The organism is Bradyrhizobium sp. LHD-71 (assembly GCF_031157255.1).
GTDB lineage: Bacteria > Pseudomonadota > Alphaproteobacteria > Rhizobiales > Xanthobacteraceae > P52-10.
The window spans coordinates 173,015-223,776 of sequence record NZ_JAVIFX010000010.1 but is presented as its reverse complement, the minus strand read 5'-3'; the positions used below and the strand labels follow the sequence as shown (position 1 = coordinate 223,776).

General features: G+C 63.0%; 46 protein-coding genes and 1 tRNA gene. 33 read left to right on the top strand and 14 right to left on the bottom strand.

Annotated elements, in window-relative coordinates; translation table 11 throughout:
• Positions 1-348 (bottom strand): NAD-dependent epimerase/dehydratase family protein (locus tag RCO31_RS13505; protein ID WP_308968915.1); only part of this gene is annotated, 348 nt, incomplete at its 3' end.
• A gap of 205 nt (positions 349-553) precedes the next feature.
• On the opposite strand from RCO31_RS13505, the gene RCO31_RS13500 reads away from it, so the two are divergent.
• Complete coding sequence (locus RCO31_RS13500; RefSeq protein WP_308968914.1) at positions 554-1,660, top strand: tripartite tricarboxylate transporter substrate binding protein; 1,107 nt, start codon at positions 554-556, stop codon at positions 1,658-1,660.
• A 37-nt stretch (positions 1,661-1,697) separates the two neighbouring features.
• Here RCO31_RS13500 and RCO31_RS13495 read toward each other — a convergent pair whose 3' ends face one another.
• Complete coding sequence (locus RCO31_RS13495; RefSeq protein WP_308968913.1) at positions 1,698-3,812, bottom strand: 3-hydroxyacyl-CoA dehydrogenase NAD-binding domain-containing protein; 2,115 nt, start codon at positions 3,810-3,812, stop codon at positions 1,698-1,700.
• A gap of 201 nt (positions 3,813-4,013) precedes the next feature.
• Between RCO31_RS13495 and RCO31_RS13490 the strand changes: the two genes are divergently transcribed.
• Together RCO31_RS13490 and RCO31_RS13485 are read left to right on the top strand one after the other, a co-directional pair.
• A complete protein-coding gene (locus RCO31_RS13490; RefSeq protein ID WP_308968912.1) occupies positions 4,014-4,778 on the top strand; it encodes a hypothetical protein in 765 nt (254 codons plus the stop codon).
• Positions 4,779-5,277: 499 nt separating this feature from the next.
• Positions 5,278-5,769 (top strand): hypothetical protein, encoded by a 492-nt coding sequence (locus RCO31_RS13485; protein WP_308968911.1) that lies wholly within the window; start codon positions 5,278-5,280, stop codon positions 5,767-5,769.
• A 149-nt stretch (positions 5,770-5,918) separates the two neighbouring features.
• On the opposite strand, the gene RCO31_RS13480 is transcribed toward RCO31_RS13485, so the two are convergent.
• Together RCO31_RS13480 and RCO31_RS13475 are read right to left on the bottom strand one after the other, a co-directional pair.
• Entirely contained in the window at positions 5,919-8,285 is a 2,367-nt protein-coding gene (locus tag RCO31_RS13480) for an MMPL family transporter (RefSeq protein WP_308968910.1), read from the bottom strand.
• A 211-nt stretch (positions 8,286-8,496) separates the two neighbouring features.
• Positions 8,497-10,086, bottom strand: a complete 1,590-nt coding sequence (locus RCO31_RS13475; RefSeq protein ID WP_308968909.1) for a DUF4070 domain-containing protein — start codon at positions 10,084-10,086, stop codon at positions 8,497-8,499.
• A 394-nt stretch (positions 10,087-10,480) separates the two neighbouring features.
• Here RCO31_RS13475 and RCO31_RS13470 point away from each other — a divergent pair, with 394 nt between their 5' ends.
• From RCO31_RS13470 to soxA, 8 genes are all read left to right on the top strand, one after another.
• Positions 10,481-10,936 carry a 2Fe-2S iron-sulfur cluster-binding protein gene (locus RCO31_RS13470; protein WP_308968908.1) on the top strand — a complete coding sequence of 152 codons (456 nt, stop codon included), beginning with the start codon at positions 10,481-10,483 and terminating at the stop codon, positions 10,934-10,936.
• 16 nt (positions 10,937-10,952) lie between these two features.
• Positions 10,953-13,130 carry a xanthine dehydrogenase family protein molybdopterin-binding subunit gene (locus RCO31_RS13465; protein ID WP_308968907.1) on the top strand — a complete coding sequence of 726 codons (2,178 nt, stop codon included), beginning with the start codon at positions 10,953-10,955 and terminating at the stop codon, positions 13,128-13,130.
• A gap of 12 nt (positions 13,131-13,142) precedes the next feature.
• The gene (locus tag RCO31_RS13460) at positions 13,143-13,490 is read left to right on the top strand and encodes a cytochrome C (RefSeq protein WP_308968906.1); all 348 of its coding nucleotides are present in this window, start codon (positions 13,143-13,145) and stop codon (positions 13,488-13,490) included.
• 11 nt (positions 13,491-13,501) lie between these two features.
• Entirely contained in the window at positions 13,502-14,770 is a 1,269-nt protein-coding gene (locus tag RCO31_RS13455) for an NAD(P)/FAD-dependent oxidoreductase (protein WP_308968905.1), read from the top strand.
• 22 nt (positions 14,771-14,792) lie between these two features.
• Positions 14,793-15,200 (top strand): sulfur oxidation c-type cytochrome SoxX, encoded by a 408-nt coding sequence (gene soxX, locus RCO31_RS13450; RefSeq protein ID WP_308968904.1) that lies wholly within the window; start codon positions 14,793-14,795, stop codon positions 15,198-15,200.
• A complete protein-coding gene (locus RCO31_RS13445) occupies positions 15,197-15,661 on the top strand; it encodes a SoxY-related AACIE arm protein (RefSeq protein WP_308968903.1) in 465 nt (154 codons plus the stop codon). Before soxX ends, RCO31_RS13445 begins: the two co-directional genes overlap by 4 nt.
• Before the next feature lies 1 nt (position 15,662).
• The gene (gene soxZ, locus RCO31_RS13440) at positions 15,663-15,983 is read left to right on the top strand and encodes a thiosulfate oxidation carrier complex protein SoxZ (RefSeq protein ID WP_308968902.1); all 321 of its coding nucleotides are present in this window, start codon (positions 15,663-15,665) and stop codon (positions 15,981-15,983) included.
• A gap of 71 nt (positions 15,984-16,054) precedes the next feature.
• Positions 16,055-16,771 carry a sulfur oxidation c-type cytochrome SoxA gene (gene soxA, locus RCO31_RS13435; protein ID WP_308968901.1) on the top strand — a complete coding sequence of 239 codons (717 nt, stop codon included), beginning with the start codon at positions 16,055-16,057 and terminating at the stop codon, positions 16,769-16,771.
• A gap of 15 nt (positions 16,772-16,786) precedes the next feature.
• On the opposite strand, the gene RCO31_RS13430 is transcribed toward soxA, so the two are convergent.
• Positions 16,787-17,173, bottom strand: coding sequence for a cytochrome c family protein (locus tag RCO31_RS13430; RefSeq protein WP_308968900.1), 387 nt, complete (start codon positions 17,171-17,173; stop codon positions 16,787-16,789).
• A 68-nt stretch (positions 17,174-17,241) separates the two neighbouring features.
• Between RCO31_RS13430 and RCO31_RS13425 the strand changes: the two genes are divergently transcribed.
• The 3 genes from RCO31_RS13425 to RCO31_RS13415 all read left to right on the top strand — a co-directional run bounded on the left by RCO31_RS13425 (position 17,242) and on the right by RCO31_RS13415 (position 19,922).
• Positions 17,242-17,640 (top strand): PaaI family thioesterase, encoded by a 399-nt coding sequence (locus RCO31_RS13425; RefSeq protein ID WP_308968899.1) that lies wholly within the window; start codon positions 17,242-17,244, stop codon positions 17,638-17,640.
• 44 nt (positions 17,641-17,684) lie between these two features.
• Positions 17,685-18,431 carry a glucose 1-dehydrogenase gene (locus tag RCO31_RS13420; protein ID WP_308968898.1) on the top strand — a complete coding sequence of 249 codons (747 nt, stop codon included), beginning with the start codon at positions 17,685-17,687 and terminating at the stop codon, positions 18,429-18,431.
• Between the two features lie 105 nt (positions 18,432-18,536).
• Positions 18,537-19,922, top strand: a complete 1,386-nt coding sequence (locus RCO31_RS13415) for an aminotransferase (RefSeq protein WP_308968897.1) — start codon at positions 18,537-18,539, stop codon at positions 19,920-19,922.
• Positions 19,923-19,935: 13 nt separating this feature from the next.
• On the opposite strand, the gene RCO31_RS13410 is transcribed toward RCO31_RS13415, so the two are convergent.
• Both RCO31_RS13410 and RCO31_RS13405 read right to left on the bottom strand, forming a co-directional pair.
• Entirely contained in the window at positions 19,936-21,195 is a 1,260-nt protein-coding gene (locus tag RCO31_RS13410) for an MFS transporter (protein ID WP_308968896.1), read from the bottom strand.
• 142 nt (positions 21,196-21,337) lie between these two features.
• On the bottom strand, positions 21,338-22,960 hold the full coding sequence (locus tag RCO31_RS13405; RefSeq protein WP_308968895.1) for a choline dehydrogenase: 1,623 nt from the start codon (positions 22,958-22,960) through the stop codon (positions 21,338-21,340).
• Between the two features lie 187 nt (positions 22,961-23,147).
• Between RCO31_RS13405 and RCO31_RS13400 the strand changes: the two genes are divergently transcribed.
• Positions 23,148-24,254, top strand: a complete 1,107-nt coding sequence (locus RCO31_RS13400; RefSeq protein WP_308968894.1) for an NADH:flavin oxidoreductase — start codon at positions 23,148-23,150, stop codon at positions 24,252-24,254.
• Between the two features lie 56 nt (positions 24,255-24,310).
• On the opposite strand, the gene RCO31_RS13395 is transcribed toward RCO31_RS13400, so the two are convergent.
• Positions 24,311-25,219 carry an NAD(P)-dependent oxidoreductase gene (locus RCO31_RS13395; RefSeq protein WP_308968893.1) on the bottom strand — a complete coding sequence of 303 codons (909 nt, stop codon included), beginning with the start codon at positions 25,217-25,219 and terminating at the stop codon, positions 24,311-24,313.
• Positions 25,220-25,320: 101 nt separating this feature from the next.
• On the opposite strand from RCO31_RS13395, the gene RCO31_RS13390 reads away from it, so the two are divergent.
• The 15 genes from RCO31_RS13390 (at position 25,321) to RCO31_RS13320 (ending at position 42,500) form a co-directional block, all read left to right on the top strand.
• On the top strand, positions 25,321-26,172 hold the full coding sequence (locus tag RCO31_RS13390) for an enoyl-CoA hydratase (RefSeq protein ID WP_308968892.1): 852 nt from the start codon (positions 25,321-25,323) through the stop codon (positions 26,170-26,172).
• Positions 26,173-26,541: 369 nt separating this feature from the next.
• Positions 26,542-27,867: a tetratricopeptide repeat protein gene (locus RCO31_RS13385; RefSeq protein WP_308968891.1), complete on the top strand. Its 1,326-nt coding sequence runs from the start codon at positions 26,542-26,544 to the stop codon at positions 27,865-27,867.
• Between the two features lie 113 nt (positions 27,868-27,980).
• Positions 27,981-28,799, top strand: coding sequence for an alpha/beta hydrolase (locus RCO31_RS13380; RefSeq protein ID WP_308968890.1), 819 nt, complete (start codon positions 27,981-27,983; stop codon positions 28,797-28,799).
• 48 nt (positions 28,800-28,847) lie between these two features.
• Entirely contained in the window at positions 28,848-29,141 is a 294-nt protein-coding gene (locus RCO31_RS13375) for a DUF1127 domain-containing protein (protein ID WP_308968889.1), read from the top strand.
• 257 nt (positions 29,142-29,398) lie between these two features.
• Entirely contained in the window at positions 29,399-29,914 is a 516-nt protein-coding gene (locus RCO31_RS13370; protein WP_308968888.1) for a 2Fe-2S iron-sulfur cluster-binding protein, read from the top strand.
• The gene (locus RCO31_RS13365; protein ID WP_308968887.1) at positions 29,911-30,927 is read left to right on the top strand and encodes a xanthine dehydrogenase family protein subunit M; all 1,017 of its coding nucleotides are present in this window, start codon (positions 29,911-29,913) and stop codon (positions 30,925-30,927) included. The genes RCO31_RS13370 and RCO31_RS13365 overlap by 4 nt, the downstream gene beginning before the upstream one ends.
• 73 nt (positions 30,928-31,000) lie before the next feature.
• On the top strand, positions 31,001-33,205 hold the full coding sequence (locus RCO31_RS13360; protein WP_308968886.1) for a xanthine dehydrogenase family protein molybdopterin-binding subunit: 2,205 nt from the start codon (positions 31,001-31,003) through the stop codon (positions 33,203-33,205).
• Positions 33,206-33,428: 223 nt separating this feature from the next.
• Positions 33,429-34,247: a glycosyltransferase gene (locus RCO31_RS13355; RefSeq protein WP_308968885.1), complete on the top strand. Its 819-nt coding sequence runs from the start codon at positions 33,429-33,431 to the stop codon at positions 34,245-34,247.
• Positions 34,248-34,418: 171 nt separating this feature from the next.
• A complete protein-coding gene (locus tag RCO31_RS13350) occupies positions 34,419-35,393 on the top strand; it encodes a GNAT family N-acetyltransferase (protein ID WP_308968884.1) in 975 nt (324 codons plus the stop codon).
• A 296-nt stretch (positions 35,394-35,689) separates the two neighbouring features.
• On the top strand, positions 35,690-36,925 hold the full coding sequence (locus tag RCO31_RS13345) for an LLM class flavin-dependent oxidoreductase (RefSeq protein WP_308968883.1): 1,236 nt from the start codon (positions 35,690-35,692) through the stop codon (positions 36,923-36,925).
• Positions 36,926-36,966: 41 nt separating this feature from the next.
• Positions 36,967-38,016: an Ldh family oxidoreductase gene (locus RCO31_RS13340; RefSeq protein ID WP_308968882.1), complete on the top strand. Its 1,050-nt coding sequence runs from the start codon at positions 36,967-36,969 to the stop codon at positions 38,014-38,016.
• 118 nt (positions 38,017-38,134) lie between these two features.
• The gene (locus tag RCO31_RS13335) at positions 38,135-39,502 is read left to right on the top strand and encodes an LLM class flavin-dependent oxidoreductase (RefSeq protein ID WP_308968881.1); all 1,368 of its coding nucleotides are present in this window, start codon (positions 38,135-38,137) and stop codon (positions 39,500-39,502) included.
• 11 nt (positions 39,503-39,513) lie between these two features.
• Positions 39,514-40,302 (top strand): fumarylacetoacetate hydrolase family protein, encoded by a 789-nt coding sequence (locus RCO31_RS13330; RefSeq protein WP_308968880.1) that lies wholly within the window; start codon positions 39,514-39,516, stop codon positions 40,300-40,302.
• Entirely contained in the window at positions 40,188-41,690 is a 1,503-nt protein-coding gene (locus tag RCO31_RS13325) for an MFS transporter (protein WP_308968921.1), read from the top strand. Before RCO31_RS13330 ends, RCO31_RS13325 begins: the two co-directional genes overlap by 115 nt.
• A gap of 57 nt (positions 41,691-41,747) precedes the next feature.
• The gene (locus RCO31_RS13320) at positions 41,748-42,500 is read left to right on the top strand and encodes a rhodanese-related sulfurtransferase (protein WP_308968879.1); all 753 of its coding nucleotides are present in this window, start codon (positions 41,748-41,750) and stop codon (positions 42,498-42,500) included.
• A gap of 16 nt (positions 42,501-42,516) precedes the next feature.
• On the opposite strand, the gene RCO31_RS13315 is transcribed toward RCO31_RS13320, so the two are convergent.
• From RCO31_RS13315 to RCO31_RS13295, 5 genes are all read right to left on the bottom strand, one after another.
• Positions 42,517-42,590 (bottom strand) — tRNA-Gln (locus tag RCO31_RS13315).
• A 148-nt stretch (positions 42,591-42,738) separates the two neighbouring features.
• The gene (locus RCO31_RS13310) at positions 42,739-43,539 is read right to left on the bottom strand and encodes an FTR1 family protein (protein ID WP_308968878.1); all 801 of its coding nucleotides are present in this window, start codon (positions 43,537-43,539) and stop codon (positions 42,739-42,741) included.
• A gap of 24 nt (positions 43,540-43,563) precedes the next feature.
• Positions 43,564-43,755 carry a hypothetical protein gene (locus RCO31_RS13305; RefSeq protein ID WP_308968877.1) on the bottom strand — a complete coding sequence of 64 codons (192 nt, stop codon included), beginning with the start codon at positions 43,753-43,755 and terminating at the stop codon, positions 43,564-43,566.
• Positions 43,752-44,915 carry a PepSY-associated TM helix domain-containing protein gene (locus tag RCO31_RS13300; RefSeq protein WP_308968876.1) on the bottom strand — a complete coding sequence of 388 codons (1,164 nt, stop codon included), beginning with the start codon at positions 44,913-44,915 and terminating at the stop codon, positions 43,752-43,754. Before RCO31_RS13300 ends, RCO31_RS13305 begins: the two co-directional genes overlap by 4 nt.
• An 11-nt stretch (positions 44,916-44,926) precedes the next feature.
• On the bottom strand, positions 44,927-47,263 hold the full coding sequence (locus tag RCO31_RS13295; protein ID WP_308968875.1) for a TonB-dependent siderophore receptor: 2,337 nt from the start codon (positions 47,261-47,263) through the stop codon (positions 44,927-44,929).
• A gap of 399 nt (positions 47,264-47,662) precedes the next feature.
• Between RCO31_RS13295 and exbB the strand changes: the two genes are divergently transcribed.
• The 3 genes from exbB to RCO31_RS13280 are packed head-to-tail and all read left to right on the top strand — an operon-like array spanning position 47,663 to position 49,822.
• Positions 47,663-48,547 carry a tonB-system energizer ExbB gene (exbB, locus tag RCO31_RS13290; RefSeq protein WP_308968874.1) on the top strand — a complete coding sequence of 295 codons (885 nt, stop codon included), beginning with the start codon at positions 47,663-47,665 and terminating at the stop codon, positions 48,545-48,547.
• A gap of 4 nt (positions 48,548-48,551) precedes the next feature.
• Positions 48,552-49,019, top strand: coding sequence for a TonB system transport protein ExbD (gene exbD, locus RCO31_RS13285; protein WP_308968873.1), 468 nt, complete (start codon positions 48,552-48,554; stop codon positions 49,017-49,019).
• The gene (locus RCO31_RS13280; RefSeq protein ID WP_308968872.1) at positions 49,016-49,822 is read left to right on the top strand and encodes a TonB family protein; all 807 of its coding nucleotides are present in this window, start codon (positions 49,016-49,018) and stop codon (positions 49,820-49,822) included. Before exbD ends, RCO31_RS13280 begins: the two co-directional genes overlap by 4 nt.
• Positions 49,823-49,849: 27 nt before the next feature.
• On the opposite strand, the gene RCO31_RS13275 is transcribed toward RCO31_RS13280, so the two are convergent.
• Positions 49,850-50,755, bottom strand: coding sequence for a LysR substrate-binding domain-containing protein (locus RCO31_RS13275; RefSeq protein ID WP_308968871.1), 906 nt, complete (start codon positions 50,753-50,755; stop codon positions 49,850-49,852).
• Positions 50,756-50,762 lie beyond the last annotated feature (7 nt).

The following is a 50,762-nucleotide window of genomic DNA, read 5'->3' as shown; positions in this document are numbered from 1 at the left end:
CAGGCCGCTGACGGCGAGCGAACTCGCATAGATGGTGTGCTTGACGTCAAACAGCCTTGCTGCCTCAAAGCAATTGTCCATGCCGACGATGTTCAGCTTGGTCGCCAGATGAGGAGCCAGATCGCTGCCGATGTGGTAGCTCAGATTAATCAGTCGATCCGGCCGAACCTTTGCCACGGCTTCGATGACGTCGTCGAACTGCGTCACGTCACCTCGGATGAACTTCGCGTTCACATCAGCAATGTGCGTGTTTATGTCGAAGCAGGTCATCTCGTGACCTTCTTTGGCAAGGCGAGGAATTAGCCGTCGTCCAATCAGCCCTGCGCCACCAACAACAAGCATCTTCATGTGCTGCCCCCCGGTTGAACGCTGAGACGTAATGATCGAGCGCGTGGTTGCTGGGTGTTTCGTGCAATCTTCACCACAGCAACGTTGGCAGCCCTGCAGCGCCAGCCGCTTTGATAGTGCTGCGCAGTTGGCGATGAGTCAAACTAACAGAACGATATTCTGACAAGCAGAACAAAGGACGCAAATAGTTCTGTCTGGCAGAATTATGTTCTGTTTATTGACGGACGCTCCGCTCTTCGCGTTATTATCGCCTTGTGATCGGAGGGCTTGCGAGCAGCCGCTCACCGATCATCGAAGCAAGTCGAATGCGGGAGTTGAAACAGCCTCTGGAGGGATCGTCATGATCAGGCTTTGGAGTTGTGTTCGGGCGGCGCTGTGTCTTCTCGCGTCATTGTTCGTCTCCTGTCCGACGGTTGCCCAGGACTATCCCAGCCGACCGATAATCCTTGTGGTCCCGTTTCCTGCGGGAGGCTCTACGGACATTGTTGCGAGAATTACGAGCCAGGAGCTGAGCAAGCGCATCGGCGTGCCGGTCGTGGTCGAGAATCGGCCCGGCGGCGGCACCATTGTCGGATCGCTCTCCGTGAAGAGCGCGAAGCCTGACGGCTACACCCTGCTCCTCTCGACAAATACGTTCTACGCTTCTGCGCTGTCTCAGAAGAATCCAGGTTACGATCCTTTTCGTGACTTCGTGACGCTCGTCCCGCTCGCCAGTGCCGCCTACGTGTTGATTGCGCCGCGCGACGTGCGAACGCTGGACGACCTCATCGAGCGCTCCAAGGCCCAACCGGGCCAGTCAAACTACGGCTCGCTGGGAACCGGCGCTTCTCAAATGGTCCTCGCCGAACAGCTCAAGGAGGCCATCGGCATCGATTGGCAGGAGGTGCCGTATAAGGGCGCCGCTGACGCTATCCTCGCGATCATGAGAGGCGATGTGCAGGGATTTTTCGGGACTGACGGTCTGGCTGCGCAGTACGTCAAAAATCCGGACGTGAATCTTCTCGCCACAAGCGGCGCCAAGCGATCAAGTTACATCCCCGGTGTCCCAACATTTGCCGAGCTGGGACATCCGGAGATATACGACCTCGGGCTCTTCGCGGTGGCCGCACGCTCTGAAACGCCGGACCAAATCGTACAGGTCCTGAGGCAACATTTGGCATCCGTTGCACGAGCGCCCGAGCTCTTGCAGGTCCTGAAGTCGAATTCGCTCGAACCCTACGAAGGCACCCTCGTCGAGTACGATACGTTGGCTCAGGACCGATACGCCAGGTCAGCGACGATCCTGAGAAAACTGGGATTCACGGCCAAATAACTCTCGTTGCTGGTCGCGAAGCCCGACCGTTCGCGCCCTACCCCATCATCACAATTTCGGACAGCTTGCCGCCTTTTGAGGCGACTTCCTTCAGCAGGGCGGACGGACGCCAGCGCGGGCCGAGTTCGTTGTGCCAGCGCACGATCTGCTCGTAGATGTCTTTCGAGCCGATGGTGTCGGCCCAGAACATCAGGCCGCCGCGATAGCGCGGGAAGCCAAAGCCATAGAGCCACATGATGTCCACGTCGCTGGCACGGCGCGCCTTCTTCTCTTCGAGGATCTTGCACGCTTCGTTCACCGATGCGAACAGCAGCCGCCGCAGGATCTCATCCTCGGTGAAGCTGCGTTGCTTGATGCCAAGGCTGCTCGTGACCTCCTTGATCGTCTGCGCGACGATCGGATCTGGATGCGGCGTGCGGTCGCCCTTCTCGTAGCGGTACCAGCCGGCACCCGTCTTCTGGCCGAAGCGCCCCATCTCGCAGAGGCGGTCGGCGATCGGGTTCTTGCGGAAAGTCGGGTCTTCCGCCGCCTTCCGCTTGCGCACGGCCCAGCCGATGTCGAGGCCGGCAAGGTCGCCGACCGCGAATGGCCCCATCGGATAGCCGAAGTCGACGAGCACCTTGTCGACCTGCTCCGGCAGAGCGCCGTCCTCCAGAAGAATGCTCGCTTCCGCCGTGAAAGGCCCGCGACTGCGGTTGGCGACGAACCCGTCGGTGTTGCCGGCCCAGGCGCTGACCTTGCCGATCTGCTTGCCGAGTTGCATGGCCGCGGCGATGGTTTCCGGCGCACTCTCGGTCCCCTCCACGACCTCGAGAAGCCGCATGACGTTCGCCGGGCTGAAGAAGTGGGCGCCGGCGACATCTTTCTTCCGCTTCACATCCGCACCGATCTTGTCGACGTCGATGGTCGAGGTATTCGACAAGAGAAGTGCGCCGGGCTTCATGACCGCGTCGAGCTTCCTGAACACCTCCTGCTTCACGCCGAGCTCCTCGAACACGGCTTCGATCACCACGTCCGCCTGACCGATATCCTCATAGGCCAGTACCGGTTCGATGAGCTTCAGCCGCTCGTCCATCTGCGCCTGCGTGATGCTGCCGCGCTTCACCGCAACCGCATAATTGTCCTTCACCCGCTTCATGCCGCGGTCCAGCGCTTCCTGTGTCGAGTCCAGAATCTTCACGGGGACGCCGAAATCGGCAAAGCTCATGGCGATGCCGCCGCCCATCGTGCCCGCGCCGATCACCGCGCCTTTTTCGATCTTCTTCTGCTTCGTGCCTTCCGGCAGATCGGGCAGACGGCCCGCCTGCCGCTCGGCGAAAAAGGCATAGCGCAGCCCCTTCGAGGCGTCGGAATTCTCCAGCGGCGCGAACAGTTCGCGCTCGCGAACGATGCCCTGATCGTAAGGCAGCGTGACCGCGGCCTCCACGGCGTCGATGCAGGCGAACGGCGCCGGCTGGCCCTTGGCCTTCTTCTCGATGCTCTTGCGCATCTTGTCGAACATGCCCGGGTCATTCTTATATTCGTCGAACTTGGTCGTCATCTTGCTGACGATCGGCATCGGCTTCTTGTCCGCGATGCTCTTTGCAAACTTGATCGCCTCGGCGCGCAAGTCGGCCTTGTCGTCAATCAACGCATCAAGGACGCCATAGCCCTTGGCCTCCTCGGCAGGCACATGGCGGCCGGTCACGATCATGTCCAGCGCGATCTTCGGGCCGACGAGGCGCGGCAGTCGCTGCGTGCCGCAGCCGCCCGGCAGCAAGCCAATCAGCACTTCCGGCAGGCCAACCTTGGTCGCCTTCTTCGCGATACGGTAGTTGCAGGCCATTGCCGTCTCGAGCCCGCCGCCCAGCGCGAAGCCGTGGATCGCGGCGACGATCGGCTTCTCGCTCTTTTCGAGTACGTCCACCGGGCGCTCGCCGATACCGAGGCGCTTTGCGCCCTTGCCGAACTGGCGAATGTCGGCGCCGGCAATGAAACTACGGCCTGCGCCCATCAGCACCATGGCCTTCACATTCGGGTCTTTGTTGCCCTTGGCGACGGATTCGAGGATGCCTTCCGGCACGCCCGGGCTCAGCGCATTCACTGGCGGATTATCCACGGTGATGACGCCGATGCCGTCTTCCACTTCAAATCGCACAAGTTGTCCGCTCACGACGCTTCCTCGCTGTTACCGCCGGACACGTTCCGGCGCCTTTCCGATTGGCGACGACCTTGGGCGTGTGCCCAGGTGTCCGCAAGGTCGAAAATAGCGCATGGCTTTGACCAAGCGGTATGCCTTGGTTCCTTCGACCGTGCGCGCTAAGACAGGGGCCATCACCGGCCCGAAGGCCACCGAAGTTCAAGGGAGGCAGCAGTGAACACCAACGACATCAATGCCGCGGCAAAGCTCCTCGCCGATGCGAGACTAACCGGGGTCAAGCGCGACCCGCTGCCGGCCGCGCTGCAGCCAAAGACCATCGAAGACGGTCACGCGATCCAGGATGCGACCATGGCGTTGTTGAACGAGGCAATCGGCGGCTGGAAGGTCGGCCTCGACAAGGAAGGCACCATGTCGCGGGCGCCAATCCTGAAAAGCGTCATTCAGGAGAGCCCTGGACGCGTCAGAGCCAGTGGGGAGCACCTGCGCGGCATCGAGGCCGAAATCGCATTCCGCTTCCTGAAGGACCTGCCGCCGCGCGGCAGCGACTATTCGCGGCAAGAGGTCGAGGATGCCGTCGAGGCGTTTCCGGCGATCGAGCTCCTCAACTCGCGCTACGCCGAACCTGGCCCGCGCTCCACACTCGAAAAGCTTGCGGACTGCATCATCCAGGGCGGGTTCGTCTGCGGCAAGCCGCGTGCGGACTGGAAGTCCGTCGATTTCGCAAAACTCGAAGTGGTGCTGACAGTGGACGGCGCCGAAATCGCGACCGGCACCGGCACGCATCCGGTCGGCGATCCGGTGGCGCCGGCGGTGGCGCTGGTCAACGCGTTGCGTACGACGTCAGGCGTCAAGGCTGGGCAGATCATGACCACCGGCACCTGGACCGGCATCAACTATGCCGGGTCGGACAGCCTTGCGGTTGCGAATTTCGACGGCTTCGAACCGGTGCTGACGCAGTTCGAAAGCAGCCAGGGCTAGCGTCCACGGCCGGTCCGTCGACGCCGGCTGTGTCTCAAGGTCGCGTGGAAGACACCCTCGCGTGCCAAAGCCTCGGCTTGGCCACGCGCCCCGGGCGTTGAGTGCATCAAGCGTCCGATCCAACGGGTCGGCCGCGAGACGACGGCGCACACACGGCTGCCGAGGCCGCGTCCCGAATTCCGCCCAAGGGCAGCCGTCAATTCTCCGCAAATCCGGCCTGTCGAAGGCGGGGCCAAGGCTCCGCGACGAATATGCTCAGGTCATTTGCGGCTCGCGCCGCAGCCAGCCATTTGTTCCCTGCGTCATGAACCTTATATAGGCTTTCACCGACACATGGTGCGCGAAGGGACATGAGCAGCGGTTGCGCTGATCCGGGGGTGATTGTCTTGCGGTTCGGACTGCTGCGCACGTCTTTGGCCGCATTTACAACCATTCAAACCTGTTTCTATACAGGCGCGCATCTCCACTGGATCCAATCACCAACCACGGTATCTAGCATATGATCAACCCCCGTTTGTTGCTTCGGAGGCTGCTCGGCAGCGCCGTCCTTGCCGCTTCCATGACGCTGCTGGCGTCGCCGGGCCAGGCTCAGAGCGGCCCGTTCGCAAGTTTCGCCGGCGCATGGACTGGGACCGGTCAGATCATGGTCGCCGATGGCGGGAAAGAGCGCATCCGCTGCCGTGCCACCTATAAGGTCGCCGGCGCAGGACTCAATCAGATTTTGCGGTGTGCGAGCGACAGCTATCGTTTCGACCTGACGACCAATGTCACCGCTTCCGGCAACAGCGTTTCGGGCAGCTGGAGCGAGAGCAGCCGTAACATCAACGGAACGCTCGGCGGCCGCATCAATGGCGGTCATATCGACGCTCTGGTAGAGGCCAACGGATTTGCAGCATCGTTGAGCATGAATACCAATGGCAACAAGCAGGTCATCGCAATCCGTTCGCAGAACACCGATCTGCGCGGCGTCGACGTCACGCTGACACGATAGGATGACGTGACGACCAAGGATTGAGACATCATCAGGAACTGAAACGCGCCGGGAAGGTTTTCCCGGCGCTTGTCTTTTACGCGTCGCTTCGCTCGCCCGTAGCCGTTCGAAGAACGGCGTCGCTTCGCTCGCCTATGGGCGGGGCGCGATCAGATCGCCGGCTTTGGACCTTTGTTGCCGCGGATGCGCTCCGCGATGCTGATCAGGAACATCGCGGTCGGCCGGAGGATGAAGAGATCGGCGATCAGTGCCGCGACCATCGAGAACGCGCTGAGCCAACCGAACAGCCGCAACGAAGGCAGATCGGAAAAGACCGTCACCACGAGTCCGCAGGCCAGCACCACCGTTGTCAGGATCAGCGCAGGTCCGACCAGGATCGTCGCCTTTTCGACGGCAGCCGCTGCCGTCGTGTCCGGCGTGTTCTCCAGCCGCAACCGGTTGAGGAAGTGGATCGTCGCGCTCAAGCCCAATCCGAACGAGACGATCAACGCCACCACGGAGGCGAATTGCAGCCCCTCGCCGAGCGCCCAAAGGACGGTGCCTGAGAGCACCACCGGGAAAATGCCCGGCAGGATGCTGACGAGCATGACGACGAAGGAGCGGAACGCAAGGCCGATGAAGGCCGCAACCAGCAGGAATTCGACCGTCAGCGCCGCGTTGAGCTTGCCGATCATGTCGGCGCTGTTACGCGCCGCGATCGCCGAAAGACCGGTGACGGCGATCTCGTAGCCCGGATGCTGCGCACGGACCCCGTCGAGTGCCTTGTCGAGCTTCTCGACGACAGGAAGGATGTCGCTCGAGTCCAGGTCAGGCACCCGGCCCGACACCACGACGGCGTCGAGCTGCTCAGAAACGAAGCGCCGTACCAGATAGGCCGGCAACAGATCGATATATTCCTTCAGCGTCGAGACATCGGCCCGGCCGACCTTCTCGGCCAGCCACCGCCGCAGGGTCTCGACCGACCAGACGTTGCCGACGCCGGCCTGCTTCTCGATCAACGCATGCACCTCAGCGATCGTCTGCAGGCTTTCCGGCGCGTAAAGATCCTTGCCCTTCGGGAACTCGATGAGAATGTCGATCGGGTTCGCGCCGGTAAGCTTGGCGTCCAGCCGACTGGAGGCTTCGACCGCCTGCTTCTTGTCCGGCACCTGATCCGCAAGCCGGTAGCGAGGCTCCAGGCTGATGTAGATCACAGTCAGGCCAGCCACGACCAACAAGGCGATCAGACTCCAGAGTGCCGGCCGCCGCGTCATCCGCACGGCGATCCACGCACAGAAGGCGCGCAGCGCGTTGACGCCCCAGTCGGCTGTCTTGATCTTCTGCGCAAAAACCTCTTCACGGCGCACCAGGAGCACGCCGAACAGCGGCACCAGCGACAGCACGGCGACCAGCGCGATCGCGGTCGCGGTCAGGCCCGCTTCGCCGAAGGCGCGGATCAGATCGGAATTGGAGAACATCAGCGCGATGAACGATAGCCCCGCCGTGCAATGCGTCAGCACACAGGCCGGTCCGACAACGAGGACCGCGTTGCGGAAGGCTGAGACCTTGTCCTCACCCGCGATCAGACGGTCGCGCGCCGCGAAGGTGAGCTGCATCGAGTCGGAGAAACTGATCACCATGATGAGCGGCGTCATCACGTTCAGGAACATGTTGAGGCTGAAATTGAACCAGCCGAGCGTCCCAAGCGAAAGCAGGATGGCGAGGATCGGCGGGAACGCCGCAATGACCATGAACGAGATGCGCCTGAAGAAGACGATCGCGATCAGACAGCCGGCCAGCACACCGGCGACATTATAGATGATGCCGTCACGCGCCACCGCGTTACGGATTTCGAGCTGCATGATGGGCACGCCCGAGAGCTGGCCGACGAGATCGGTGCCCTGAACCGTGTCTGAAACCAGCTGCCTGATTTCTCCGACCACTGTCCCAAGCCGGTTGTCGGAGACGACCGCGGGGTCGAGCGCGAGCACGATCAGCGCCAGCGTACCATCGTCAGACAGCAACTTGCCGCGCAGGATCTCGTTGCTTTTGACGGTCTCTATGAATTTGTCGTAGGCGGCGCCCTCCGGCAGCTTATCGGGAAACAAAGGGGCCGGAAGCTTCCCCGGCTCAGGCGCCTGCCGGGCCGAAAAAAGCGAAATGATCCCGCGTGTTCCGTCGACAAGCTGAACATCCGTAACAAGGTCGCGGAGCTTCTCCAGCGAGTCGCGTGCAAGCAGCGACTTGCCCTCGATCACGATCAGGACGTCGAATTCCGTCGCCGGGAAGCGCTTGGTGACTTCCTCGTACTGACGGAATTCCGTGGTGTCCGACCGAAACAGCTGGCTGAGCGAGTCGTCGATCTTGATGCGCTCCAGACCGAAGAAGGCGCCGACGCACAGCAACGCCAGGATCAGGACGGACCAGATCGGCGTGCGCATCGCGACGAGGCCGAGCCGCTCGATCCCGAACGCAATGCTCGGCAAGGCGCGGGCCGCTTTTGTGCCGCCCGCCTTCTGCGACGTCTGATCAAGCATTGAAGATCCGCTTTAGAATACCAACCCCGTGGCGAAACGGACTTCCCCGTCGAAGCCCGGTTCCACATTTTCGCTTGCCAAGCTCTAGCACGTTTTCGGCCCTGCTCCAGCGATCAACTCCGCTTGAGGGAACCACACACGCCTGCGCCGACCACCGAATTTTCGTGCAAAATCAATTACTTATACCAGGACCCGTAAGCATGGCCCGCGGCTATTCAGCAACAGTGACAGCTTCGCGCAGACGCGTCGAATAGTTCGATGCGTTCTGCAGGCCACCCGAGGCCGCTCGCGAGAACGCGATCAGATGATGCGAGATCAGCGACGTGGCGATCAGCACTTCGATATCGCCGCGGATCAGGCGCGAAATGGCAAACTTCCAGAACACCCGCTTGTAGTCGCCGACAACGCCGACCTTCCAGGTGATGCGCGCGAGCATCTTCAGCCCCCGCTTGACATCCCGCCACGAAAACACACGCGCGCTGGCCGGCACCTGGAGCCGGTTTGGGAACGTGTGCTCGACCTGATGCTGGAAGCGCTCATACAGCTTCTCGGGCCGGTACGCATTCTTCATGCAATTGCGCCAGCTCGTCACCACGTGTTCGTACGGCAGTCGGAATTTGACGTTTGAATCCCGCTCCTCGTCATCCTCGATCAGCCGCCCTTCCCGCGCGAGCCGGTCCCAGAGCGGCGTCTTCGGCAAAGCCTGCAGCAGATTGATGGTCAGCAGCGGGATTTGCGACTGTTCGATGAATTCCAGGAGATGCTTGCCCGTCTCGGGCGTGTCGGTATCGAGGCCGAGGATGATGCCCGACACGACCTCCATGCCGTAGTCGTTCAGGGTTTTGACCGCGTCCATGATGGGCACCATCATGTTGTGGTCCTTGGAGATGGCCCTGAGCGCATCCGGGTCCGGCGTTTCGATGCCGCAGAAGATGGTGATAAAGTAAGCCTCGCGCATCAGCGACAGAATTTCCGGCCGCTTGGCAATATTGAGTGTGGCCTCGCACGACAGGCGAAGGCGAAAACCGGTCCGCTTTTGCCATGCAACAAGATGCGGCAGCAGCTCAAGCGCCGCCTTGCGGTTGCCAATGAAGTTGTCGTCGACGAAGTAGACCGAGCCGGAAAGACCGCATGCGAGCAGCTTGTCGAGCTCGGCGACGACCTGCTCCGGCGTTTTCAGGCGCGGGTTACGTCCGTAGAGTCCCGGGATGTCGCAGAACTCGCACTGATAAGGGCACCCGCTCGAATACTGGATGCTGCCGAGGAAATAGCGGTCGATCTGCGCAAGCTCATAGGCCGGGAGCGGAAATTTCGCCATTTCGACCCGGTCTTTCGTCCGGAGCACGACTTGTTGTTCTGGCCGGGCCGTATCCTGCGCGAGCCGGGCAATCAGTTCGTCCGTGGCGTCGCCGAGCTCGCCGATATGGAGATAGTCGAACGCCGGATAGTAATCCGGACACGCACTCACCGAGGGGCCGCCCAGCGCAACCGGAAGGTCAAAGGCATGTGCCCGGCGGCAGATATCGTTCATCTGTCGCCGCTGGATGTGCATGCCGCTGACGAACACCGCGTCCGCCCACTCGAAGTCAGAGTCGGTGGCGGATCTCATGTTCTCGTCGATGAATCGCACCTGCCAGTCTGCCGGCATGTAGGCGGCAATGACCAGGAGCCCTTGCGGGGGCATGAAGGCGCGGACTCCATCGGTCAACGGATAAGCGTACTCGAATGTCCCGAACGAGGGCGAGTAGCGCGGGAATACGCAGAGAATCCGCCGCTTGCCGTAGCTGCCTTCGCCCCTCATTCCGCCTCCATCCCCAGCGCCGCCAGCAAGATCGCGACCCGAGGTCAGGGCCAAGAACGCGCGGCTCGGTCTGATGTTCCTGTAACGGCAAGCACTATGATCGAGGCATGCCCTTCATTCAATCCGAATCGGTCGAACAATCTGATCGCCGACTCGAACGAACCGAACGTCGAACACGGAAATGCTTCGTTGGCAGAAGAAAGGCAAAAGATCGCCGCTTCGAAGGCGAAGGCAAACTTGATCGTTCGCGAATCCGACACACGAGCAATCGACAACGCGAGCAATCGGTCAACTTTTCGGGAAATGCCGCGTGTGTGACCGTGCGCTGCTTGACCCTTCGCTGCATTTTTTAGAGCTTCTCTAAAGCAATGCGGGTCGATTGGGAGGGACATCCATGGCGCGATTGTCGATCAACGGCACAATGCGTGAGGTGGAGGTCGAACCTGACACTCCGCTGCTCTGGGTCATTCGCGAACAGGTTGGGCTGACAGGCACGAAATACGGCTGCGGCATCGCGCAATGCGGCGCCTGCACCGTACATATCGATGGCGTGGCCACGCGCTCGTGCAGCATGCCAGTCAGTGCGATTACCGAAGAGCAGAAGATCGTCACCATTGAAGGGCTGTCGCCGGATCTCAGCCATCCGATCCAGAAGGCCTGGCTCGAGCTCGATGTGCCGCAATGCGGCTACTGTCAGTCCGGCCAGATCATGGCGGCAGCAGCGCTCCTGCAGGCGACTCCGAAGCCGACCGACGAACAGATCGCGAGCGAGATGACCAACATCTGCCGCTGCGGCACCTACAATCGCATCAAGGCGGCGATCAAGCACGCCTCCGCGAATATGGGCTGAGGGATCGGAGACAGACATGAGCATCGCGACCGAACTCTCGCGCCGCAATTTCCTTAAGACGAGCGCGGCAGCCGCCGGCGGGCTGGCGCTGGGCTTTCACGTCCCCTTCACGCCGCAAGCCGTGGCGCAAACCGAGACGCCCGAAATCAACGCCTGGGTGATGATCAAACCGGACGACACGGTTGTCGTCCGCATCGCCCGCGTCGAGATGGGCCAGGGCACCCTCACCGGCCTGGCGCAACTTGTCGCAGAAGAACTCGAATGCGACTGGGCCAAGGTCACGACCGAGTACCCGACGCCAGGTCAGAACGTCGCCCGCAGTCGCGTCTGGGGCAACTTCCAGACTGCCGGCAGCCGCGGCATCCGCGATTCGCATGAGTATGTGCGCAAGGGCGGCGCCGCCGCGCGCATGATGCTGGTGCAGGCGGCTGCGAACGAATGGCATGTGGAGCCGTCCGCCTGCACCGTCGCCAAGGGCGTCATCACCCATGCGGCCTCCGGCCGCTCGACCACCTTCGGCAAGGTCGCGAACGCTGCGAGCAAACTGCAGACGCCGAATGACATTCCGTTGAAGGACGCCAAGTCCTGGACGATTGCCGGAAAGCCGCTGAAACGCTTGGATACGCCTGACAAGATCAACGGCAAACTCGTCTACGCGATCGACGTACAATTCCCCGGAATGCTGAATGCGGCACTGAAGAACTGTCCGGTGTTCGGCGGCAAGATCAAGAGCTTCGATGCGGCCAAAGTCGAGCAGATGCCCGGTGTCAAAAAGGTCGTGCAGGTCGCCGACACCGGCGTCGCCGTTATTGCCGACACCTGGTGGCGGGCGAAGACCGCACTCGATGCGCTGCCGATCGAGTGGGACAACGGACCCAACGGCTCGGTCCAGAGCGCGGACATCGCCGCCGCCCAGAAGGAAGGCCTGACGGCCACGGAAGCGTTCCTCGGCAACCGAAACGGCGATGCCCGGGCGGAGCTCGCCTCCGCCGCGCGCAGGGTCGAGGCGGTGTATGGGGTGCCGCACCAGCACCATGTCACCATGGAGCCGATGAACGCGACGGTGCGTTGGACGCCGGACAAGTGCGAGGTCTGGACGTCGACGCAGAATGCGGAATCGGCACTTGCGACCGCGGCGCAGGCGTCGGGCCTGCCGACCGACAAGAACGAGGTCTTCCGCCATCACCTTGGCGGGGGATTCGGCCGCAGGTCGACCAGCCACGACTTCGTCCGCTACGCCGTGCTGATCGCCAGGCAGATGCCGGGCACGCCCGTCAAGACGATCTGGTCGCGCGAAGAGGACATGACGCACGGCTGGTACCACCCCACTACGCAGTGCCGCATGGTCGGCGGGTTCGATGCGAACGGCGAACTGACCGCACTGCACATGCGCATCTCGGGCCAGTCGATCCTCGCCACTGTCAATCCGAACGCGCTCCAGAACGGGCGCGATGCGGCGACCTTCCAGGGTCTTAACCCGCAAGGTCCCGAAGGCCAGTTCGGCTACACGATCCCGAACCTGCTGATCGACCATGCGATGCGCAACCCGCATGTGCCCCCGGGGTTCTGGCGCGGCGTCAACAACAACCAGAATGCGATCTACCTGGAGTCCTTCATCGACGAACTGGCGCATTCGGCCAAGCAGGATCCACTGGAGTTCCGCCGCAAGCTGATGGCGAACCATCCAAAGCATCTCGCCGTGCTGAACGCGGTGGCCGAAAAGGTCGGCTGGGGCACCCCGCCGGCGCCCGGCGTGTTCCGCGGTCTCGCGCAGCACATGGGCTATGGCAGCTATGTCGCGGCCTGCGCCGAAGTATCGGTCAGCGACGCCGGCGTGCTGAAGATCCATCGCATCGTCGGCGCGACCGACTGCGGCCATGCGGTCAACCCGCAGCAGATCGAGGCGCAGGTCGAGGGATCTTTCGTCTACGGCCTGACGGCGATGCTCTACGGCGACATCACCGTCAAGGACGGCCGGGTCGAGCAGGAGAACTTCGATACCTACCAGATGATGCGAATGGACGAGATGCCGGTCGTGGAATCGATCATCATTCCGTCCGGCGGCTTCTGGGGCGGCGTGGGCGAGCCGACCATCTGCGTCGCGGCACCTGCGGTCCTGAATGCGATCTTCGCGGCCACGGGAAAACGCATTCGCCAGATGCCGCTGTCGAAGGCGGATCTTCGAAAGGCGTAAACGACACCAACTGTGAAAGCGGACGGCAGCTTCAAGCCGTCCGCGCACATCGCGCTTTTCTTGCAGGGATCGAACATGCGAACAGCCGGCACGATCGTCACGTGCTTGATGGCGCTGGCCGCACCTGCGGCGGCGCAATCGGCAGCGCCGGCCGGCGCTTCGTCGTGTTCGGGCTGTCACGACGCCCGCATCGCCAGCCCTGCCATCCCGCCCCTGAAGGGCCGTCCCGCGCCAGAAATCGTGGCCGCGATGGAGGCGTTCCGCAACGGCGGGCGGGAGGCGACGGTCATGGGCCGCATCGCCAAGGGCTACACCGACGACGAAACGCGCGCGATCGCCGCGTGGTTCAGCCAGCGTTGAAGGGGGCGCCGATGCGCAATGCCTCACTCGATCGCCGCACGCTTTTGAAGTCTGCGGCGGCGGCGAGCGCCGCAACCCTCCTGCACGCGCCGGCGCTTGCACAATCGGCACCGCGCGTGACCGTGATCGGCGGCGGCTTTGCTGGCGCCACCTGCGCACGAGAACTCAAGCGAAGCGGAGTTGCCGTAACGCTGGTCGAGCCAAACGCGACCTACACCGCGTGCCCGTTCAGCAACAACGTCCTGGCGGGGCTGCGACCGCTCTCGGCGCAGGAATTCGGTTACGATGCGATCAGGAGAGACGGCGTCACAGTCGCACAGCAGCGCACCAGCAGCATCGATCCACAGGCCAAGCAGGTCGCGCTCGCCGACGGGGGACGCCTGGACTATGACCGGCTGGTGCTGGCGCCGGGCATCGACCTGCGGTTCGATGCGCTGCCCGGCTATGATGAGGCGGCGGCGCAGACAATGCCGCACGCCTGGAAGGCTGGCGAGCAGACCACCCTGCTCCGCCGCCAGCTCGAAGCTATGGATGATGGCGGCACTGTTGTGATGTCCGCGCCCGCCAATCCGTTCCGCTGCCCACCTGGCCCCTACGAACGCGCCAGCCTAATCGCCCATTACCTCAAGACGCAAAAGCCGCGTTCGAAGCTCATCATTCTCGATGCCAAGGACGCGTTCTCGAAGCAAAGGCTGTTTCAGAATGCCTGGACGCCCCTCTACCCGAACCTCGAATGGATTTCACTATCCTCCGGCGGCAAGGTGACGGAGGTCGACGTCAAGGAAAAGACACTGGTCACAGATTTCGACCGCCACAAGGCCGATGTAGCGAACGTCATTCCGCCGCAACGGGCCGGCCTGATCGCTCAGCTTGCCGGCATCGCCGATCGCTCCGGCTGGTGCCCGATCGATCCGGTGACGTTCGAATCCAGGCAGCAACCAGGGATTCATGTCATCGGCGACGCCTGTATCGCCGGCGGCATGCCGAAGTCGGCATTCGCCGCCAACGCACAGGCGAAAGTCTGCGCCGCTGCCGTCGCCGGTCTCCTGCGCGGCGAAACGCCCGTGCAACCAAAGCTCATCAACACCTGTTACAGTCTGGTCGCGCCGGACTACGGCATCTCGATCGCGGGCGTATATCACCCGGCCAACGGCGTACTTGCGGATGTCGAGGGCGCAGGTGGCGTCAGCCCGATCGATGCGCCCCCATCATTCCGCGCGCTCGAAGCAACCTATGCGGACACCTGGTTCCAGACGATCACGACAGAAGTCTTTGGCTAGCGCCGTCGCGATGCTGCTCGCAATGACAGCGGCCGATGCCGATGAGCTCCGCGCGTTCAAGGTCACCGGCGACGCCATCGTCGAGCCGCTCGGCGGCGCGCGCGGCGACGTGGCGCGCGGCCGCGCCATTGTGGTCGATCGGCAAAAGGGATTGTGCCTCTTGTGTCATACCGGTCCGTTCCCAGATCAGCGGTTTCAGGGCACGCTGGCGCCGACTCTGGCCGGCGCAGGCGCGCGCTGGACCGAGGGCCAGCTGCGGCTGCGGCTGGTGGATAGCGCCAAGTTGAACCCGGCGACGATCATGCCGTCGTACTATCGCACCGAGGGGTTAACGCGGGTCGGCGCGGCCTGGCAGAACAAGCCCGTGCTGACCGCGCAGGAGGTCGAGGACGTGGTGGCCTTCCTTGCGACATTGAAGGATCCGCAATGAGCGGCTTTGACTTGTCATTTCTGTCCCGACGACGCGCCCTGATCGCAGGCGCCGGCGCGCTGTCGACGCTGATCGTCCGGCCCGCGCGCGCGACCACCGAAACGATGCAGGCGGCCATTCACGCGTTTTCGCACGGAGCGCCGATCCGCCAGGGTCGGCTGAAGTTGGACATCCCGCCGCTGGTCGAGAACGGAAACTCGGTGCCGCTCGTCATCACTGTCGACAGCCCGATGACGGAGAAGGATTTCGTCAAGGCGGTCGCCGTTTTCAACGAGCGCAACCCGCAGCCGAACATCGCCACCTTTCATCTCGGGCCGCGATCCGGCCGCGCCTTCATCTCGACGCGCATCCGGCTTGGCGATTCCCAGACCATCATGGCCATCGCCCAACTCAGCGACGGTACGCTGTGGTCCGGCTCGGCGGAGCTGATCGTCACGCTGCCCGCCTGCGTGGAGAACTGACATGGCGCGTGTGCTGATCAACGTCCCGCCGAAGGCCAAACGCGGCGAAGTGATCGAGATCAAGACGCTGATCTCGCATCCCATGGAAACCGGCTACCGGCCGAAGGGCGACGGCACATTCTTTCCGCGCGACATCATTCAGACATTCGTCTGCACGCTGGATGGCGAGGAGATCTTCCGCGCCGACCTTCATCCGGCGATCGCCGCCAATCCCTTCATCGCCTTCACCACGGTGGCGCGCGAAAGCGGCCTGTTGGTATTCTCGTGGACCGACGACCGCGGCGAAGTGCAGACGGAACAGGCAAAGCTCGTGGTCGAATGATACGGCTTGTGGCAGCCCAGCGCCTCCTCGTCCCGGCGGCGATGATGTGCCTAGCGGCAGCGAGCGCGGTGATGGCCCAGACGATCGACGGCCGCCGCTCGGGCTTCGATTTCATGAGCCGCGACTCGCAGCAGCTGCAGCGCGACGACACGGCAAATCCCGGCATGCTGGCTGTGCTCGACGGCGAAGGCCTATGGAACGCAAAGGCCGGTCGCGCCAACAGGTCCTGCGCCGACTGCCATCAGGACGCCTCAACGAGCATGAAGGGCGTCGCTGCGCGCTATCCGGCGTTCAGCGCCGCGCTCAACCGCCCGATAGACCTGCAGGGCCGCATCAACGCCTGCCGCGAAACGCAGCAGCAGGCGACGCCACTGCCGTGGGAGAGCAAGGAGTTGCTGGCGCTGTCCGCCTATGTCGGCAACCAGTCACGCGGCATGCCGATCGCGCCGCCGGACGATGCCCGGCTGGCGCCATTTCGCCAGCGCGGCGAAGCGCTCTACACCCGCCGCGTCGGCCAACTGAATTTCTCCTGCGCCAACTGCCACGACGACAACGCCGGCGGGAAGCTCGCCAGTGCCGTGATCCCGCAGGCACACCCGACGGGCTATCCGATCTATCGGCTCGAGTGGCAAGGCATCGGCTCGCTGCAGCGGCGCTTGCGCGGCTGTTTCATAGGAGTGCGCGCCGAACCATACGCATACGGCGCGCAGGAATATGTCGAGCTCGAACTGTTCCTGATGTCACGCGCAAAAGGCATGACGATCGAGACGCCGGCCGTCCGGCCCTGATAGCGGCAGGTCGCCTTACTGCCCCCTCTTCCCCGTCGCGTCGAACTGCTTCAGATAAGCGATCAGGTCGGTGACCTGCTGCGGGTTCTTGAGGCCGGCGAATACCATCTTCGTGCCCGGAACCTTCCCCCTCGGATCGACGATATAGTCGCGGAACGTCGCCTCGTCCCAGGTGATGTTCGCGTTCTTGTTGGCTTGGCTATAATTGTAGCCTTCGATCGTACCGCTCTTGCGGCCGAAGATGCCGTTGAGCTGCGGACCAACCAGATTGCGCGCTGTCTCACCGACCTGATGGCAGGCGCGGCACTGCGTGTACACGCGTTCCCCCGCTTCCGCGCTTTGCGCCAGCACGTGACTGGCGCTCGCAGTCAAGACAGTCAGCGCCAGAAAAAAAGTCCGCATCGATTTGTCTCCAGTTCGGATAAGCGTCTATGCTTGCCCGAACAAGACGGCAAAACGAGGAAACCTATATGACGCCCCTGGAACGTATCCGCAGCTTTCCACTTCCGTTCGCAGAGCTGATGGGTATCGCGTTTGTCGAAGCGGACAAGGACCGCGTGGTCGCGACGCTGGATGTGCGCGACGATCTCTGCACCGTCGGCCACTCGATCCATGGAGGCGCGCTGATGGCGCTCGCGGATACGGTCGGCGCGGCCGCCACCGTCGTGAACCTGCCAGCCGATGCGAAAGGTACTACGACGATCGAAAGCAAGACCAACTTCGTCAGCGGCGCCTTGGCCGGCACGACCATCAAGGCCATTGCGACACCCGTGCATCGCGGCCGGCGCACGCAGGTGTGGCAGACGCGGATCGAGAGCGCCGACAACAAACTCATCGCACTGGTGACACAGACGCAGATGGTGCTTTAGTTGAATCTCCTCGGCTGCGGTGGGTTCTGGTTCGGAGATTAACCATGCGGCTTAACGGAAAAGTTGCCATTGTCACCGGTGGAGGTTCCGGTTTCGGCGAAGGCATCATGAAGAAATTCGTGGCCGAAGGCGCGAAAGTCGTGGTCGCCGATCGCAACGCGGAAGCCGCCTCCTCGGTCGCCGCCGCGCTTGGCGCGAACGCGGCAAGCCTTCACGCAGACGTGACGGTGACGGCCGACGTCGCCGCCATGCTCGAGACCGCGAAGCGACAATTCGGCGGTCTGGACATCCTGGTCAACAACGCCGGGATCGGCCACCTGCCGCAGCCCTTGGACGAGCTCGACGAGGCCAGCTTCGATCAGATCACCGCGGTCAACATGAAGGCGATCTACCTTGCCGCAAAACAGATCGTGCCTTATTTCAAGCAGAAGAAGCGCGGCGCCATTCTTAATATCGCCTCCACGGCCGGCGTCAGCCCACGCCCGAATCTCACCTGGTACAACGCCTCGAAGGGCTGGGTGATCACGGCGACGCGCGGTATGGCGATCGAGCTCGCACCGTTCGGCATCCGCGTCAATGCGCTCAATCCTGTCGCCGGCGAAACGCCGTTGCTTGCAACATTTATGGGCGACGACACGCCGGAGAATCGAGCACGGTTTCTGGCGACGATCCCGCTCGGCCGCTTCTCGACGCCTGAGGATCTCGGGAATGCCGCTGCGTTCCTGTGTTCCGATGAAGCCAGCATGATCACCGGCGTTGCCATGGAAATAGACGGCGGCCGCTGCATTTAGGCGATCAATGCGTCATCGCATGTCAGTGGCGGCACGATCGGCCCGATTGACGGACATCGTGCAAAGGGCGATGATTTGGCGCCCTCAAAAATAGGAAATGGGACGATGAATCATCCCCGGCCGCTCGACCTCGCGCAACGCGACCTCGCCTACATCGTACATCCCTACACCAACTTCAAAACCAATGAAGCGAACGGCCCGTTCATCATCGACCGTGGTGAAGGCATCTATGTCTATGATGCTGACGGCCGGCGTTATCTCGAAGGCATGGCAGGTCTCTGGTCGGCCTCGCTGGGCTTCTCCGAGCCGCGGTTGGCCGAAGCTGCCGCCAAGCAGTTCGCCCGCCTGCCCTATTCGCAGATCTTTGGCGGCCGCTCGCATGAGCCGGGCATCCAACTCGCCGAGGAGCTGGCGAAGATCACGCCCGACGGACTGAACCACGTGCTGTTCGCCAACTCGGGTTCGGAAGCCAACGACGCCGCCTGCAAGATCGTCTGGTACTACAACAACCAGATCGGCCGTAAGGCGAAGAAGAAGCTGGTCGGCCGCTATTTCGGCTATCACGGCATCACCGTCGCGTCCGGCAGCCTGACCGGCCTCGCGCCCGTGCATGCCGACTTCGACCTGCCGCTCGACCGCATGGTGCACACCGATGCGCCGAGCTATTACCACTTCGGCAAGGCCGACGAGACCACCGAGCAGTTCGTCGCCCGGCTCGGCGCCAGCCTCGAGGAACTCATTCAGCGCGAGGGCCCAGAAAATATCGGCGCATTCATCGCCGAACCGGTGATGGGCGCCGGCGGGGTGATCGTGCCGCCGCCCGGCTATTTCGAGTGCATCCAGCCGATCCTGAAGAAGCACGACATCCTGTTCATCGTCGACGAGGTGATCACCGGCTTCGCGCGCACGGGCGAACTGTTCGCGTCGTACACCTACAATCTGAAGCCGGACATGATGACCATGGCGAAGGCGCTGTCGTCCTCGTACCTGCCGATCTCGGCGCTGATGATGACCGACAAGATCTACCAGGCGGTCTCCGACGGCAGCGCCAAGAATGGCGCGTTCGCGCACGGCGTCACATATGCTGCGCATCCGGTCTGCGCAGCGGTCGCACTGGAGACGCTTGCGATCTACAAGGAGCGCAACATCGTCGATCACGTCAAGAAGGTGGCGCCGCGGCTGCAGAGCGGGCTCGGCGCGCTGCAAAATCACCCGCTGGTCGGTGAATCGCGCGGTGTTGGCTTGATTGGCGCCGTCGAACTGACGCGCAGCAAGAAGGAGAAGACCGCGTTCGACAGCAAGCTGGGACTCGGCGCCTATGTACAGTCCCGCGCTGCGCATCATGGCGTCATCCTGCGCAACGTGAAAGATGCCATCGCGGTCTGTCCGCCGCTGATCATCACCGAGGCAGAGATCGAGGAACTGCTGCAGGGCCTGCATCGCGCGCTCGATGATGGCCTCGATCACGCCCGCAAGCAGGGTTGGGTGTAGAGACGGAACACCGTCAGATCGAATTCGCTGGCGCGAGCGGCCGCCACAGGTCCTCGCGCCAGCGCACGGCGATGAAAAGCGTGAACAGGAGACCGACCGCCGCATAGAGAGTTGCGGTCGGCGCGAACCCCAGCCGCTCGATCATCGGCCCCGCAATCAGTAGCCCGATCGGCAGGCTGTAGATCGCCATCATGCGCACGCCCATCACCCGGCCGCGGAAGCGTTCGCCGGCGGTGCGCAGCAGGATCACCGCCAGCGTGATCATGCTGAAGCTCTGCGCAAATCCCGCCATCATCAGGCAGGCGATCGCGGCCGGCATCGTCTGCATGTGCGCGAACAAAATCAGCAGCACGTACCAGATCACGGTCGACGTGATCATCAGCCGCGCAAGCCTCACCCCGCCGATGTTGCTCAAGATCATCGAGGCCGCGAGCGCGCCGAAGGCGAAGCTTGCGGAGAGGTAACCGAGGCCCGTCTGGTCGGTTTGATGAACGTTGCGGGCAATGTAGGGCAGCAGGTTGCCGGTGAAAGGATACGCCGTCAGGTTGACCAGGAATGCGATCCACATCGCCGCCTGCATGCGCGGCGTGTTCCAGATATAGGCGAGCCCTTCCGAAAGATCGCGCCAGGGCGACGGACGCGCGCTCGTGCTGTCGGTGTCGCGCTGAGGTGCGGTTTCGGCAGCCGGAGAGATACAGAGCGTCAGTATCGTGCTGAGCACGTAGAGGCTGGCGATCGCGATATAGGCCGGCCCCATGCCGAGCGTTGCGAACATGCCGGCGCCGGTCAGCGCTCCGGCGATGCGCGCAGAGTCCATGGTGGTTCGGGACACACTCATGGCGCTGACAAGGTACTCATGCGGCATGGTCGCCGCCACCAGCGCGCCGCGTACGCCGAGATCAGACGGCCGGATGACCCCGAAGATCGCCGCAAGAATGAACACGTAGACCGGGTTGAGCAGCCCCGTCAGCGCCAGCACCAACATCGTCGTCGCCAGCACGGCATAGGCGGCACGCATGCCCGCAAGCAGATTGCGGTGGCCGATACGGTCGCCGAATACGCCAAACATCGGCGCCACCAGCGTGCCGAGATACATCAGCGAGCCGAAAAAGGTAAGGACGACGACCGAGCCGGTCTCGACCAGGATGTACCAGCCGAGGATCAGGAACTCCATCTCGAAGGCCCAGGATGTGAGCACGTCCGCCGGCCACTGGAAGCGGTAGCTGCGAACCCGAAACGGAGCGAGCGCGGAATTCCGCGCAGGCGCAGTCAACTCTTCAGGCCGCGATTCATCGCGCGCCGACCCTTCCTTGGCTTCTTCCCTTTGAATTGTCTTAGCGCCTGACTATGGCTCCGACCACCCCTGTCCGTGCGTGGCAACGTTCAAACGCGCACATGGCTCGTCTGCTCGCAAATCACTTGGCGTCAGCGAGAATCATGTCGCTCGCCTTTTCGGCGATCGCGACGATCGGCGCGTTGGTGTTGCCGGACACGAGATCCGGCATGATCGATCCGTCGACCACGCGAAGGCCGTCGATGCCGCGCACTCGCAGCTGCTGATCGACCACCGCCAGCGGATCATTGCCCATCCGGCAGGTCGACGTCGGATGAAAGACCGTGCTCGAGCGCTGGCGGGCATAGGCGAGAAGATCCGCATCGCTCGTAACCTGTGGTCCCGGCTCCTCCTCGCCCGCGCAGAACGGCTTCATCGCAGGCGCCGCCAGGATCTTGCGCAGGATCTTCAGTCCCTCGACATTGGTGGTCCGGTCGGTGTCGGTCGAGAGATAGTTGATGCGGATTTCCGGCGCGACCTCGGGGTCCGCGCTTTTGATCTTTACGGATCCCCGGCTCTCGGGGCGCAACTGGCACACATGCGCGGTGAAGCCGGAGAACGTGTGCAGATTCTCGCCCATCTTGTCGGTCGAGAACGGAATGAAATGAATCTGCACGTCCGGCGTTGACAGCCGCGGATGTGTCTTGAAGAACGCGCCGGCGGAGGCGGCGGCGATCGTCAGCGGCCCCTTGCGAAGGAACGCGTAGCGCATCGCCATCATCGCCTTGCGGCGAAGGCTCATGACATCGTCATTGATGGTAATCGCCCGCGAGCAGCGTGTGACGATGCGGACCTGCAGGTGATCCTGCAGGCTCGCGCCGACGCCGGGCGCATCGTGCACCACATCGATGCCATGCTGGCGCAAGAGCTCGCCCGACCCTACTCCGGAAAGCTGCAGAAGCTGCGGCGAATTGTAGGCGCCGCTCGAAACCAGCACTTCCTTGCGCGCCCTTGCCGACTTCAGGGCGCCGTTCTGGCGATATGCGACGCCGGATGCGCGCTTGCCGTCGAACAGCACACGCTGCGCCAATGCATTGGTCTCGATCTTCAAATTTCGCCGCTCGCGCGCGGCGCGCAGATACGTGCGCGCCGTCGAGCCTCGGCGGCCGTTGCGCGTCGTGGTCTGGTAGTAGCCGGCCCCCTCCTGGCTCGCGCCGTTGAAATCGTTGTTTGCCGGAATGCCGACCTGCGTCGCCGCCGTGATGAATGCATCGCTCAGCGGATCGTTGATGCGGGAGTTGGACACATGCAGAGGTCCGCCGACGCCGTGATATTCGTCCTCACCCCGCTGCTGGTTCTCCGCGCGCTTGAAATACGGCAGGATGTCGTCATAGCCCCAGCCGACATTGCCGAGCTGCTGCCAGCGATCGTAGTCCGCATGCTGACCGCGGATATAGACCAGGCCGTTGATGGAGCTCGACCCGCCGAGCACCTTGCCGCGCGGCTGAAACACCTGCCGGCCGTCGAGTCCCGGCTCCGGCTCGGTCTGGTACATCCAGTTGACCTTGGGATTCTTGAACAGCCGTGCATAGCCGATCGGGATGTGAATCCAGATATTGCGGTCACGCGGACCTGCTTCCAGCAGCAGCACCGAATGCTTGCCGTCGGCGGTCAGGCGGTTGGCGAGCACGCAGCCGGCAGAGCCTGCGCCGACAATGATGTAGTCGAACTCACCCGTGTCGACCGCCCCGTCTCGTCCCGCCATGGTCGTCCTCCAGATCTTGTTCTTGTGCCGCCCGCAGTTTCCGCAATGGGCTCGCGCGGCTGGTTGTTTGACCATGCCGTCTGATCGCGATTAAAGCAATCCGACGCGCGTCTCTGGAGTATTTCCGGGTGGATACCGGCCTTCCGCAAGCAGATGCGACCACAAGTAATTGGGAGATCACGCCGCAATGTCCGCCAAGCCGCTGTTCCAGCCCTTCAGCTATAAGTCTTTGTCGCTCGCCAACCGCGTGGTGATGGCACCGATGACCCGCTCGCGCAGCCCGAAGGGCGTGCCGGGCACCGACGTCGCAGCCTACTACCGCCGGCGCGCCGAAGGCGGCGTTGGCCTGATCGTTACCGAGGGCACGACGGTGGACCGGCCCGGTGCGTCGAACAGTCCGAGCATTCCCAATTTCCATGAGTCCGCCAGCCTCGAAGGCTGGAAACGCGTGGTCGATGAGGTGCATGCCGCCGGGGGCAAGATCGCTCCCCAGCTCTGGCACCAGGGCATGGTGCGCAAGCCGGGCACCGGACCGCATCCCGACGGGAAATCCGACGGTCCGTCCGGTCTCTCCGGTACGGGCAAGGCGGTCGGCGAGCCGATGACGGATGAAGATATCGCCGACACCATCGAAGCGTTTGCAAAGGCGGCCGCCGCGTCGAAGAAAATCGGCTTCGATTGCGTCGAGCTTCACGGCGCGCACGGCTACCTGATTGATCAGTTCTTCTGGGAAGGCGCAAACAGGCGCACCGACGCCTGGGGTGGCGATCTCGTCCGCCGCACGCGTTTCGCCGCAGAGATCGTCAAGGCGGTGCGCAAGCGCGTGGGCGCGGACTATGTGATCATCCAGCGCTTCTCGCAGTGGAAGCAGCAGGATTATGCGGCCAAGCTCGCACTGACCCCGAAGGAACTCGAAGCGTTCCTTGCGCCGCTGACGGAGGCCGGCGTGGACATCTACCATGCCTCGACACGCCGCTTCTGGGAGCCGGAATTCGAAGGCTCAAACCTCAATCTCGCCGGCTGGACCAAGAAGATCACCGGCCTGCCCGCGATCACTGTGGGTTCGGTCGGCCTGAAGGGCGTCGATTTCGTCCACTCGCTGCGCAATCCAGGCGACCAGTCTGAGGTGAGCGATCTCGGCGAACTCGAAGCCCGGCTCGAACGCGAGGAGTTCGACCTGGTCGCGGTCGGCCGCGCCCTGATCAGCGATCCGAACTGGACCGCCAAGGTCCGCGACGACCGCACCAACGAGCTGCAGCCGTTCTCGCCTGAAGCCATGAAGGAGTTTGCGTAATCTCATTGCGAGGCATAGCCGTTCGAAGAACACGTCGCTTCGCTCGCAAATGACGGCTACCCCGCAATCCTGCGACAATGCTCCAGCGCGGCGGCGATCAGATTGTCGCTGGCTTCCGGCGTACGAAACGCTGAATGCGCCGACAACGTCACGTTCGCCATGGTTTTGAGCACATGACCGTCGGGTAGCGGCTCTACCATGAACACATCGAGGCCGGCGTGACGCAGTTGGCCTGAGTTCAATGCGTCGATCATCGCCGCTTCGTCGACCAGGGCGGCGCGCGCGGTGTTGACAAGGATTGCCCCCTTTTTCATCGCGCCGATCCGTTCCCGCGAGAGGAAGCCGCGCGTCTCGTCGTTCAGTAGAAGATGCATGGATACGACATCGCTTTCCTTCAGAAGCGTGTCGATATCGACGAACGCAATATTGTCACCGGCCTTCGGTGTCCGGTTCCAGGCGATCACCCGCATGCCGATGCCGGACGCCATTCGCGCCACTTCGGCGGCGATCCCGCCGAAGCCGATCAGGCCGAGCGTCTTGCCAGTCAGCTGCATGCTTTCGGTGCGCAGCCACGCCCCCTTGCGCATCTCCCGGTCCATGCGGGCGATGCCGCGCGCGGACTCCCACATCAGCGCCATCGCGCATTCGGCGACCGCGGTGTCGCCATAGCCCTTGATGGTGTGAACGGCGACGCCAAGCTCAGCAAGCTCCTCAGGGCTCATGTAGCTGCGTGCGCCAGTTCCGAGGAACACCACATGCTTCAATCCCGCGCAGCGTTTTGCGATATCAGTCGGCAGATAAGTGTGATCGATGATAGCGATCTCGGCCCCGCCGAGGACATCCGGCAGCGTCGGCGGCGGCACGTCCGGGTCGAGGTGGACATGCACCACTGGATCCCCCGGCCTCTTCAACCGCTCGAAGATCCGGCCAGAGGCTGCATCGCCATCGACAAAAACCGCCCGCATTCCATCTTCCCCCGTTTATGCACCGCACACGTCATCCGACCGATTGCCGAACAGACCACTTGGCGGCAGACTACAGCAAAACAACAAAGGGAGGCAGCGCCGTGGCCGAATACGAAACCATCATCTATCAGCAGCCCGCGCCAAATGTGGCACGGATCGTCATGAACAGGCCGGACGCGCGCAACGCGCAGAACCTGCAGATGACCTACGACCTGAACGCCGCGTTTGACCGTGCCGTGCAGGACGATGTGATCAAGGTGATCGTACTGGCAGGCGCAGATCCGCATTTTTCGGCCGGCCATGACTTGCGGGCGAGCGGCAAGACCAGGGCCGGCGTCGACTTCCCGCCCGTGAGCTGGTGGGGCGGCTTCAACGAGCCGAATGCGCATGGCCGCTTCGCTCGCGAGCAGGAGATCTACCTGCAAATCACCCGCCGCTGGCGCAACCTCGCCAAGCCGACCATCGCCGAGGTGCAGGGCCGCTGCATCGCCGGCGGGCTGATGCTTGCCTGGGCCTGCGACCTGATCGTCGCGAGCGACGATGCGGAATTTTGCGATCCGGTCGTCACCATGGGCGCCTGTGGCGTCGAATGGTTCGTGCATCCGTTCGAACTGGGCCCGCGCAAGGCCAAGGAATTCCTGTTCACCGCCGACCGCTGGACCGCGCAGGAGGCGCACCGGCTCGGCATGGTGAACCACGTCGTGCCGCGCAAGGAGCTGCAGGGGTTCGTCCTCGACCTGGCGTCGCGGATCGCCTCAAAACCATCGTTTGCGCTGAAGCTGACCAAGGAAGCCGTCAACCGCGCGATGGACGTCTCCGGCCAACAGGCAACGATCGAGCATGCGTTCGCGCTGCATCAGCTCTGCCACGCTCACAATCTTCAGGAGTTCGGCATGGTCGTCGATCCGGCAGGCCTGCATCCGTCGGTGCGAAAGCCTGCTGCGGCGGAGTGATACGCCCGGCAGAGAGAGCATCTATTACGAACCAAGCGAAGCTCCCCGTCATTGCGAGGAGCGAAGCGACGAAGCAATCCAGCGCAGCATTTGCCGCAATCTTAGACTGGATTGCTTCGCCATAGGCGAGCGAAGCGACGCCGTTCTTACGAACGGCTATGGCTCGCAATGACGTGAGCGGACTTGCTCGCCCGTCTGCATGTCATTGCGGATCGTCCGACCTCACCTAAGGCGCTGCTTTCACTTGCCTAAATTCTTACCCGCAAGCTGAACCTGAAACCACGCGCGCTGCCTAACGCACATGGGACTGCTGCAGCGCGCAAAAGCTCTCAAACCGGAGCCGCGCTGCCATTCGGAAGGACATCCTCCATGTTGCAGGATCGCTATGGCAATCCGGTTTCTACGCGTTCGCAAGGAGCCATCGACAAATACAACGCTGCGCTCGAGCTCATCCGTCTCTATCGCGGTGATCCGATCGCCGCGCTCGACGCCGCGCTTGAAGAGGACCCGAACTTCACGATGGCCTGGGCGGCGCGCGCCGGCGTGCTCGTGCAACAGACCGACAAGGCTTATCTCGGCGAGATCGACCGCTCATTGAAGGCCGGTCAGGCATTACCCGGCAACGAGCGCGAGCGCGCGCATCTTGCGGCCGCCCAGGCCTGGGCGCGCGGTCACATGGACGACAGCGTGTCGAAATATGCGCGCATCGCCCAAAACAATCCCACCGACCTGTTCGCTGTGCAAACCGCCCATGTCGGCTGCTTCTTCACCGGCCGGCAGCAGGAGCTGCGCGACGGGCCGCTGCAGGCGCTGCGCGCCTTCAAGCGCGATGACGACGGCTATCATGCCCTGCTCGGCATGGCCGCCTTCGGACTCGAAGAGTGCGGCGACTACGCGAGGGCCGAAGCGCTCGGCACCGAGGCGGTGTCGCTCGATCCGCGCGATGCCTGGGCGATCCATGCGGTCGCACACGTGCACGAGATGCGCGGCGATGTCGAACGTGGCGTGCCGTGGCTGCGCGACAGCGCGCAGGACTGGTCGCCGGAAAACGGGTTTGCGTTCCACAACTGGTGGCATCTCGCACTGCTGCATCTTGACCGCGGCGACGCCAAATCGGCGATCACGATGTACGACACCAAGGTGCGTCCGAACGCCGACGCAACCGCGATCCTCGAATGCATCGACGCGTCCGCCCTGCTCTGGCGGCTGCATCTGGAGGGCGTGGGCACAGGCAACCGGTTCGCCAAGCTCGCCGCCTGCTGGGAAAGCCGCATCGAAGACGGCCATTACGCCTTCAACGATCTGCATGCGATCATGGCGTTCCTCGGCGCCGGGCGCCGCAAGGACGCAGAGCGCGTGCTGACGGCGATGCGCTGTGCCGCGATGAAGACGGACGACAACGCCTACATGTCGCGGGCCGTCGGTATCCCGCTCTGCGAAGCATTCCTCGCCTTCGACATGGGTCGCTTCGCCGAGACCGTGGAGAAGATTGCCGCCGTGCGCGGCATCGCCCAGCGCTTCGGCGGGTCGCATGCCCAGCGCGACATTCTCTCGCTCACCGTGCTGCATGCTGCATTGCGTGCCGGACTGAAGCCGACAGCGGAAGCCTTCGCGAGCGAACGCGTCGCGCACAAGCCGGAAAGCCCATGGGCACGCAACCTCGCCGAGCGCGCCCGCAAGCTGGTGGCCGCCTGACATAGGCGTCATTGCGAGCGAAGCGAAGCAATCCAGTCTGAATCTACCGCGAGTACTGCGCTGGATTGCTTCGTCGCTTCGCTCCTCGCAATGACGAGCAAAAGGAATAACTGATGATCCCGCAAATCAAGTCGACGAAGCTGCCAACCGGCGTGACCGTCGAGTTCATCGAGCACGGCGCGGCGACTGGAGCGCCACTGTTGCTGCTGCATGGCCTGTCCGACAGCTGGCATTCGTTCCTGCCACTGTTGCCGCACCTGCCACAGGACGTGCGGGCGCTCGCCTTCAGCCAGCGCGGGCATGGCCAATCAGCCAAGCCGCGCACCGGCTACAGCCTCGACGCGCTGACTGAGGACGCGAGAGCGTTTCTGGACGCCATGCACATCGATCGCGCTGTCGTCGCCGGTCACTCCATGGGTGCGGCGGTCGCGATGATGTTCGCCGCCGCATATCCTGACCGGGTTGCAGCCCTCGCCCTGCTCGGCGCATTTGCGGACCTCCGTACCAACGTCGCCGTGATCGCGCTTCGCAAAGACGTGCAGGATCTCAGCGATCCGATCGATCCTGCTTTCGCACATGCGTTTCAGGTCAGCACCACTGTCAGGATGATTGACGACGACTTCATTGACTTGGTCGTCTCCGACAGCCAGGCGTTACCTTCGTCGGCGTGGCGCAGCCTCACCGAAGCGTTCATCACGTCGGATCTGCCGGCGACCTTCACTCGGATCAAGGCTCCTGCCCGGCTGATCTGGGGCGACCAGGACGTATTCGTGCCACGCAGCGAGCAGGACACACTGCTGTCAGGCGTGCCGCACGCAACGCTGCACGTGCTTGAGGACACCGGTCACGCGGTCCACTGGGACAAGCCTGGCAAAACCGCCGGCATCATCGGCTCGCTTATGCGGGACGCGGCCGGACGTCTGCCGGCCTGACCGCGTACGGCTCCTGCTCTTCAGACCAGAAAGTCTACGACCATGTTGATGACATTGATCGCACTGCAGGCGCTGTGGCGCGTCTGGCGCGAGCGTCAGCGCCAGCGCAACGTTCTTGCGCAAATGACATCGCGCGAACTCGCCGATTTCGGCTTGACCGACGCTGAACGGCAGGTCGAGGTCGACGCCCCGTTCTGGCGCGCGGTCTTCGAGCACTATCGTCGAGACGCCCTCTCCCTGCAAAACAAGCGGACGCGGTTGCAGCGAGCCATGTCGCGCCTATCCCGGATGTCGGAACGTCGGCTTGCGGCAGACGCTGAATCGCGAACAGAGCGCGTCTGAGGCTGCGCAATTTTAAGGCATCCGCCAAGCGATGTGTCGTCAATCTGTCGCAATATCCCGCATCGGTTTTCTGTCGATCATGCGTTGCGATCAAACAATCGTGTCCGCGGCCGGGAATTCGCCCGCATTCGCGGCAATGCGAAAGCGAGCAGGCATGTCTGCGCAAATCGAATAATTTTGCGGGAATTGACTATCGGCTTGTCAACGCTGTGCTGCAAACATAGATCGCCGGTGAAGCGAGCAAACCGGAGGCGCATATGGCGCGAGCAACGGCACGAGAGCCTGTTCAGGACCCCATCCCGATACCGGAGAAGATCTCGATCCAGATCACAGTGAATGGCAAGGCGACCGAACTCAAGGTCGCGCCCTGGACCACGCTCCTCGACGCCCTGCGCGATCGGCTTGACCTCACCGGCACCAAGAAGGGATGTGATCACGGCCAATGCGGCGCGTGCACCGTGCTGGTCGACGGCCGACGTATCGTTTCCTGCCTGACACTGGCGGTGATGAAAGACGGCGCGCAGATCGTCACTGTCGAAGGTCTCGCCAAGGATGGCGAGTTGCACCCGGTGCAGCAGGCTTTCATCGACCATGACGCCTTCCAGTGCGGCTACTGCACACCGGGACAAATCTGCTCCGCTGTCGGCCTCCTGGCAGAAGGAAAGGCCAAAAGCGCCGACGAAATCCGCGAGCTTATGAGCGGCAACATTTGCCGCTGCGGCGCCTATCCGAACATCGTGGCAGCGATCCAGCAGGCGATGGGGCGATCATGATCAACTTTCAGTACTCGCGCGCGACCGACGTTGCCGACGCGGTCCAGCAGATCGCGGCTTCCACTTCCGCGAAATTTATCGCCGGCGGCACCAATCTGATCGATCTCATGAAGGATGATGTCGAACGCCCGACACGGCTGATCGATATCTCCCGGCTGCCGCTCAAGCAGGTGCAGCAGACAGCGGACGGAGGCTTGCACATCGGTGCCCTCGTGCCGAATTCCGATCTCGCCTACCACCCCTTGATCGAGCAGCATTATCCGCTCGTCAGCAGCGCGATCAGGGCCGGCGCTTCGCAACAGCTGCGCAACATGGCATCGACCGGCGGCAACCTGCTGCAGCGGACGCGCTGTGCCTATTTTTATGACACGGCGACGCCGTGCAACAAGCGCGAACCAGGCAGCGGCTGCTCGGCCCTGACCGGAGCGCAGCGGATGCACGCGATCCTCGGAGCCAGCGAGGCCTGCATTGCGGTCCATCCCTCCGACCTCTGCGTGACGCTCGTCGCGCTGGATGCCAAGGTGCATGTGGCAGGCCCGGCCGGCGCGCGTGTCATCCCATTCCAGGACTTCCACCGGCTCCCCGGCAACACGCCGCATCTCGACACCAATCTTCATCCGCACGAGATCATCACTGCCATCGAGCTCCCGGCCCAGGGCTTCGCCAAGAACTACTCCTACCTGAAGATCCGCGATCGCCTGTCCTACGCCTTCGCCCTCGTCTCCGTCGCTGCGGCGCTGGAGCTGGAAGGCGGAAAGATCAAGCAGGCACGGCTTGCCCTCGGCGGGGTCGCGCACAAGCCCTGGCGGGTACACGCCGCCGAAGCCGCACTGCAAGGACAGGTGCCGGACGGAACGGCCTTCGCGCGAGCCGCCGACCTGGTGCTGAAGGATGCGAAGGGCTATCCGCACAACATGTTCAAGATCGATCTGGCGCGGCGAGCGACGATCCGTACGCTTACGCAAGCCGCGAAAGGCACTCCGCAGCCCCCGTCGAACAAGAAAATTATGTGAGTTTTCGCCTGCCTGAAGGCAGGACACGCCTGCGTCCCGCAACCTTCGAACTGATCAACGAGAGACCAAGACGATGACCGCATACATCGGCACCCCTGCATCTCGCATCGATGGTCGCGCCAAGGTGACCGGCGAAGCCCGATATGCCGCCGACTTCAACGAGCAGAATCTGGTCTATGGAGCCGTCGTCGCATCAACCATTCCCAAGGGTCGCATCAAGCATATCGACGTGAGCCAGGCACTCCGCGTCGCCGGCGTCCTCAAGGTGCTTACACATCAAGATCGGCCGCAGATGGCCGCAGACGACGACGCCTACAAGGATGATGTCGCCCCCGAGGAGGGCTCTCCTTACCGGCCGCTCTACGATGACAAGATCCTGTTCAATGGCCAGCCGCTGGCACTGGTGCTCGCGGACGACTGGGAAACAGCGCGCTTTGCCGCGACGCTGGTCCAGGTCGACTACGACGCGGCGCCGTATGTCACCGACCTGCAGGCGCAGCTCAGCACCGCCTATGTCGTTCCGAAGCCCGAAAAACCCCGCGGAGATGCGGCCAAGGCGTACGCAGCAGCGCAGGTCCGCCACGAGGCCGAATATTTCATCCCGACCGAGTACCACAATCCTATGGAATTGTTCGCCTCGACGGTTCACGTCGATGGCGCAGGCAAGCTGACGGTCTATGACAAGACCCAGGGCGTGCAGAACGTGCAGGGTTACCTGTCGAAGATCTTCGCCGGGTCCGTTCAGGAATTCCGCGTGATCTCGCCATTCGTCGGCGGTGCATTCGGCGCCGGCCTGCGGCCGCAATATCAGGTCGTGCTTACGGTCCTCGGCGCGCTGGCGCTCGATCGCTCGGTCCGCCTCGTGCTGACCCGTCAGCAGATGTACGCGCTTGGCTACCGGCCCGCGACGATCGAGCGGCTCGCGCTCGGCGCCAACGCCGACGGAACGCTCGCTGCGATCAACCACGAGGCGATCGCCGTCACCTCGCAGTTCGAGGAGTTCTCCCGCAACGACACCGGCTGGTCAGGACTGCTTTACAAGAGCCCCAACACCAAGTTCGTGCACAAGCTGGTGCGGCTCGATGTGCCGACCTCCTCAGACATGCGCGCGCCGGGCGCCGCAACTGGTGTGTATGCGCTGGAAAGCGCGATGGACGAGCTTGCGGTTGCCCTGGACATCGATCCGCTGGAGCTGCGGCTTCGCTGCTATTCCGATCGCGATCAGAACGAGAACCTGCCCTACACCAGCAAGGCGCTGCACGAATGTTATCGCCAGGGCGCGGACGCCTTCGGATGGAGCCAGCGCAATCCCAAGCCGCGTTCGATGCGGGACGGAGCGGATCTCGTCGGCTGGGGCATGGCGACAGGTGTCTGGGAAGCCTTGCAGATGCCCGTGGCGGCGCGCATCGTGCTGACCGCCAACGGCCATGCAGAAGTTTCCTGTGCGGCGTCCGATATCGGCACCGGCACCTATACGATCGTTGCCCAAGTCGCAGCTGACAAGCTCGGCCTGCCGATCGAGAATATCAGCGTGAAGCTCGCCGACTCCACCCTGCCCCAGGCGCCGGTCGAAGGCGGATCCTGGATGGCCGCATCCGCATCTCACGCCGTCGCGAGCGTTGCAGATGACATCCGCGACGAACTTCTCAAGCTTGCGAAAGCGGTCAGCGGTTCACCGCTAGCCGGGGCCGCAGGCGCGGACGTGACGTTGGCCGGCGGACGGCTTGTGTCCAGGAAGGATGCCGGTCGGGCGATGTCCATTTCCGACCTCATGCGGCATGGCGGACTCGACAGGATGACGAAGGAGAAGCTCAACACCTTCGCGCAGGACCATTCGCATGCGCGCAACACGCACTCGGCGATCTACGCGGAAGTCAAGGTGGACGAGCAGCTTGGCGTGATACGGGTAACCCGGGTCGTCAGCGCGGTGGCGGCCGGACGCATCCTGAATCCGAAGACCGCCGGCAGCCAGGTCATGGGCAGCGTCGTCGGCGGCATCGGCATGGCCCTGCACGAAGAGGCGGTTTACGATCACGCCTTCGGTCGCATCATGAACGCAAACGTCGCCGAGTATCATATGCCGGTGAATGCGGACGTGCACGACATCAAGGTCATCTTTGTCGATGAGCCGGACGACCAGGTCAATCCGCTCGGAATCAAGGGCGTCGGAGAGATCGGCATCGTCGGCGTCGCTGCCGCGATCGCCAATGCAGTCTACCACGCGACAGGCAAGCGGGTGCGCGACCTGCCAATCACCCTGGACAAACTGAAAGCCTAGCACTGATGTTAACTGCTCTTCCCGCTTGCGGGAAGAGGCCGACGCTCGTCGTGCGGTTGCAGGTCCTTTCGAAGCGGCGCGGCTGCATGCGAAGGCCCACGCGGCGGTGCAGCCGCGGCGAAATCCGAGTGGTTAACGCTAACGATACGGATCGTTGGCATTCTCGGCCGCCATCGGTGAAACCACCCGGCGCGTCTCTATGAATCAGGCCAGAGAACCAGCAATGCCCGCCGTGGCCGTCGTGATGGCTGCTTACAATGCAGACAAGACAATCCGCGACGCCGTGACAAGCATTCTGTCCACGAGCGTCGACTGCAAGGTCTATGTCGTGGACGATCAGAGCCGCCAGCCTGTCAGTCAGGTGCTGAGCGACCTTCTGGACCGCATCACCGTTCTCCGCATGAAGCAGAACGCGGGTCCGGCGGCTGCACGAAACGCTGCTCTGGAAGAGATCCTGAAGACCGACATCAAATATGTAGCGATCATGGATGCGGACGACATCGCCGCACCCGACCGACTCGAGAAGCAGGTCGCTTTCATGGAGCAACATCCGAATGTCGGCGCCTGCGGCACGTTCTTGCGCGAATTCCACGAGGAGACCGGTGAAACCATCCGGATCTTCAAGAAGCCGGTCGCGCCAAATGACGTGCGGAACGTGATGTTCTTCAACATGGGCATCGGCCATGCGAGCGCGATGTTCAGGACGGATGTCCTGCGGCACGTCGGCCTGTATTCGCTGGATTACAGGGCCGCTGAAGATTACGAACTGCTGCGCCGGATCGGCGCACGATACCCGATCGCCAATATTCCCGAGCCTCTGGTGCACTATCGAATTTCATCGCAAGGCCAGTCACTCCGCCTGCGAAAGCGCCAAGTCTATGAGCGCATGCTCGTTCAGCTTAAATACTTCGAGATTGGCGAATGGCGGGCCTGGGCTGGTCTGGCGCGCTCGCTCGTATCGATGATTCTTCCGCCGCGCATTCTGCAGGCGCGGGCCGAGCGAGCCGCGGCCAGCCAGGATCGGGCACCCTCGCCGCGCTAGCCTCCAGTAGTCGGCGTTATGGTTAACAATCTATCACCTTCGTGCGTGTCCAATTTGCGATCGTAGAGGCCAACGCCTATGTGATAAAAATATCCATGAACGCACGCCCTCAAGACATCTGTCGAGCGGACCTCGCTTCGAACGGCCTTCCGCCTGACTGCGAAACGAAAAATGTCGCTTCCCGCCTCTCCGCTCGCGCCCGCTGAGCAGGCGGTGTCCGCCGGCGTTGACGCGCCGGTGGATTATGCCGAGACAGCCCGAATTGGAAACGAAGCGTTCTCGGCCGAGGATGTCTTCACCCCCGATCATATGCGGTGGCTTTATGAGCAGTGCTTCTCGGAAGGCGCCACCGTCGTCTCGCTGCGCACCGCGCAGCAGAAAGTTGGGCAATTTGTCATCGTGCGGCAGGAAATCGTCGCAGACGGCGTGCCGCAGCCGGCCGCGCAACTGGTAGACCTGTTCGTCCTGAAGGCATTCCGGTCGCGCCAGACGCTGGCGTCGCTCTATGACGCCGTGGCCGACCAGTGTCGAACACAGCATATTCGCTTTGCGATCGGGATGCCGAACGAGAAGGCGATCGCCGCGAACGATCACTTCTTCGGATTGAAGCCACATCTCTGGTTGGATATCCGTGCGGGGCTGGCGCTGCGCGGCCCGCCGTCCACGCTCACTATCAATGAACGGTTTTCGAAAGATCGCGCGGCGACCTGGGTCAACGCGCTGCACCCGTATCTTCCGCCGTTGAGTGAACAAGGCGTGTTCTGGACTGCCGACAGCCTCTGCACGCGTCTCACCAATCCGAGATTCTCTTACGGCATCCACGCAACGAACGATCTGTTGCTGATCTCCTCACCGCGTGAACGACGCGGCGTACCCTACACCCTGCTCTGCGGTTTCTTCCCGCGCGCTGGGGCGCACATCTCGCGCGCCGACGTGCAGGCCGTGACACGCGCGGCCTGCCGCGTCTGGCAGCGCCCTCTGTTCGTTTACCCAGGCATCCACAGGCGCATGCCCGACCTTCCAGGATGGCGACTTCCGCGGCGGCTTCGTCCGTCGACGATGCTCGTCCAGTTGCGCGATTTCTCTCCAGAGATGCCGCCTCTGGTGTTCGACCGATACCAGCCGCTCGACTCCGATTTCGCCTGAGTAGTGAGTAGCCCGGGCGAGCGAAGCCACCCCGGATAGACTCCACCGGAAACATCCCGGATGTCGCTGCGCCCATCCGGGCTACAGGCTGAGCGCTGGACAATGCCGTTCTGCAATCCAGAACGCATGTCGCTCGCAAAACCTGTTGACACTGCATTCGCTTGTCGCGAACCTTTACATCGAACGATGCACGGATTTCGATAAGGCGAAACAGCCGCGCACGGCTGTCGGATCGATGAGAATGCCCGAATAATCGGGCCATCGGCTGGCAACCAAGGTCACGGGAGGACCGCACGATGAAGTTCGGCATTTTCTACGAACTGCAGCTGCCCCGCCCCTGGACTGCAGACAGCGAATACCAGCTCTTCCAGGATGCGCTGACCCAGTTCGAGCTGGCCGACAAGCTCGGCTACGATTACGCGTGGGTGGTCGAGCATCACTTCCTGGAAGAGTATTCGCACTCCTCGGCGCCCGAGGTCTTTCTTGGTGCCGCCAGCCAGCGCACGAAGAACATCCGCCTCGGTCACGGCGTCGTCCAGATCACGACGAACCAGCCGCAGCGTGTGGCGGAAAAGGTCTCCACCCTCGACCTACTGTCCGGCGGTCGCGTCGAGTTCGGCATGGGAGAAGCCACAGGGCCGGCCGAGCTGCACCCCTTCGGGACCCGCGTCCGCGACAAGCGCGATCGCTGGGAGGAAGCGGTGCGTGCGATCCTGCCGATGTTCACCAAGGAGGATTGGGAGTTTCACGGTCAATACCACGATTTCCCGGCGCGTAACGTGATCCCGAAATCGCGCCAGAAGCCGCATCCGCCGCTCTGGGTCGCCTGCTCCAACATCCAGACGATTGCGAAAGCCGGCGAATGGGGCATGGGCGCGCTCGGCTTCTCGTTCGTGTCGCCCGAGGCCGCGCGCGCATGGGTGCATCGCTACTACAACAACTTCCTGCACAACCGAAATCGGCTGACGGAGTACAAAGATAATCCGAACATCGCCGTCGTCTCCGGCTTCATGTGTGCACCGACCGATGAGGAGGCGCGCGAGCTCGCCGCCGGCTGGACCTTCTTCATCTTCGCGCTCCAGTATTACGGTCGGGCCGGCGTCGATGCGCCAGGCAAAAGCGACCTCTGGAGCGCATATCAATCATGGCGCAAGAGCGACAAGGCGCAGGCCGCGCTGAACTCCGCCCTGGTCGGTTCACCCGAAACGCTGCGCAAGAAACTGCACCAGTTCGCCGAGTCGCACGTGGATCAGGTGATTCTGCTCAACCAGGCCGGCAAAACCACCCACAAGGCGATCTGCAACAGTCTCGAGCTGTTCGCAAAGGACGTGATGCCGGAATTCCACGCACTGACGCCGGCCCATGAGACGTGGAAGGCCGACGTTCTCGCAGGCCGGATCGTGCTCGAGAATCTCGCGACCGACGGTTACGATATCTATGCACACCAGAATCCGGGCGAGCAAAGAATGACACCGGAGGAGCTGAAGAGGCGCATGGCGGAAAAGGAAATGGCGAAGGCCGGCGCCAGGTAGCAAGTCGCGTTCATCTCACTAAACCAGCCTGAGGAAGTTTCATGCCCATCGTTCAAGCCGACCGCCTCACGAAAATCGGCGCTGCCCTCCTCCGCGCAGCGGGAGCCTCGAAGGACGAATCCGACGCGGTTGCGGTCGGCTGCATCAATGCCAACCTCGCGGGTCACGACTCGCACGGGATCATTGCGATCCCGACCTATATCGACCGCATCAAGGTCGGCCATATCGTGCCCGGCGAGAAGTGGACGATCGTGCAGGAGAGCCCGGCGACAACAGTCATCGACGGCCACTGGGGATTTGGCTTCTACGTCAACGCCAAGGCGATGGAGCTGACGATCGAGAAGGCCAAAAAATCAAACGTCGCCGCCTGCACCGTCTTCCGGCAAAGCCACGTCGGCCGGCTCGCCGCTTATCCGCTGATGGCAGCACGCGCCGGCATGATCGGCATCGCGACCGCGGATTCGGGCCGTTCGACCAAGGTCGTCGCGCCCTTTGGCGGCCGCGAGGCGCGGCTCGGCACCAATCCGATCTCGATCGCCGTGCCGTCTGATCTCGACGGGCCGATCTATCTCGACATGGCGACGTCGGCGGTTGCCGCCGGCAAGGTGGCGCTGGCCGCTGCCCGCGGCGAACCGATCCCGCAGGGTTGGGTGGTCGGCAAGGACGGCAAACTGACGACCGATCCAACCGACCTTCGTAAAGGCGGCGCGCTGCTGCCACTCGGCGGCACCGAGGGCTACAAGGGTTCAGGCCTCGCCGCGATGGTCGAGATCATGTGCGGCATTCTCACCGGTCTCGGCTTCGGCGTCGAACCGACCGGGCGGCACAACGACGGCACGTTCATGGCGGTGTTCAATGTCGAGGCGTTCCGGCCGCTGAAGGATTTCAAGAAGGAGGTCGCCGACTTCGCGCGCTATCTCAACGCTACGCCGCCCTCGGAAGGCTCCAAGGGTGTGCTGTATCCGGGCGAGATCGAAAATCGTACCGAGAAGGAGCGTAGCAAGTCGGGCATCCACGTTGAGGATGCCACCTGGGACAAGCTCAAGACGCTGGCCAGCGAGTACAAGCTCGCCGACGAACTCGGACTGTAGGACCGTACAGGACTGTAGCCCGGATGAGCGCAGCGACATCCGGGTCTGATTCCACAGCAAGTACTTCCCGGGTATCGCTTCGCTCACCCGGGCTACGGACGCGCACAGGAGAATTAGCATGACGCGGCAAATGGTGATGGTGGGCTTCCTGCAGGCACAGAACTGCACCAACCTGCCATCCTCCTGGCGCCATCCCTTGTCCCGCGACGATTCGACCTCCGCCGACTACTATCAGGAGATCGCGCGCATCCTCGAAGCCGGTAAATTCCATATCGGCTTCTTCGACGATCGGCTCGCGATGCCGGACCGGCTCGGCAACGATCACGCGCACACGGTCGAATACGGCATCCGCTGCGTGAAGATGGACCCGATCGTCGTGCTGACGATGATGGGCGCGGTCACGACCAAGCTCGGCCTCGCCTCCACCGCGTCCACCACCTACTTCGAGCCGTTCGACGTCGCGCGGCGCTTCCAGACGCTGGATCTGATGAGCAACGGTCGCGCGGCCTGGAACGTCGTCACCTCCGTCAACGACGGCGAGGCGTTGAACATGGGCCAGGACGCGCACATGGAGCACGACGCCCGCTACGACCGCGCCGACGAATTCATGGAAGTGGTGCTTGGCCACTGGGACGCCTGGGATGATGGCGCGATTCTGAACGACAAGAAGAACGGCCGCTATGCCGATCCGTCGAAGGTGAAGCGGCTCGACTACAAGGGCAAATGGTTCAAGTCGCGCGGGCCGTTCACGGTGCCGCGTTCACCGCAGGGCCATCCGGTGGTTATCCAGGCCGGCGCGAGCGGTCGCGGCCAGCGCTTTGCCGGGCGCTGGGGCGAAGTGATCTTCGCAGCCGGCCGCAACACCGACATCGCCAAGGAAGGCTATGATGCCGTGAAGGGTGAAGCCGCCCGGCTTGGCCGCAATCCGGACCACATCTTCATCTGCAACATGCTGCTGACTGTTGCGGGCGCCACCAAGACCGAGGCCGAAGACAAGATGGCGCTCATCCAGAAGCTGCCGACCGAGATGGATGCGCTGTCGCTGCTGGCGGAAGGCCTCAATTTCGACTTCGCGGCAAAGCCGATCGACGAGCCGCTCACGGACGAAGAGCTCACCGGAATGTCGGGCATCATCGGCATCCGCGACGGCGTCATCCGCAAGAGCGGCATCAAGAATCCGTCGGCCCGGGATTTCATCGTCCATAGCGGCCGCGGTCAGGTCGAAGGCGCCATCGTCGGCGGACCCAAGGAGATTGCCGACCACATGGAAGAAATGTTCGAGCGCAGAGCCTGTGACGGCTTCGTGGTGGCCGCGACCTATGTGCCGGGCGCCTATGCCGACTTCGTCAAGCACGTGGTGCCTGAGGTGCAGAGGCGTGGCTTGTACCACAAGGACTACAAGGGTACGACGCTGCGCGAGAACCTTGGGCTACCCGTGCCGCCGGTCGGTGCCTGGAAATTGCCGCCGCAAATGGCCGCGGAGTAGGAGTTCGAAAAATGCGTTTTGCGAAGATCACCGCGAACGGAAAGACCAACTGGGTATTGGTCGAGGGCGACCGCGCCACGGAGATTTCCGGCGAGCCATTCGGTGACTGGCAGAAGACGCAAACCAGGCACGAGCTGAAGGACGTCAAGATCGAGCTGCCGCTCGTTCCCCGCACCTTCTATTGCGCCGGCCTCAACTATGTGAAGCACCTGAAGGAAGCGGCGGACCGGCGCGGCGAAGTGCCGAGCGTGCCGGACCGCGCCGAAATCGGCTATCGCGCGCAGAACGCCCTGATTGCGCACGACGAGGACGTGATCATTCCTGCCGATGCGACCGGCAAGATCCACTACGAAGGCGAACTCGTGGTCGTGATCGGCAAGAAGGCAAAACACCTCAGCGAGAAGGACGCGATGTCCTGCGTGTTCGGCTACACCATCGGCAACGATGTATCCGAGCGCACGTGGCAGAAGGCTGACCGCGGCCTGTGGCGCGCCAAGAACGCCGATACCTTCAAGCCGATGGGCCCGTGGATCGAGACCGACGTCGACCTCGACAGCATGGAAACCACCGTGCGGTTGAACGGCAAGGAGTCGAACCATTTCAAGACCAACGACATGGTGTTCAACATTCCTCAGTTCATTGCCGCCATGACGAAGTATTTTACGCTCTGGCCCGGAGACGTGATCTGGATGGGCACCGACGGCTCCTCGCCGGACCTCAAGGCCGGCGACGTGGTGGAAATCGACATCACCGGTATCGGCACCCTTCGCAACAAGTTGGTCGCGGAGGCACCGCGATAGATCCTGCTCCCGGTCCCACCCGCGCGATCGCGGTCGCGGCGCTTTGCTTCGGCACGATCGCTGTCCAGTTCGACTCGGCGGTCAACATCGCGTTTCCCGATCTCGTGCGCGCGTTCGCGTTGCCGATCCCGGACATCCAGTGGATCGTCATTGCCTACACACTCACCTATGCAGCACTGATGCTGGTGTTCGGCCGCGCCGGCGACATTTTCGGCCACCGTGCGGTCTTTCTGCTTGGCGCGGCGATCAGCGCCGTTGCGTTCGCCCTGTGCGCGATCTCCACCGCCTATGGCTGGCTGCTCGCGGCGCGCGTGCTGCAAGGCGTCGGCGCGGCGCTTGCTCTGAGCTGCGGGCCGGCGCTGATCACCAGCCTCTACGCGGAAGAGCACCGCGCGAGGGTGCTCAGCCTCTATACCCTGCTGATCGGTTTCGGCGGCGCGATCGCACCGGTGGTCGGCGGACTTCTGGTCGAACGGTGGGGCTGGCCTGCGGTGTTTGCGTTTCGCGTGCCGCTCGCGCTCGCGGCGCTAGCTGCGGGTTTCGCCCTGCCCGCAGGCAAGGCCCGTGCGGTGCGCGAGGGTTTTGACGGCTGGGGCGCAGCTCTGCTGGTGCTCGCGATCGCGGTGATCGTTCTGGCCCTCAACCAGCTGCAGGGCCGCGACCAGCTTCTCTTGAGCCTCGCACTGCTCGGCGGATCGGCCGTGCTCGGGGCTGCATTTGTGTGGCGCGAGGTCAGCGTCGATCATCCGATCATCGACGTGAGGTATTTCCGCGACGCGGATTTCGCGCTGCTCAACGTGGCGCACATGCTGCTCAATCTCGCCGGCTTTGCGATCTTCCTGCTGGCGCCGTTCTATCTGCATGCGGTCGGCAACCTGTCCGCGCCGGCCGCCGGTCTGGTGCTGGCCGCATCGCCGATCGGGCTGATCCTCGGCGCGCCGGCCGCCGCGCGGCTGGCCGGCGCAATCCATGCTCGCCGCATGGCGCTGATCGGCGCGGCGCTGTCGGCGACGGGGCTGCTCGCGATCAGCCTGCTTGGCGACCGGTTGAGCCTCCTGATTCTCGTGCTGGCATCATCGCTGCAAGGATTTGGCGTCGGCCTGTTCCAGGTCGCCTACTTCGACATCGCGACCGCGACCCTGCCGAAGAAGGATCGTGGGGTCGCGGGCTCGCTGGTGCTGATGACACGCACGGTCGGCATCGTCATGGGTGCGAGCGTGTTGATGCTGGCCTTCCGCGCCTTGAGCGAGGCCGGAAGCACTGACGCCGGCCAAGGATCACTGCTCGCGGGCTTCAGCGGCGCCTTTGCCATCGCGGGAAGCATCTCGCTGCTTGTGGTCGTGCTTGCGCTCGCCCGCGGCTGGGCCCGAAAAGACGGGCGCGCGTGACACTGCGGGCAAGTTCCATGGTTTCACGCAACCCCTGTCCCTGCTAGACCGCCCGCCATGACGTACAAGGTTGCGGCCCTCTATCAGTTTGTGTCTCTGCCGGACTATCGCGAGCTGAGTGAGCCCTTGCGCGTGCTCTGCCACGAGTTCGGCCTCAAGGGCACGCTGTTGCTTGCGAGCGAGGGCATCAACGGAACGGTGGCGGGCGGCAGCGACGCGATCGATGCCTTCATCGCCGAACTGAGAAGCGGTGTGCTTTTCGGCGGCCGGCTGGACGATCTCGAGCTGAAGTTCTCAACCGCGGCAGCGATGCCCTTCCAACGCTTGAAGGTGCGGCTGAAGAAAGAGATCGTCACCCTGGGCGATCAGGCCGCCGATCCGGCCCGGCGCGTCGGCGTCTATGTCGATCCATTTGCATGGAACGAGCTGATCGGCGATGGCGAGACGCTAGTGATCGACACCCGCAACGCCTTCGAGGTGGCGATGGGGACGTTCGATGGCGCGCTCGACCCGAAGATTTCGCGCTTCAGCGAGTTTCGCGACTTCGTCCGGCGCGAGCTCGATCCGGCGAAGCACCGGAAGATCGCCATGTTCTGCACCGGCGGCATCCGCTGCGAGAAGGCGAGCAGCTACCTGTTGGCGAAAGGCTTCGGTGAGGTCTACCACCTCAAGGGCGGCATCCTGAAGTACCTCGAACAGATCCCGGAAGAGACAAGCCGCTGGAAAGGCAGCTGCTTCGTGTTCGACGATCGCGTGGCTCTCGGCCACGACCTGACCGAGCGTCCGGACGGCGGAAACGAGCGAGAATAGCCGATTTTACTGGAATTGGCTGGGGAACCTGGATTCGAACCAAGACAAACAGAGTCAGAGTCTGTTGTGCTACCGTTACACCATTCCCCATCGCGCCGGAGCGGCTCCGCTTCGGCCTCGAGAGCGGCCCGATTCCGAGAATCCAGCCTGTCCGGGCACCATATAATGGGACGGACGAGCGCGGTCTACCCCTTCTGAGGCCGTCAACCGGGTTGTCCGGACCCAAAAAAGCAGCGGCCTAGACCGCCGTCAGGTGGTGGCGCGAGAGCATCTGCTCGCGTCTGGCCAGCGAGAAGGCTGCGAACACGAACAGACCGACCAGGAACTGGATCGACACGGCTTCGACGGTCGCATTCAGGCCGATGTTTTCGAGCCACCCGGCATGTTCGAGCGGCGTGGTCGTGACGAATTGCTGCTCCTGGAATTCCAGGATGGCATCGCCGATGAACTTCAAGGCGGTCAGGAACAGGAATGCCGACGTGATGATGAACAGCGGTCGCAACGGGATCCGGCGGGCGACGCGATTAAGCAAGACGAACAGCACGGCAAGCAGCGCGGTACCGACCAGCAGGCCGGCGAAAATACCGAACGTCCAGCCGCCCTCGGTGTTCGCCAGCGCAGTGATGAAGAGAACCGTCTCGGCCCCTTCCCTGAACACCGACAGGAATGCCAGCAGACCGATCGCCCAGGCCGTTTCCTTGGCCAAGGCGTCTTCGGCCTTGGCCGCGACGAAGTCTTTCCAGGACTTGGGGTCCTGCTTGAGCATCAGCCAGCCGCTGACATAGAGCATGATGGCGGACGCCAGAATGATGACGATGCCTTCCGACGTATCGTCATGCTGGCCGGAGTTGAAGACCGCGAAGATCCATGCCGCGACGAAGCTCGCGGCGATCGCAGCGAGCGCGCCGAGATAGAGCGCCTTGATGCGATGGCCGGCGCCGACCTTGCTGAGGTAGCCAGCAAGCGCCGCGATGACCAGCATTGCCTCGAGGCCTTCGCGAAAAAGGATGGTTGCCGCTTGGGTCATGCTGGCCAGCATAGGAGACGTCCTGGAGTTGCCGATTCAGGCGCGGGCGATGCAATAGACGGGGATCGCGACCGGCGCTGCCAGCGTCAGCCACGAGAGTCCGTCGAAGATACCGTCACCGACAAGCGCCGACACGAGGCCGATCGTGGTCAGGACTCCCAGGACTGCCGGAACGGCGAAGATCCGCGAGAGCGACTTCCTGGCGCTTGTTGAATTCGAACTGGTCATGACGCGTGCAATGCTCGTTTCGAGGCGTTGGATAAACTGACCATGCGTGCGACGCTGCGCGCAGATCGCAGGCGGCGGAACCAGAGGTAAAGGCCGGTCCAAAGCACCGCGACGGTGAAGATGTCGAGGATGGCCCAGATGATCTTCATGGGCATGCCGCCGTAGTCGCCGAAGTGAAGCGGCTGCGAGAGCAGAAGTGTCGACACATACCAGGGCATCTCGCGGCTGTCGGTCAGTTGTCCGTTCTCCGCATCGACCAGGGCCGGCTTGAGCATGCGCGAAGTCACCGGCGTGTCGCCGCGCAGGAAGATCGCATAGTGGGTCTTGCTGCTGAACAGCGTGCCCGGAAACGCAACGAACGAAGGCTTCATGTCGCGCTCGGTCTCGAGCGCCGTGCGCACGGCCGCCTCGATCGGCGACGGCCGCACCACCAGCGGCTTGTCCTTATAGGCCGACGTCATCTCGGCGAGCTGGCCGTACTGCCACATCTTGATGACGAGATCGGCCCAGGTGTTGATGACGCCGGTGAAGCCGACCACCAGCGCCCACATCACCAGAACGATGCCTGCAAGATTGTGCACGTCGAGCCACCGGACGGCCCGATTGCGGTCCCGGCGGTAGGCGCCGAAGCTGAGCTTCCGCATCGACGGCGCATAGACGACGATGCCGGAGATGATCGCCACGCAGAACAGGATCCCCATCAGGCCGAGAAAGAGCTTGCCCGGCAGGCCGGCGAACATGTCCGTGTGCAGCTTGAACATGATGTAGGTGAACCGCCCGGTGACGTCGGGCGCGTCCAGGTACTCGCCGGTATGCGCATCGACGCGGACGAAGCGATTGGTGGACGGATCAACGTCGAGGGACTTGCCGACGCTGAGCAGCAGCGAATTGGCATCGTGCGGATCCCAGATGAGGAAATGCACGACCTGCCCCGGCTCGCGCGCGAGGCCATTGGCCACGACCCGGTCGAGATCGGCTTTCGGCGTACCGGCGGCCACCTGGGCGGCCGGCACCTGTTCGTGCAAGAGCTCGTCGATCTCCTCATGAAAGATCAGCGGCAGCCCGGTGATGCAAAGCAGCAGCATGAACACCGTGCAAACTAGGCTGGACCACTTGTGGACCCAGTTCCATCGGCGGAAGGATTTGCGCGATGCCGACACGACAGCCTCTCCTAGTTCCAGGCGTAACGCAGCGTGCCGAGCACGCGACGCGACGCGCCAAGGCCGCAATATGCAAGCCCGGTTGCACACGATGCCACGTAGTAGCGATCGCCAAGGTTGGTTGCATTCACCTGGACGCTCCAGCCCTTCAGGTCGGGCCGCATGTAGCGGAAGTCGTAGCTGATCGATGCATCGAACAGCGTGTAGGACGGAATACGAATGGTGTTGAACGTATCGCCGTAGTTCTCGCCCACATAGCGGACGCCTGCACCGAGCCCAAGGCCAGCGAGCGGGCCGTCGTACCAGGTATATTTCGCCCAGAGCGATGCCTGCTGCAGCGCTACGCCGGGAAGGTAATTGCCGACCGTGCCGTCGTTTGCACTCGTCACCTTGGGATCGAGATTGCTGTAACCGCCAACGATCTCGAGCTCGCGTGTGACGTTGCCGCGCACCTCGAACTCAAAGCCACGGACCTTCGCCTCGCCCGTCTGCACACTGAAGAAGGGATTGATCGGATCCGGCGTGAGCACGTTCTGCTGAACGATCTCGAACACCGCGGCGGTCAACAGCAGGTTCATGCCGAACGGCTTGAACTTGACGCCGATCTCCTTGCCTTCGCCAGTCGTCGGCTTGAAGACGTTACCGGCGAGATCAACATTCGCAACAGGCTGGAATGAGGTGGTGTAACTGGCGTAAGGCGCCAGACCGAAATCGAACAGGTAGTTGATGCCAACTCGACCGGTCGTTGCCCGGTCGTTTTGCGGGAAGACCCCGGGCTGCGGGAACATCCCTGTGCTCACGGTTTCAGCATCCGCCCAATCTTGGCGGCCTGTCAACGAGAGGGTAAAGCGGTCGAACTTGATCTGGTCTTGCAGATAGATACCGAGTTGCTCCTGTTTCGTGTGGACCTTGATGAACGGCACCAGCGTGTCCGCCGGAGGCAGGGAGGCGCCATACACTGGGGCAAAGGCATCGATGCTGGCGATCGCTGAAGTGCGATAATCGGAGCGATTATCCGAGTTAATATAATCCAGCCCGGCGAGCACCTTGTGCACGAACGGTCCGGTGGCGAAATCCGCCTGCAGTTGATTGTCCAGCGCGATGTTCCGTGCCGAAGACGAAACGTAGTTGATCGATCGCTGCACATTCCGGAAGTCGGTAAGCCCTTCGCTGCGCACGCCCGTCAGGTCGTTCGTGACATCGGTGTAGCGAAAGTTCTGGCGGAACTGGAGAAAGTTATTGAACCGGTGGTCGAAGGCATAACCGACCGCGCCCTGTTCAAGCTTGAAGCCGTCAACGGACGGTTCGCCGAGATAGCGGCTATATGGAATTCGCCCGAACGGATTGAACGTCAGCCCCGCGACGCCGCCGGGCACGTATTGCTGCATGCCGTCGTTGTCTATTTTCTGATAATGGCTGAGGAGCGTGAACGTGGTGTTCGCGGTCGGCGCCCACGTGAAACTCGGAGCGATGAAGATCTTGTTGTCAGTGACGAAATCCTGCTGCGAGTCGCTTAAGCGGCCGAGACCGACCACGCGGTAGAGAAACTCGCGGTTCTTGTCGATCGGGCCGCCGACATCGAAGGCGCCCTGAAAGCGCTCGAACGATCCGAACGTGCCTTCGACTTCATAGTGTGGATACCAGAGCGGCCGCTTGCTGACCATGTTGATCAGGCCGCCGGGCTCCGTCTGCCCGTAAAGGCCGGACGACGGCCCGCGCAAAACCTCCAGCCGTTCGAGACCGTACGGTTCGACACGGGGATAGGCGAACTGTGTGCCCGGATCGAGCGGAAGCCGCAGCCCATCCAGATAGCGAGGCGCGTCGAAGCCACGCACCTTGATCGCGTCGAAGAATGTGGTCGCGCTGTACAAATCGAGGCTCACACCGGGCGTATAATAAAGTGCCTCACCGATGTTCTGCGTCTGCTGGGCGACCATCTGGTCGCGCGTCACCACCGAGATCGCCTGTGGCGTTTCGAGGATCGGCGTATCCGTCTTGGTTCCCGTCGCGCTTTGACTCGCGACATAGCCGTTGACGGGACCTGTGGCACGCTCAGGCGCACCCGTCCCGCGATCAGCCTGCTGGACGTCGGGCGCCGCGGGCGCAGGAACGCTTCGCGGCGCGGATCGAACCCGCGTTGCAGCCCGCCGGGGCGCTGTGCGCCGCGTTGCCTGCCGTGCAGGCGCATCAATCGTCACCGGCGGCAAAGCTGCGCCAGGGCGCGCTTCGGTTCCACCCTGCGATGTCTGCGACAAAGTCGGCGACACTCCGAAACCAATCGCCATTGCGCCACCAAGCAGGACCGCCTTGCAGCGAATTCCCACACCAAACTTAACCTTACGCCCCATTCCCAAAGTCCCACGTCCGATCGCCCCCGTCGGATTCGTCATCCGATCTCAAGGCCTCTCATACCGACCCCGGAGCAACGCTCGAAATGGAATCGTTCAAAAGAGCGGTGACGGATATGTGCCATGCACCGCTTCGCTGTGTTTTGGACATGTCAGACGCACCTCTGCGCAGATCGTAGAGAGCAGCACGATTAGAACGATTTCAAATTGCAAACTGCTGTTTGTGCACACGAACGCCACATAACCGAATAGTTTGCGCGCGAACTGAAGCATCGGATGTTGTCACGGGCGACGTCCCTTGCCTCGACTGAAGGCAGATAGCAGCGCTCCGGCATTCCGCTTGCGCTGCCGATGCGGCGTTTGTTACGCCTCGGCGTGCAGACCTACCTGGACGATGTCATGACTTGCTTGCGACGCGCCGCAATAGTTGCGCTCCTCCCCCTGCTCCTGATCGTTGCGCTAACTCCCGTCGCGGCCCAGGAGCCGCAATCCAGCGGACCGGCCGTGTCGGAGACGCAGGCACCGGCGGCGATCCCGCCGACCACCGCGACGACCGACGCTGCGGCTCCTGCGAAGGGCAGCGTGCAAGTCGGAATCCACGACCTCTCACCGTGGTCGATGTTCCTTTCGGCCGACATCGTCGTCAAAGCGATCATGATCGGGCTTGCCTTTGCATCGCTTCTGACCTGGACGATCTTCGTCGCCAAATTCCTGGAGCTTTCCATTGTCCAGCGACGGCTGGCGCAAGCTCTGAAGGCGACAGCTCAGGCCGGCTCGCTGCAACAGTCACTTGAGATATTGCGCAGCGACAAGAGCGTGCTGCGCAGCTTCATGGCGACGGCGATCAATGAAGTGCGCGTTTCCGCCGGCATCGACAACGACGCCGGCATCAAGGAGCGCGCGGCCTCGCGCTTCTCGGAGGTGACCCGCACCGAGGCACGCCGCATCCGCGTCGGCATGGGGCTGCTCGCGACCATCGGCGCCACGTCGCCGTTCGTCGGACTGTTCGGCACGGTCTGGGGCATCATGAACAGCTTCATCGGCATCTCGAAGACGCAGACAACGAACCTCGCGGTCGTGGCCCCCGGCATCGCCGAGGCGCTGCTCGCAACCGCGATCGGTCTCGTTGCCGCCATTCCGGCCGTGATCATCTACAACCACTTCTCGCGGATGACGAAGGGCTACATGGACCTGGTCGGCAAGGCCAGCGGCGCCACCGGCCGCCAGCTCTCACGCGACCTCGACCGGCTTCAGGGCGCCCACCTTCGGCGCGCCGCGGAGTAGCACCATGGGCGTCACCTTCAACGATGTCGACGACGAGGATGATTTCGGCGAAACGCACGAAATCAACGTCACGCCGTTCATCGACGTGATGCTGGTGCTGCTCATCATCTTCATGGTCGCAGCGCCGCTCTCGACCGTCGATCTTCCCGTCGACCTGCCGACGTCGAGCGCCGCGCCGCAAAAGAAGCCAGACAAGCCGACCTACGTCTCGATCAAATCGGATCTCGCCGTTGCCATCGGCGAGACGCCTGTAAGGCGCCAGGACCTGGTCAGCACGCTCGATGCGGCCGACTCCAACAAGGAACGCCGCATCTTCCTACGCGCTGATCGTCTCGTTCCCTATGGCGACATGATGGATGTGCTCGAGCTCCTGCGGAGCGGCGGCTACACCAAGGTCGCCCTCGTCGCGCTGGAAGGCCGGCCCGACGCAGCGGATCAAGCTGCGCCGCGCCCGGCGCCCCAAGCACAATGAAGCGCGACGATCCGGCAGTTTCGCCGCCTCATCCCTCGACCGGCAAGGGGTTATGGATCTTTGCCGCCGTCGTTGCCCTGATGCTGCACGCAACGGTCGCGGCCTTCGCCTTCATGCGCATGCAGGAGATGGAGGACGAAGATCTCGGAGCGCCCGGGATCGAGATCGGCCTCGAACTGACGTCCCCGCAGACGCCGCCTTCGGCGCTGCCGCCAGGCCCCGAGAGTGAGGCGTCAGCGGCTTCTGCCGCCGTTGCCGAACAGAAAGCGCCGGACAAAGAGGTCGACCTTCCGGAAGAAACACCGGTCGAATCCGAGAATCCGGACCGGCTCGTCACGCAGCAGAAGACCGACAAGCCGGTCGAAGAGGATGCCGAGCTCAAGGAGAAGGAAACCAAAGCCTCCGAGGCATCCGTCGCGCAGGAAGCCAAGGCTGCCCCCTCGATCCAGGACGCCCCGCAGGGCGAGAAGTCGGTGACCGTCGATCAAGGCACCGGCGAAAGCCGCCGGCGCGTTCGGGTCACCTGGCAGAAGGAACTGCTGGCCCATCTCGACAAGCACAAGCGCTACCCGAACGACCGCAACCAGAAGGCCGCCGAGATCCTGCTGGCGCTCGAACTCGACCGGATGGGCCGCGTCGTCGCCGTGAGCGTCGCCAAGAGCTCGGGCGACGAGGCCTTCGACGCCGCGGCCATCGCTATGGTCCAACGCTCAGATCCCGTCCCGCCGCCGCCACCGCTCGTCGCCGACGAAGGCCTGACCTTCTCGCTCCCCGTCATGTTCCGCGTTGGCGGGAGGCGATAGGGCGTCGTGCCGTCAGCCTCCTACGACTCAATCCCGCGGCTTCAGCCGCGACTGGAAGAACCTCCTCGCAAAGGCCATGAACGCGCGCAGTGCCGTCGACTGGTCGCCGTTGCGGTGGACGATGTAGACGTCAGCCGCGGGCGCTGATGCGCCGAGCGAGCGAAACCTGATTTCGCCGGTTGTGAAGCGCGCAATCGACGACGGCACCAGTGCCACGCCGAAGCCGGCGGCAAGCAGACCGGTGATCGACTGCGCATCAACCACCTCATGGGCGATCCGCGGCAGAAAGCCGGCGGCGACGCAGCTGTCGCGGATCGAGGCGGCGAACTCCGAACTTTCGGGCGCGAGCGCAACGTATTCCTCGTCGCGCAAATCCTTCAGCGCGATCCGCTTGCGGCCGGCCAGACGGTGGATGCTCGACATCGCCACGACCACATCCTCGCGCCAGGCGAGTTCGCTTGCGAAATCGTCGCTCTCAGGCCGCAGTCGGATGAAGCTGATGTCGGTCTTCTTGTCCTGCAGCGCGCGCATTTGCAGCCGAGGCGCCTGTTCGAACAGGGTCGTCGTGACCTCCGGAAACTCGTGCCGGTAGCCCGCGAGCAGGTCGGCCAGCCCGCCGCTCAGGATCGAACCGGTGGCGCCGATGAGGATGCGGCCTCGCTCGCCACGGCCGATCGAGGCAGCCTCCTGCACCGCTGCATCGACCTGCTCGAGGATCGATTTCGCCCGAGCATGCAGCGCCTCGCCAGCCGCAGTCAGCTCGACCCGACGACTGGTGCGCAACAACAGCTGCGTCTTCAGGACTGCCTCCAGATCCTGGATCTGCTGGCTGAGCGGCGGTTGGGAGATACGCAGCCGCTGCGCGGCACGTGTGAAGCTCAGTTCATCGGCCACGGTGACGAAGTATCGAAGATGCCGAAGCTCCAGGCTCATCCATATC

Bases quoted from the DNA above. Each gene is read 5' to 3' on its own strand.
- RCO31_RS13500 (WP_308968914.1), top strand. From the start codon at position 554: ATGTTCTGTTTATTGACGGACGCTCCGCTCTTCGCGTTATTATCGCCT.
- RCO31_RS13485 (WP_308968911.1), top strand. From the start codon at position 5,278: ATGATCAACCCCCGTTTGTTGCTTCGGAGGCTGCTCGGCAGCGCCGTC.
- RCO31_RS13480 (WP_308968910.1), bottom strand. From the start codon at position 8,285: ATGCTTGATCAGACGTCGCAGAAGGCGGGCGGCACAAAAGCGGCCCGC.
- RCO31_RS13475 (WP_308968909.1), bottom strand. From the start codon at position 10,086: ATGAGGGGCGAAGGCAGCTACGGCAAGCGGCGGATTCTCTGCGTATTC.
- RCO31_RS13470 (WP_308968908.1), top strand. From the start codon at position 10,481: ATGGCGCGATTGTCGATCAACGGCACAATGCGTGAGGTGGAGGTCGAA.
- RCO31_RS13465 (WP_308968907.1), top strand. From the start codon at position 10,953: ATGAGCATCGCGACCGAACTCTCGCGCCGCAATTTCCTTAAGACGAGC.
- RCO31_RS13455 (WP_308968905.1), top strand. From the start codon at position 13,502: ATGCGCAATGCCTCACTCGATCGCCGCACGCTTTTGAAGTCTGCGGCG.
- soxX (WP_308968904.1), top strand. From the start codon at position 14,793: ATGACAGCGGCCGATGCCGATGAGCTCCGCGCGTTCAAGGTCACCGGC.
- RCO31_RS13445 (WP_308968903.1), top strand. From the start codon at position 15,197: ATGAGCGGCTTTGACTTGTCATTTCTGTCCCGACGACGCGCCCTGATC.
- soxZ (WP_308968902.1), top strand. From the start codon at position 15,663: ATGGCGCGTGTGCTGATCAACGTCCCGCCGAAGGCCAAACGCGGCGAA.
- soxA (WP_308968901.1), top strand. From the start codon at position 16,055: ATGGCCCAGACGATCGACGGCCGCCGCTCGGGCTTCGATTTCATGAGC.
- RCO31_RS13430 (WP_308968900.1), bottom strand. From the start codon at position 17,173: ATGCGGACTTTTTTTCTGGCGCTGACTGTCTTGACTGCGAGCGCCAGT.
- RCO31_RS13425 (WP_308968899.1), top strand. From the start codon at position 17,242: ATGACGCCCCTGGAACGTATCCGCAGCTTTCCACTTCCGTTCGCAGAG.
- RCO31_RS13420 (WP_308968898.1), top strand. From the start codon at position 17,685: ATGCGGCTTAACGGAAAAGTTGCCATTGTCACCGGTGGAGGTTCCGGT.
- RCO31_RS13415 (WP_308968897.1), top strand. From the start codon at position 18,537: ATGAATCATCCCCGGCCGCTCGACCTCGCGCAACGCGACCTCGCCTAC.
- RCO31_RS13405 (WP_308968895.1), bottom strand. From the start codon at position 22,960: ATGGCGGGACGAGACGGGGCGGTCGACACGGGTGAGTTCGACTACATC.
- RCO31_RS13400 (WP_308968894.1), top strand. From the start codon at position 23,148: ATGTCCGCCAAGCCGCTGTTCCAGCCCTTCAGCTATAAGTCTTTGTCG.
- RCO31_RS13395 (WP_308968893.1), bottom strand. From the start codon at position 25,219: ATGCGGGCGGTTTTTGTCGATGGCGATGCAGCCTCTGGCCGGATCTTC.
- RCO31_RS13385 (WP_308968891.1), top strand. From the start codon at position 26,542: ATGTTGCAGGATCGCTATGGCAATCCGGTTTCTACGCGTTCGCAAGGA.
- RCO31_RS13380 (WP_308968890.1), top strand. From the start codon at position 27,981: ATGATCCCGCAAATCAAGTCGACGAAGCTGCCAACCGGCGTGACCGTC.
- RCO31_RS13375 (WP_308968889.1), top strand. From the start codon at position 28,848: ATGACATTGATCGCACTGCAGGCGCTGTGGCGCGTCTGGCGCGAGCGT.
- RCO31_RS13370 (WP_308968888.1), top strand. From the start codon at position 29,399: ATGGCGCGAGCAACGGCACGAGAGCCTGTTCAGGACCCCATCCCGATA.
- RCO31_RS13365 (WP_308968887.1), top strand. From the start codon at position 29,911: ATGATCAACTTTCAGTACTCGCGCGCGACCGACGTTGCCGACGCGGTC.
- RCO31_RS13360 (WP_308968886.1), top strand. From the start codon at position 31,001: ATGACCGCATACATCGGCACCCCTGCATCTCGCATCGATGGTCGCGCC.
- RCO31_RS13355 (WP_308968885.1), top strand. From the start codon at position 33,429: ATGCCCGCCGTGGCCGTCGTGATGGCTGCTTACAATGCAGACAAGACA.
- RCO31_RS13350 (WP_308968884.1), top strand. From the start codon at position 34,419: ATGTCGCTTCCCGCCTCTCCGCTCGCGCCCGCTGAGCAGGCGGTGTCC.
- RCO31_RS13345 (WP_308968883.1), top strand. From the start codon at position 35,690: ATGAAGTTCGGCATTTTCTACGAACTGCAGCTGCCCCGCCCCTGGACT.
- RCO31_RS13340 (WP_308968882.1), top strand. From the start codon at position 36,967: ATGCCCATCGTTCAAGCCGACCGCCTCACGAAAATCGGCGCTGCCCTC.
- RCO31_RS13335 (WP_308968881.1), top strand. From the start codon at position 38,135: ATGACGCGGCAAATGGTGATGGTGGGCTTCCTGCAGGCACAGAACTGC.
- RCO31_RS13330 (WP_308968880.1), top strand. From the start codon at position 39,514: ATGCGTTTTGCGAAGATCACCGCGAACGGAAAGACCAACTGGGTATTG.
- RCO31_RS13320 (WP_308968879.1), top strand. From the start codon at position 41,748: ATGACGTACAAGGTTGCGGCCCTCTATCAGTTTGTGTCTCTGCCGGAC.
- RCO31_RS13310 (WP_308968878.1), bottom strand. From the start codon at position 43,539: ATGCTGGCCAGCATGACCCAAGCGGCAACCATCCTTTTTCGCGAAGGC.
- RCO31_RS13305 (WP_308968877.1), bottom strand. From the start codon at position 43,755: ATGACCAGTTCGAATTCAACAAGCGCCAGGAAGTCGCTCTCGCGGATC.
- RCO31_RS13295 (WP_308968875.1), bottom strand. From the start codon at position 47,263: ATGGGGCGTAAGGTTAAGTTTGGTGTGGGAATTCGCTGCAAGGCGGTC.
- exbB (WP_308968874.1), top strand. From the start codon at position 47,663: ATGACTTGCTTGCGACGCGCCGCAATAGTTGCGCTCCTCCCCCTGCTC.
- exbD (WP_308968873.1), top strand. From the start codon at position 48,552: ATGGGCGTCACCTTCAACGATGTCGACGACGAGGATGATTTCGGCGAA.
- RCO31_RS13280 (WP_308968872.1), top strand. From the start codon at position 49,016: ATGAAGCGCGACGATCCGGCAGTTTCGCCGCCTCATCCCTCGACCGGC.
- RCO31_RS13275 (WP_308968871.1), bottom strand. From the start codon at position 50,755: ATGAGCCTGGAGCTTCGGCATCTTCGATACTTCGTCACCGTGGCCGAT.